This is a genomic window from Microbacterium rhizomatis (assembly GCF_008710745.1).
Lineage (GTDB): Bacteria > Actinomycetota > Actinomycetes > Actinomycetales > Microbacteriaceae > Microbacterium > Microbacterium rhizomatis.
In genome coordinates, this window is sequence record NZ_VYSA01000004.1 from 169,680 (window position 1) to 227,180 (window position 57,501).

The 57,501-nt window shown below is 64.1% G+C and carries 52 protein-coding genes and 1 pseudogene (2 of these 53 running past the window's edge); 39 read left to right on the forward strand and 14 right to left on the reverse strand.

Annotation, left to right across the window (positions count from 1 at the left end; all coding sequences use genetic code 11):
* Positions 1-388 (forward strand): annotated as a pseudogene (locus tag F6B43_RS16745) (SOS response-associated peptidase); its annotated part reaches 242 nt to the left of the window's first position; the annotation flags it as partial.
* A gap of 339 nt (positions 389-727) precedes the next feature.
* Here F6B43_RS16745 and F6B43_RS16750 read toward each other — a convergent pair.
* The 5 genes from F6B43_RS16750 to F6B43_RS16770 form a co-directional block, all read right to left on the reverse strand.
* Positions 728-1,054: a hypothetical protein gene (locus tag F6B43_RS16750; RefSeq protein ID WP_150450148.1), complete on the reverse strand. Its 327-nt coding sequence runs from the start codon at positions 1,052-1,054 to the stop codon at positions 728-730.
* Positions 1,051-1,707 (reverse strand): ParA family protein, encoded by a 657-nt coding sequence (locus F6B43_RS16755; protein ID WP_150450149.1) that lies wholly within the window; start codon positions 1,705-1,707, stop codon positions 1,051-1,053. The genes F6B43_RS16750 and F6B43_RS16755 overlap by 4 nt, the downstream gene beginning before the upstream one ends.
* Before the next feature lie 13 nt (positions 1,708-1,720).
* Complete coding sequence (locus F6B43_RS16760; protein WP_150450150.1) at positions 1,721-2,548, reverse strand: hypothetical protein; 828 nt, start codon at positions 2,546-2,548, stop codon at positions 1,721-1,723.
* Positions 2,545-4,170 (reverse strand): hypothetical protein, encoded by a 1,626-nt coding sequence (locus F6B43_RS16765; protein ID WP_150450151.1) that lies wholly within the window; start codon positions 4,168-4,170, stop codon positions 2,545-2,547. The genes F6B43_RS16760 and F6B43_RS16765 overlap by 4 nt, the downstream gene beginning before the upstream one ends.
* 94 nt (positions 4,171-4,264) lie before the next feature.
* Positions 4,265-4,498, reverse strand: coding sequence for a hypothetical protein (locus F6B43_RS16770; protein WP_150450152.1), 234 nt, complete (start codon positions 4,496-4,498; stop codon positions 4,265-4,267).
* 146 nt (positions 4,499-4,644) lie between these two features.
* Here F6B43_RS16770 and F6B43_RS16775 point away from each other — a divergent pair, with 146 nt between their 5' ends.
* Positions 4,645-5,175 carry a helix-turn-helix transcriptional regulator gene (locus tag F6B43_RS16775; protein ID WP_150450153.1) on the forward strand — a complete coding sequence of 177 codons (531 nt, stop codon included), beginning with the start codon at positions 4,645-4,647 and terminating at the stop codon, positions 5,173-5,175.
* Positions 5,176-5,892: 717 nt separating this feature from the next.
* On the forward strand, positions 5,893-6,420 hold the full coding sequence (locus tag F6B43_RS16780; RefSeq protein WP_150450154.1) for a hypothetical protein: 528 nt from the start codon (positions 5,893-5,895) through the stop codon (positions 6,418-6,420).
* A gap of 100 nt (positions 6,421-6,520) precedes the next feature.
* Here the strand turns inward: F6B43_RS16780 and F6B43_RS16785 are convergent, their stop codons facing one another.
* The 4 genes from F6B43_RS16785 to F6B43_RS16800 form a co-directional block, all read right to left on the reverse strand.
* The gene (locus tag F6B43_RS16785; RefSeq protein WP_150450155.1) at positions 6,521-9,010 is read right to left on the reverse strand and encodes a DEAD/DEAH box helicase; all 2,490 of its coding nucleotides are present in this window, start codon (positions 9,008-9,010) and stop codon (positions 6,521-6,523) included.
* Positions 9,011-9,257: 247 nt separating this feature from the next.
* Positions 9,258-10,430 carry a helix-turn-helix domain-containing protein gene (locus F6B43_RS16790; protein ID WP_150450156.1) on the reverse strand — a complete coding sequence of 391 codons (1,173 nt, stop codon included), beginning with the start codon at positions 10,428-10,430 and terminating at the stop codon, positions 9,258-9,260.
* Positions 10,423-11,049, reverse strand: coding sequence for a hypothetical protein (locus F6B43_RS16795; protein WP_150450157.1), 627 nt, complete (start codon positions 11,047-11,049; stop codon positions 10,423-10,425). The genes F6B43_RS16790 and F6B43_RS16795 overlap by 8 nt, the downstream gene beginning before the upstream one ends.
* Before the next feature lie 149 nt (positions 11,050-11,198).
* A complete protein-coding gene (locus F6B43_RS16800; RefSeq protein ID WP_170285714.1) occupies positions 11,199-11,978 on the reverse strand; it encodes a class II glutamine amidotransferase in 780 nt (259 codons plus the stop codon).
* 69 nt (positions 11,979-12,047) lie between these two features.
* On the opposite strand from F6B43_RS16800, the gene F6B43_RS16805 reads away from it, so the two are divergent.
* The 4 genes from F6B43_RS16805 (at position 12,048) to F6B43_RS16820 (ending at position 17,109) form a co-directional block, all read left to right on the forward strand.
* A complete protein-coding gene (locus F6B43_RS16805; protein ID WP_150450159.1) occupies positions 12,048-13,286 on the forward strand; it encodes an aminotransferase class V-fold PLP-dependent enzyme in 1,239 nt (412 codons plus the stop codon).
* Positions 13,283-14,374, forward strand: a complete 1,092-nt coding sequence (locus F6B43_RS16810; protein WP_150450160.1) for an FAD-dependent oxidoreductase — start codon at positions 13,283-13,285, stop codon at positions 14,372-14,374. Before F6B43_RS16805 ends, F6B43_RS16810 begins: the two co-directional genes overlap by 4 nt.
* A 194-nt stretch (positions 14,375-14,568) precedes the next feature.
* On the forward strand, positions 14,569-16,578 hold the full coding sequence (locus F6B43_RS16815) for a primary-amine oxidase (RefSeq protein WP_150450161.1): 2,010 nt from the start codon (positions 14,569-14,571) through the stop codon (positions 16,576-16,578).
* Positions 16,579-17,109: a hypothetical protein gene (locus tag F6B43_RS16820; protein ID WP_150450162.1), complete on the forward strand. Its 531-nt coding sequence runs from the start codon at positions 16,579-16,581 to the stop codon at positions 17,107-17,109.
* A gap of 1 nt (position 17,110) precedes the next feature.
* Here F6B43_RS16820 and F6B43_RS16825 read toward each other — a convergent pair whose 3' ends face one another.
* Positions 17,111-17,932 carry a GntR family transcriptional regulator gene (locus F6B43_RS16825; RefSeq protein WP_211368184.1) on the reverse strand — a complete coding sequence of 274 codons (822 nt, stop codon included), beginning with the start codon at positions 17,930-17,932 and terminating at the stop codon, positions 17,111-17,113.
* A gap of 35 nt (positions 17,933-17,967) precedes the next feature.
* On the opposite strand from F6B43_RS16825, the gene F6B43_RS16830 reads away from it, so the two are divergent.
* Genes F6B43_RS16830 through F6B43_RS16860 form a run of 7 tightly spaced genes read left to right on the forward strand, consistent with a single transcriptional unit; the run spans position 17,968 to position 25,982 of the window.
* Entirely contained in the window at positions 17,968-18,912 is a 945-nt protein-coding gene (locus F6B43_RS16830) for a PDR/VanB family oxidoreductase (protein WP_211368185.1), read from the forward strand.
* Positions 18,913-18,959: 47 nt separating this feature from the next.
* Positions 18,960-20,297, forward strand: a complete 1,338-nt coding sequence (locus F6B43_RS16835; RefSeq protein ID WP_150450163.1) for an aromatic ring-hydroxylating dioxygenase subunit alpha — start codon at positions 18,960-18,962, stop codon at positions 20,295-20,297.
* Positions 20,290-21,819, forward strand: a complete 1,530-nt coding sequence (locus tag F6B43_RS16840) for a glutamine synthetase family protein (RefSeq protein WP_150450164.1) — start codon at positions 20,290-20,292, stop codon at positions 21,817-21,819. Before F6B43_RS16835 ends, F6B43_RS16840 begins: the two co-directional genes overlap by 8 nt.
* Positions 21,820-21,835: 16 nt before the next feature.
* Complete coding sequence (locus F6B43_RS16845) at positions 21,836-23,302, forward strand: aldehyde dehydrogenase family protein (protein WP_150450165.1); 1,467 nt, start codon at positions 21,836-21,838, stop codon at positions 23,300-23,302.
* A gap of 4 nt (positions 23,303-23,306) precedes the next feature.
* Positions 23,307-24,317 carry a phosphotriesterase family protein gene (locus tag F6B43_RS16850; protein ID WP_170285715.1) on the forward strand — a complete coding sequence of 337 codons (1,011 nt, stop codon included), beginning with the start codon at positions 23,307-23,309 and terminating at the stop codon, positions 24,315-24,317.
* A 16-nt stretch (positions 24,318-24,333) separates the two neighbouring features.
* Positions 24,334-25,350 (forward strand): phosphotriesterase family protein, encoded by a 1,017-nt coding sequence (locus F6B43_RS16855; protein WP_150450167.1) that lies wholly within the window; start codon positions 24,334-24,336, stop codon positions 25,348-25,350.
* The gene (locus F6B43_RS16860; RefSeq protein WP_150450168.1) at positions 25,347-25,982 is read left to right on the forward strand and encodes a cysteine hydrolase family protein; all 636 of its coding nucleotides are present in this window, start codon (positions 25,347-25,349) and stop codon (positions 25,980-25,982) included. Before F6B43_RS16855 ends, F6B43_RS16860 begins: the two co-directional genes overlap by 4 nt.
* Here F6B43_RS16860 and F6B43_RS16865 read toward each other — a convergent pair.
* Complete coding sequence (locus F6B43_RS16865) at positions 25,979-26,689, reverse strand: alpha/beta hydrolase (RefSeq protein ID WP_170285716.1); 711 nt, start codon at positions 26,687-26,689, stop codon at positions 25,979-25,981. The genes F6B43_RS16860 and F6B43_RS16865 overlap by 4 nt on opposite strands.
* A gap of 94 nt (positions 26,690-26,783) precedes the next feature.
* On the opposite strand from F6B43_RS16865, the gene F6B43_RS16870 reads away from it, so the two are divergent.
* The 10 genes from F6B43_RS16870 (at position 26,784) to F6B43_RS16915 (ending at position 37,906) form a co-directional block, all read left to right on the forward strand.
* Entirely contained in the window at positions 26,784-28,448 is a 1,665-nt protein-coding gene (locus tag F6B43_RS16870; RefSeq protein WP_150450170.1) for an ABC transporter substrate-binding protein, read from the forward strand.
* A 4-nt stretch (positions 28,449-28,452) separates the two neighbouring features.
* Complete coding sequence (locus F6B43_RS16875) at positions 28,453-29,400, forward strand: ABC transporter permease (RefSeq protein ID WP_150450171.1); 948 nt, start codon at positions 28,453-28,455, stop codon at positions 29,398-29,400.
* Entirely contained in the window at positions 29,397-30,272 is an 876-nt protein-coding gene (locus tag F6B43_RS16880; protein WP_150450172.1) for an ABC transporter permease, read from the forward strand. Before F6B43_RS16875 ends, F6B43_RS16880 begins: the two co-directional genes overlap by 4 nt.
* On the forward strand, positions 30,269-31,081 hold the full coding sequence (locus tag F6B43_RS16885; protein ID WP_150450173.1) for an ABC transporter ATP-binding protein: 813 nt from the start codon (positions 30,269-30,271) through the stop codon (positions 31,079-31,081). Before F6B43_RS16880 ends, F6B43_RS16885 begins: the two co-directional genes overlap by 4 nt.
* Positions 31,071-31,922 (forward strand): ABC transporter ATP-binding protein, encoded by an 852-nt coding sequence (locus F6B43_RS16890; RefSeq protein ID WP_150450174.1) that lies wholly within the window; start codon positions 31,071-31,073, stop codon positions 31,920-31,922. The genes F6B43_RS16885 and F6B43_RS16890 overlap by 11 nt, the downstream gene beginning before the upstream one ends.
* Positions 31,923-32,419: 497 nt before the next feature.
* Positions 32,420-33,205, forward strand: a complete 786-nt coding sequence (locus tag F6B43_RS16895) for an ABC transporter permease (RefSeq protein ID WP_150450175.1) — start codon at positions 32,420-32,422, stop codon at positions 33,203-33,205.
* Between the two features lie 5 nt (positions 33,206-33,210).
* Complete coding sequence (locus F6B43_RS16900) at positions 33,211-34,077, forward strand: ABC transporter permease (RefSeq protein WP_170285717.1); 867 nt, start codon at positions 33,211-33,213, stop codon at positions 34,075-34,077.
* Positions 34,074-35,153, forward strand: a complete 1,080-nt coding sequence (locus F6B43_RS16905; RefSeq protein ID WP_150450177.1) for an ABC transporter ATP-binding protein — start codon at positions 34,074-34,076, stop codon at positions 35,151-35,153. The genes F6B43_RS16900 and F6B43_RS16905 overlap by 4 nt, the downstream gene beginning before the upstream one ends.
* Positions 35,154-35,179: 26 nt before the next feature.
* Positions 35,180-36,274: an extracellular solute-binding protein gene (locus tag F6B43_RS16910; RefSeq protein WP_170285718.1), complete on the forward strand. Its 1,095-nt coding sequence runs from the start codon at positions 35,180-35,182 to the stop codon at positions 36,272-36,274.
* Between the two features lie 90 nt (positions 36,275-36,364).
* Positions 36,365-37,906, forward strand: coding sequence for an amidohydrolase (locus F6B43_RS16915; RefSeq protein WP_150450179.1), 1,542 nt, complete (start codon positions 36,365-36,367; stop codon positions 37,904-37,906).
* Between the two features lie 114 nt (positions 37,907-38,020).
* Here the strand turns inward: F6B43_RS16915 and F6B43_RS16920 are convergent, their stop codons facing one another.
* Together F6B43_RS16920 and F6B43_RS16925 are read right to left on the reverse strand one after the other, a co-directional pair.
* Positions 38,021-39,364, reverse strand: coding sequence for an MFS transporter (locus tag F6B43_RS16920; protein WP_150450180.1), 1,344 nt, complete (start codon positions 39,362-39,364; stop codon positions 38,021-38,023).
* Positions 39,304-39,663, reverse strand: a complete 360-nt coding sequence (locus F6B43_RS16925) for a cupin domain-containing protein (RefSeq protein WP_150450181.1) — start codon at positions 39,661-39,663, stop codon at positions 39,304-39,306. The genes F6B43_RS16920 and F6B43_RS16925 overlap by 61 nt, the downstream gene beginning before the upstream one ends.
* A gap of 43 nt (positions 39,664-39,706) precedes the next feature.
* On the opposite strand from F6B43_RS16925, the gene F6B43_RS16930 reads away from it, so the two are divergent.
* The 12 genes from F6B43_RS16930 (at position 39,707) to F6B43_RS16985 (ending at position 53,054) form a co-directional block, all read left to right on the forward strand.
* On the forward strand, positions 39,707-40,777 hold the full coding sequence (locus F6B43_RS16930; protein WP_150450182.1) for a phosphotriesterase family protein: 1,071 nt from the start codon (positions 39,707-39,709) through the stop codon (positions 40,775-40,777).
* A 485-nt stretch (positions 40,778-41,262) separates the two neighbouring features.
* Complete coding sequence (locus F6B43_RS20040) at positions 41,263-41,862, forward strand: TetR/AcrR family transcriptional regulator (protein WP_150450183.1); 600 nt, start codon at positions 41,263-41,265, stop codon at positions 41,860-41,862.
* A 47-nt stretch (positions 41,863-41,909) separates the two neighbouring features.
* Entirely contained in the window at positions 41,910-42,761 is an 852-nt protein-coding gene (locus F6B43_RS16940) for an urea amidolyase associated protein UAAP1 (RefSeq protein WP_150450184.1), read from the forward strand.
* The gene (locus F6B43_RS16945; protein ID WP_150450185.1) at positions 42,758-43,450 is read left to right on the forward strand and encodes an urea amidolyase associated protein UAAP2; all 693 of its coding nucleotides are present in this window, start codon (positions 42,758-42,760) and stop codon (positions 43,448-43,450) included. Before F6B43_RS16940 ends, F6B43_RS16945 begins: the two co-directional genes overlap by 4 nt.
* Positions 43,447-45,159, forward strand: a complete 1,713-nt coding sequence (locus F6B43_RS16950) for an allophanate hydrolase (RefSeq protein WP_150450186.1) — start codon at positions 43,447-43,449, stop codon at positions 45,157-45,159. The genes F6B43_RS16945 and F6B43_RS16950 overlap by 4 nt, the downstream gene beginning before the upstream one ends.
* Positions 45,160-45,226: 67 nt before the next feature.
* Complete coding sequence (locus F6B43_RS16955) at positions 45,227-46,798, forward strand: ABC transporter substrate-binding protein (RefSeq protein ID WP_150450187.1); 1,572 nt, start codon at positions 45,227-45,229, stop codon at positions 46,796-46,798.
* Positions 46,799-46,875: 77 nt separating this feature from the next.
* Entirely contained in the window at positions 46,876-48,534 is a 1,659-nt protein-coding gene (locus F6B43_RS16960) for an ATP-binding cassette domain-containing protein (RefSeq protein WP_150450188.1), read from the forward strand.
* Positions 48,518-49,393, forward strand: a complete 876-nt coding sequence (locus F6B43_RS16965; protein ID WP_170285720.1) for an ABC transporter permease — start codon at positions 48,518-48,520, stop codon at positions 49,391-49,393. Before F6B43_RS16960 ends, F6B43_RS16965 begins: the two co-directional genes overlap by 17 nt.
* A 2-nt stretch (positions 49,394-49,395) precedes the next feature.
* Positions 49,396-50,391: an ABC transporter permease gene (locus F6B43_RS16970; protein ID WP_170285721.1), complete on the forward strand. Its 996-nt coding sequence runs from the start codon at positions 49,396-49,398 to the stop codon at positions 50,389-50,391.
* 56 nt (positions 50,392-50,447) lie between these two features.
* Positions 50,448-51,098: a cysteine hydrolase family protein gene (locus tag F6B43_RS16975; protein ID WP_150450191.1), complete on the forward strand. Its 651-nt coding sequence runs from the start codon at positions 50,448-50,450 to the stop codon at positions 51,096-51,098.
* A 29-nt stretch (positions 51,099-51,127) separates the two neighbouring features.
* Entirely contained in the window at positions 51,128-51,703 is a 576-nt protein-coding gene (locus F6B43_RS16980; protein ID WP_150450192.1) for a cysteine hydrolase family protein, read from the forward strand.
* Positions 51,704-51,752: 49 nt separating this feature from the next.
* A complete protein-coding gene (locus F6B43_RS16985) occupies positions 51,753-53,054 on the forward strand; it encodes an MFS transporter (protein WP_150450193.1) in 1,302 nt (433 codons plus the stop codon).
* Here F6B43_RS16985 and F6B43_RS16990 read toward each other — a convergent pair.
* A complete protein-coding gene (locus F6B43_RS16990) occupies positions 53,029-53,733 on the reverse strand; it encodes a hypothetical protein (protein ID WP_150450194.1) in 705 nt (234 codons plus the stop codon). The two genes, F6B43_RS16985 and F6B43_RS16990, sit on opposite strands and share 26 nt — an antisense overlap.
* 169 nt (positions 53,734-53,902) lie before the next feature.
* Between F6B43_RS16990 and F6B43_RS16995 the strand changes: the two genes are divergently transcribed.
* The 3 genes in view from F6B43_RS16995 to F6B43_RS17005 are tightly spaced (at most 46 nt apart) and all read left to right on the forward strand, a layout consistent with a single transcriptional unit that may run on beyond the window.
* Entirely contained in the window at positions 53,903-54,187 is a 285-nt protein-coding gene (locus tag F6B43_RS16995) for a hypothetical protein (RefSeq protein ID WP_150450195.1), read from the forward strand.
* A 46-nt stretch (positions 54,188-54,233) separates the two neighbouring features.
* Positions 54,234-56,018 carry a glycoside hydrolase family 3 protein gene (locus tag F6B43_RS17000; RefSeq protein ID WP_150450196.1) on the forward strand — a complete coding sequence of 595 codons (1,785 nt, stop codon included), beginning with the start codon at positions 54,234-54,236 and terminating at the stop codon, positions 56,016-56,018.
* A protein-coding gene (locus F6B43_RS17005) for a family 43 glycosylhydrolase (protein WP_150450197.1) crosses the window boundary here: on the forward strand, positions 56,011-57,501 show its 5' portion. 258 nt of this gene lie beyond the right edge of the window; only the first 1,491 of its 1,749 coding nucleotides appear in the window; its start codon is at positions 56,011-56,013; its stop codon lies off the right edge, out of view. Before F6B43_RS17000 ends, F6B43_RS17005 begins: the two co-directional genes overlap by 8 nt.

Below are 57,501 nucleotides of genomic sequence, written 5' to 3' on the forward strand. Positions count from 1 at the left end.
GAAGGGCAGCGAGCAACCACACCTGATCGCCGGTGAAGGTCTGCTCACGGCCGCGGATCTGACCTGGACGACCGAGATCGCGGGGGAGCGCCAGCGGGTATTCGTCGTCATCACCAGGGAGGCGAGAGATGCATCTGGCGATATTCACGACCGGATGCCAGGGTTCCTCTCCGACGATCTCAGAGACGACTGGCTCAACCCCACGTCGCTCACCGTCGAGCGAGACAGTGCCAGCTCGAAACGGAACCGGCTGGAGCTGCTCGACGAACTCGACGCCAGCTCGAGCGTGATCGCTTCGACGATCCGCACGCATCCGCTCGACCCGCGACTGAACAACGCACGCTCCGTCGACCGGTACGACCCGACTCTGCTCGAACCGATCAACTGACCCAGTCGGCCACGGGCGCGGAAAAGTGCTTGAAAAATGCAAGCAGGCCTCGCCGCCTCAAACGTGACGACCGACGACACGTTCCGTGTATTGGGGAGAGGGCCTGTAGGTCTGAGCCTCCGCATCTCCCTCGCGCTATAGCGCGGGTCAACGCTGCGGCTCAGCCTAACATGGGTGGTAAAATCTGCAAGCAAAATACCGGCAAATTGCAAGCACATTTCGACCCGAAAATGTGCTGATTCGGATCCTCTCCGACTGGCACTCGGACTCCACAAGTAGCCCACAGCCCGCGAAGAAGGGGCCACCGGTGGAGTAGCGGTGGCCCCTGGGGTGATCTGATCATCGCCGTTTTCGTCCGTAGAGGTGACGCACGGCGGCGGTCACAGCATCGTCCTTTGTCAGCCGGATGCCGTTGTCGGCGGCTTCCTGGCGAGCGCGATCGATCAGTTCATGAACGTCGGGCGGCAGCCGGAATGTGGCCGGCTTCTTATCGACCTTCTTCACGTTGTATGGGCCGCGTCGACGCGCAGCAGGCTTCGCGACCTCGACGTCGATTTCGACATCAACGTCCACCTCCGAGACCGGCTCGAGGGACCGCGAGGCGGTCTCGGGCTTGGTGAACGCCGCACTCCAGTCCGTCTTAGCCTTCCGCTGCGGCTGGGTCATTTGCTGCCTCCCGCCAGAATCTCCTCGAGCACGTCGGGATAGACGCCCAGGTTCGTCGGAACCGTACCGAAGGCCTGAGAGTAGAGCAGCTGGAACGGCACGTTGACGTCCAGAACGTGAAGCCCCTCGACTTCGCCTTCCATCTGCTTGAGCTGGTCCCACGCCTCACGGAAGCTGATCGTGTTCGGCTTGGTACGCGTGAACAGGATGGACAGCTCGATCGGCTTGATGCTTGCGACCTCGGCGGCCGCCTGCAGCGTCGGCGTGAGCCGGGTCGCCTCCGAGGGAGTGGCACCTATCGGCATCACTAAGTGGTCCGTCACCATGAGCGCCTGGCGCAGCGTGGTGGAGTCGTTGCCGGTATCGATGATCAAGTGGCCCTCCGGCCACATCTCCCGGACGCGCTTGCCGAGCATCTGCGAAGGCAGGTACACAACATTCACCTCCGCCGGCCAAACCTCGCCGGCGTACTCGGACCACTCGAAGCTCGTGCCGTTCGCGGCATCCGCGTCGACGAGAAGCACGCGCTGACCGGTGCGCTTCACCAAGGCAAGGGCGAGCATGATGGACGTCGTCGACCGAGCCACGCCGCCCTTGAGATTCCCGACAGTGAGCCTCAGCGGGCTCTCCAGTGGCGTCTGCTTGTCAGTCATCGTCTACTCCTCGTCACGACCTGCGGCCGCCGCGGCGCCGCCCCTGTTCGAGGCGTGCCTTTTCTTCTTGTCGCCGGGCCTCGGCAGGATTTAGCGCGCGCGATCGCCGCGGCCGGCCCTGCGCCTTGAAGTCCTCGTACTCGGGAGTCTTCGCTTCGGCGAAAACGGTCAGGGTGACCCCTGTGATGGTCTCTCGGGACACGTCGAGGTTGACGTACCTGTTCTTGGATTCACCGCGCATCCACTCCAGCGCGCTACCGCCGGATTCGTTGACGCGCTGCAGCATCGTCGATGCGTTGTAGGTGTTGACTTCCATGACGCGGCCGTTGGCGAACGTCAAGGTGGCGCGAATCTTCTTCTGGTTGTCGCGGGCCTGCCCCTTGGCGGCGTTTCGGATCTGCCGCACGAGTTCGGCGTCGGCCGTCGTGCGGCCGTTGGCAGCTTTTCCCTTGGGAAGGCGGAGCTCGACCTGCCGGCCACCCTCGGCCATGTACGTCGTCGACGCCTGCATCGCACCGCCCTGACGGGCGGAGGTATAGGTTCCGCCCGGATCCTCCGGCACCACCGTTTTCTGTTTCCCACCCGACTTCGCACGGACGGGGACCAGACCGCCGGTCTTGAGGCGCCGGCGAGGCGGAACACTGGAGACGCGGCCGGTGGTAGCCAACTCCTCGAGAGTCGACCGGTACAGCGCGCCGCTAGTCTCACCGTTGAGGATCTTGCGCACCATCCTGGGGGAGCGGTGCAGCTCCGCAGCGATCTCCGCCGTCGAGATGCCGCGGCCGCGGAGGAATCGCACCAGGTCCTGCGCGGACCGAGAGTTGTTGCTGTTGTCGCTCACGACATCACCGCCTCGTGCTCGAGTGCCGACTCCACGCCGGCCTTCTCCGCGCGGCCGCGCAGCGAGAGGCGCTGCTGCAGTCGCTCCGGTGTGAGGAATGATCCGTTGAGGTAGCCTTGCAGGCGCAGCCGACCCGTCTTACCGTCATCCCCGCCCCCATTCGCCACCGGCAACGACCAGGACGGCAGGGTGCTGGTGTAGATGGCGTCACCCTGGATACCCAGCAGAGTCGACGGATCAACTGCCAGGGCGCCGGTGGTGTGCAGGCCAAGAGCGCTCGGTCCGTCGAGCACGCGAGCTCGAGCGCGACCCCAAACCTGGGCGGCGAGCTCAGGGTGGTAGAACGACTCCGTCCGAGAGTTGCGCTCGCTGGGCACGTGGTACACGAACAGTTTCCCCTGTCGTTGCATGCGAGCTTGGAATTGCGGAGGAACGTCGAGAGCGCTTGTCGCTACACGGGTTTGATCGCGTCCCGATGAGGCGAACGCACCCACACTGTGCAGCACGATCGCTCGAAGCGCAGCCATCACGGCCTTGCGGAGCATGGGGTGCATGTCTGGATGTTCGTTCACGCGGTCCCGGGCACGCATGATCCGTTCGAAGAAGGTGTCCAGCGGCCGCGCCTTGCGGAAGACGACCGCCTCGACCGGGTCGACTACCCACCCCGCGCTCCGTGCCACCTGGATCTCGGCAGCGTCCGCCCATGTCTCTCCGCGAGCTCCGGGACGGTTGGGGTAGTACCAGCCCTCCTCGACTCGCTGATGACGGACGCCGAGGATGCCGACGTGGTTCCATGTGGAAGGCACTTGGAAGCGCACATTGAACCGTGCACGCGCGTACGGGTCTTCCTCCATCAGTTGGTACGCGGCCGCGCGGTTCAGTCGACGCGCAGGACCCAGGCCGAGCTCGCGACCGAGCGCGGCATACATGAAGCGACCATCGACGTAGGCGAACTCGGTGATCTTCTTCTGCTTGGCGGGATCAACCAGCGGGACGCAGTCTTCATGGATGGCGAAGTCCGGTCCAGCAACGAGGTGCTCGATGTGGTGCTGCCCGCTGGTCGCGTGGATCTCCTCGGCGATGTCAGAGGACACCGGCACGGGATTCACGTTCTTCGGCAGCGACAGCGCCCACAGGTTGGTTCCGGTCGCGGCGGGGGAGTTGAACATCCGCGCGCGCTCGTCAGCAGCCTTGAGGATCGCGGCGGTGGTGTCCCACGCGCTGCGCGCCTGCGCGGGACTGAGCGCAACCTCTCCGAACCATTCCTCGGCAGTGCGGACCTCGATCTTGAAACCGGTGGTCTCGTGCTCGAACCTTCCGGTGGGCGGCCCGTTGTTGATCCAATGAGTGCCGGGCTTCCACCGCGGCGTCTGCACGTAAAGCCAGTGGCGGATACCGGGCTCAGGGTCGGGACGCTTGCCCGTGAGCATGATGCGGTTGGCGCCGTAGCTCGCGGCGGTGTCGAGCAGGTCGGTGAGGTTCGGGTTCTTGCGACGATCGCCGACGACGGGGCGAATAGCCACACCATCCTGAGTAACACCCTGCCCGGACGTGTGATCAACCCAGACGGTCGGAACGTCCTTCGGCACCCAAGGCTTCGGGCGGTAGTCAATGTCATCCATGCCCGTCACCTCCCGCTCGCTATATTAATAAAAGTATATTGCAATTTGCAAGCATATTTCACGACCTAGGGCCGTTGCTTCGGTAATAGGAGCCTTACGATGCGCGGGCCTCAAACTGCGTGGCGCGCGCGCGAAAGGCCTTCTGCGTCTTCCGCAAGCCGGTCTCGGTCATGCCCAGCAGCAGGGCAACCTCTCGATAGGTCATTCCGGCCGCTCGCGCCTCCTCGACCAGGTGCCCACGACGCTCCAGCAGCTCGTCAGTGCGGGCGATCTCCACGCCGACCTGAGAGATCTGCCGGCGAATGTCATCGATACTTTCGTTCACCATGGAAACCATGTTACGGAACATGGATGCGAAACCACCTACCGCGCAGGGTGTGTCCCGTAGCTACTGCAGCTGTCACGGCGCCTCGTTACATTTATGAAGGAAGTTCGCAGCAGTGCGGCAGGCTCGACGAGAAGAGGCATCCTGGCATGAATGACACCAACGCGCGTGGGCGTCGGATCAGCAGCACTCAGATTGCCGAGAAGATGGGCGTCTCCCTGAACACGGTGTACGTGTACCGCAGCAGCGATCGCGATAAGACGCCGGGGCCCGCTCGGTTTCCCGATCCCGTCGCCTTCGAGGGCCGCACAGTGCTATTTGATGAGAGCGCGATCGACGCGTATATCAAGGCGCGCTCCGACACCCGAGGCCGCGCCGGTAGGCCACCGCGTACCGCGCCTCGGCGCACGGGCCCGACCGCACCTTTTCCCGACCGCATTAGGGACTCCGTCGCCGCCGGCGCCGGAGCACCGGGTGTCACCACCCTTAGGCAGCTTGCCGACGCGCTGCAGCTGAACTCCGTCACCTTTGGCGAGCGGATGCGCGGCCGAACAACCTGGACGCCGACCGAGCGGGAACGCATCGCCTCCATCCTCGACATTGATACCAGCGACGCCAACGACCAGGTAGAGCAGCTGCGCGCCCGACGGCGCGCCCAGAGAGGAGCTGATGCTGAATGAGCGGGTCGCTGCCTGACACGCCCGACGGCGTCCACCTCGCCACAGGCAAGGACAAAATGCGTGAAGCCTGCTGGGTCTTCCGCTCACTTATGTGGGAACGCATCTTCACCCGCCGGAGCACAACTGGCCAGCGCCTCTTCTCCCTCGGGATCGTCATCCCTCTCGGTGCACTCTGGTACATCGGTTGGCGCGACGGCGTCCGCGGATTCCTTCTCGCCGCGTTCATTCTGTTAGTAGTCCTCGCCCTGTGCGCAGTTCTCCTCCGCAGGCAAAAGCACGGCGCGCAGACACGGGTGTACGTGCTCAACGATCACACCGCGACGCTGACGATGACCGCCGACGACGACTACTGGACTATCGCCGGCCACAACCGCAGCCGGAAGGCGCCGGGAGCGGGGGAGAGGCTGCAGGACCTGTTGCTGCCTGCGGTGTGCGCGGCGGCCGATCGCGCTGACGTGGGTGTGCGGCTTACCGCCGCCGCACCAAAGCTCGCCAGTCGCTACGCACAGAAGCTCCCTGGCCTCCTCGAGGTGGGGCCGGCCCTTCCCTACGGAACCCAGATGTACAGGCCCAGCATCACGCAACGCCGCACCCTCCTCGCCGACCTCACTGTAGACGAAGACTCGCAAGAGCTCAGCGAGGCGATGCCCCTCCATTATGCAAGGTTGGTACACTCCTGCATTGACAAACCTTCAATTGTTCGATCGGAGACCCGGCATGGTTACAGCGCAGACGATTGCGCTCGAGGACGTCGTCCGCCCGGAGTACGTCACGTACAAGCAAGCCGCAAATATGATCGGCGTGAAACACGACACCGTCCGGGTGTACCAGACGCGATCGCGTCGGATCGAGAAGGAGGGAAACAAGACCGGACTGCCGCTGTTTCCCACCCCCATGCGGATCGAGGGCATGCGCGCCAGCGCTGTTTTCCGGCGAGCGGACATCGAGTCCTACATCGCCGAGCAGCAGAACCGCGCAGATAGCATCACCGGTCGGCCTCCCCGCAACGCTGCAGGTCGCCTCGACCAGGATGCCAGCCGCACTGTCAGCGAGTGGCTGGAGAAGCTCTTGCCGGAGCGTTCCATCAGCAAGGCGGAGGTCGCCCGGGCGCTCGGTATCGGCGCCGGCCCGCTGCGCTCGCGGATGTCCGGCCAGGCGCGGTGGCGCACAGAAGAGGTTACTGCACTCGAGCAGCTGCTGGGGGAGAGGCAGCCAGCAGCCAGCAGCGGCAAGAAGCGCCGCTGAGCGGAAATACTCGACGGCAAACTTCAGGAATCAAGGGGTGGACCTTTAAGAAATCAAAGGGGCGGACGAAGTTCGCTGAGGGTGAGCTTGGCCCGTACGCTCAGGATCCCTTCTTGACGCCGCGCTGCGGAACGGTAAAGGCCTCTAGTTTGGCCGCTGTCAGGCCGTGCCCATCGAGCAGGCGCCCCACGACCTCTGGATCCGTCCAACTCGCGTCTGCAAGCGCCGCGGCGAACGCACGAAGTGCAGCGGCGAACTCGCCAAGAAGCTTTTTTGTGATCAAACGCATGCCGGTGACGGGCGTCGCGTCTCCGTAGGCGATGACTGATTGGTGAACCATCACCGGGATTGGTCTTGCTTGCGGATCGTATCGTTGCCCAAACCACAGCATCGAGATCGCTAGTTGTCCCATGTCGGTCTTACCGATTGCTGGACTCTTCGCGCCTGTCTTTGCCTCAATGACCCAGAAGACGTTGTCGCCAAGCGCCCACAGATTGTCGGGGCCCTTGTCGGTGTCGTGTTCAGGTCGTTGCGAGCCCAGCCCGATCAGCATGCCTGCCCGCCTCATCGCTTCTTCAAATTGCTCGACCCGATACTCATCGAACACGAGATCTTCGACGATGGACTCGACGTCCAGTCGCAATTCTGCCGCCGTCGAGTACCGCGCGCTAAGTCGCTCGGTACACGTCTTCACTTGCGGGGCGTAGGCATCGAGAGGCGTGTAAGCGAGGCCGCCTAGCGGCTTTGTGACATTGGTGTTGCGCGCCCGTGCGAGCGCGATTGTCTGCTGCGCAAGCTGCGGGTCATTCATGTCCGCATACGTAGCTTGGAGCTCCAGAAGGACGCCCGCCATCGCGTCATTCGTTTCGTCTCCGACTGCGGCGGCGATCGTGTCCCGAGCTGCACCTGGGTTACCGTTCTGGGCTTGGACAAACGCCTCTCGCTCTGCGATCGCTGCCGGCCTGACGTGACCAGGAACTGGAGGGATCTTGCGTAAGGACTTGAGTGCGAGGGCAACCCAATGTGGGTCCCGAGTAAGCGCCTGTTTCGCCGTGTCGATGATGCGACCAATAGGAAGGTTGTCCATTTTTGCCGCCATTTGACGCGAGAGCTTCAACTGCGCCTGGGTTGCTGGACTGAAGCTGTTGAAGCTGCGCGGGTCTACGGTGAGTTGCGCCAGCCGAGGACCGAGCAGGAAGACTACGCAGTGATCTTCATTGCTCCGGACGCCACGGCCCATCCCTTGCTCGATGCGTTGCACTTGCCGATTGTCGATTCCTGACTCCGAGCTAACCAATAGTGCGTCGAGCCTCTCCTCCGGGCTGAATGCCTCTGGTAAGCCGTCCAACACAAGGATGCGACAAGCGTCGTCCGGAAGGTCAATGCCGTCATATCTGTTCACCAAGACGACTAAACCGACATGCTTTTCGCCACGCAATTTCTCGACGGCCTCATCGATGTCGTCTTTCGTGGCGATGATCGCTGCGTCCGGCTCCCACGCTGTGGCCCACTTCTCGCTTGGGACCAGCACCACCGTGTTGTATGTCCTGCTGAGCTTGACGATCTTCGCGCGGATCTTTTCAGCGTTGAGGTCGGGATTGATCTCGAGCGGCGCGAGGATCATTCGCTCACCAATATCGCCGGCTGTTACGGGCGTGACGGGTTGCGAGACGCTGTCTGGTTCGGCGCCAAAATCGGTCACGAGGACGCTGTCGTCCGCGAGAGTCGCTGTGAGGAAGATTCTGTGGTTCGCTTCCATAAAAGAAGTCACGTGGTCTATTGGCGGGCAGAAGGGTGTGATCGTCAGCTCGTTGTTGGAGAAGACTGCGCGGCAAGTCAGTAGTACCTCTTTGACGGCGGGCCATTGCCAGTAAAGGTCCTGCTTATCGCTGGTCTGGGTGCGCAGAATCTCTCGCGCTTGCTCGACCTTCGAGCGCCATGCCCAGAACGGCACGCGTACAGGGCTTCCCCGACGGTCGTCGCGGACATCCATGTAGGAGTCGGAAGATTGAGTTTTCAGATCATCCGCGAACAGTGAAAGCAGCTGGTTGAAGGCGGCGTTTTTGCGGGGGAGTGTCAGCGCCAACTGGGTGCGGGTTGTGGCAATCGCTGCATGAGCATCGTCGATCACGACCGACCCGATTGGGGCGCGCGCGCGGGTCGGTCGATCCTTGGAAAATTTGGTACGCCCGTTGACGAGCTCGTAGGCGTTGATCACCCCGATTGCCTCGCTGTTGAGGTACCCGGCTCCGTCAACGTTGGTGGTGGTCGCAATGCCAAGCTTTTCCGCTTCGGCCCGCACCTGATTGACGAGATATTTTGTGGGAGCTACGTAAAGCGCGGGCCCCTCCCCTGCGTTGATGTAACTCTGCAAGATGATGAGGCCATCAATCGTTTTACCGCCCCCGGTATTGACCTTGATCACGATGTCGCGTTCATCTCTCCGCAGATGCCACGAAGTCAGAACCTGGCCCTGGACATCGCGAAGATAGCCATAGCCAGGAGCCTTGGTCAGCTGCCCGTGTAGCTCGCGGGGCTCGATGGGATCGGACTCTTCCGCATCAGCCAGCATGGAACTGAAGTCCACCATTCCAACCTCTCCCTGAGATCGATTACTGATTTGCACGAGCTCCTACGACACGCTACTGGTGCACTGCTGTGACCAGAGAGTACTAACGCGCACGCTCAAGCCGAGTAATGCGGAGGACGTGCCTCTCGCACGGGCGTCCGCGAGCGCCGGGAGTTCGCGACACTCAGCGGCCTTGGAGTTATCGCCGCGACTACCCGGCACTACCTATGGTCAGAGCGGTGTAGACCATCCCCGGCGCGTATAAAGATCAAATCTGTAGGCGGGTGGGTGTGCTTGCGTCGTATGTTCGCTCGCGAGACTGGAAATTCACAAAGGACACGTTGTCGCGTTCCTGTTCGCGGGTGCCAAGGGGGTCTGGAGCGAGCGAACGGAGCATGGCGGTTGGCAGGCCGAGTTCGTCGACGACGCGGTCGCCGGCGAATGGTGTCACACCGTAGCGGCGCTCCAGGAGTTTGCGAAGTAGCTTGGGTGCTTCGTGGGGCACCTGAACAGGTTCACCCTTCCTCCATCCGCGCGCGGAGATCTGTCGGAAGAGTCCCTGCGAACGTTCGCTGCTCAGCACTTCCAGTTGGCGGCCACGCATGACCAGCGCCTGCATCGAGAGTCCCCACTTTGCCTTCATCTGGGCGAGAGTTTTAAGGCCCATGGTTTCGGCGTAATTTCCCGCGATGGCACGCGAGGGTGCGAGTAGAGCTCCGGCGAAGAGATTTGCTTCGCGTTCCTTCACGTCCGCGTCTACGGCGGGTCGGAAAGTGTGAAGGATCATGTGGCCCGCCTCGTGTGCGGTAGTGAATCGGTCGCGATCGCCTGAGGACCCGGGGAAGATTGAGACGACGGCTGTCTCTCCAACGCCGAGCCAGTAGGAGGCGCCAAAATGTTGGGACCTACCCTCGCCGTACAGCGGTTCTTCCTCGCCGGGCAGAACGAGGGGGCACACGACGATGCCGCGGCGCTCCATGGTGCGAACAAGATGGTTGAGCGGAGATTCTGCGTCGAGTCCCCAGGCCGCTCTTGTCTCCTGTGCGATTTCTTCGATGCGGTCAATGCTCAATTCGGCTTCGCGATCGTCCACTACTGGCAGCGTTGGCTGCGGGTACCCAGACCCTTCCAGTAATTGCTCCGAGATCCGGAACGCCTCTCTGAATAGCTGACGTGCTTGTTCAGTGTCCTTGCTTCGCGCGGTCTTCATCCTTCGGAATTCCGGGCTGGCTCCTGGGCCGGAAAGTGGCTTGAACTGGAAGAAGCTTGAGGGCAACCCGAGCGCGTTCGAAATGGCCGCTAGCTGATCGCCGCTGGCCATGCGGTCGCCACGCTCGATCATTGAAATGAGCGGTTGCTGGAGATTGCTCGCTTTTGCAAGATCGGCCTGGGTGACGTTCATGAGCACCCGGCCGTCACGGATGCGCGTACCGTCAACCATTGCCGAGGTCCCCCTCTTCCTCGACGTCCTCGGTGAAGTAGTCGAGGTCTTCTTCGCGCTGTTCGAAGGCGAGGTCGTTGAAAGTAACACCCCGTTCGAGGGAGATGTCTAGATCGAGCCGTACGTTCTTGTTCAAGCGGACTGCGCCAAGAGTATGAACAAGCCGGAGTGTGAATTCCTGACCCTGCCGCTCCCAGAGAAGCAGGAACTTGTGTGAGGAGATCAGCACCTCTGGCTCCAGCTCAAGCAGGCTGTTGCTGTAGTAGCTCACGCGAGCGCGGTTCTTGCCAGTCGGAGGGACTACTTCGGGAGACCATGTGTGGAGCAATCGAATCGAATGCGCCCCGTTCGCGAGCCAGACGGGACAGTTTGGTCCTGTGTCCCTCACCAGCATCCACTCGCCCATGGCGCCGTCTTCTAGCCGATCGAGCTCGCGATGAACGAGGGCACGAGCAACGTGGGTTCGGGTACTGCTGTAACGCTCGATGGAACGCAACGGTCCTGTGGCGCTGAATGCAGCGTCAAGGAGGGGAGCGGCTGAGTCCAGCGCGTCGAAAACAGAGTCGGTGGCCGGCTGAATGGATGCGAGGAGATTCTCGATCTGATCGGGTGTGCTCACGAACGTTATATTATCACGCCATCTAGCACAATACGGTTGCCGATCATATTGGCCTGCAGCAGACAAGTGTTGGGAGCCGTCGTCGACAATGACGATCACTGAAAGCCACCCGCCGAAACTGACCAGTTTCGAACGTCGTCGTGGAGTAGTCAGAGCGCGACCGAGATGAGAGGTGCGGGAGTAATTCGCGTGACGGTATCCGATGGGAGCGGTATCCATCCCCGCTGATCGATACCGGTGGTGGCGACGATGACAGTTCCAGATGCCGAAACGGTGGAGGACAGCCGATTGTATGTGTCGCCGTGACCGGGCGGCAGGCTGTCTACTGACACTCCCCGGCGCGCGAACGCTACGTGAGGGGGTTGCGCGGTTCCGGGTGCGTGGACGACGAAGAGGTCTCCGCCTGTGATGGCGAAGGCGTTGAGGCAGGCGGCGGGAAAGAGTGTCCGCATGCGTGCGGCTGCTTCCGCCAGCGCGTCTGCGGGTTTCCGGTTGATCAGGTCGCGCAGGGTGTGTTGTAAGTAGACCTCACTATCGGTCGTGCCCGTCAGCCGGGCCTGCTCGTCTTCGGTTAGCGCGTGGACGGCAAGCGAGCGGGGAGAGAGGGCGCCGTTGTGCTGGAAGGCCATCCCGTCTCGCAGGAAAGGTTGTGTGTTTTCCGGTGACATTGGGGCGCCCCGACTGGCAAATCGCAGATAGAGCATGCCTACCTTGCTGAGGGGCACCCAGTCCTTGCGAAGAGATCGTCGGGTGTCGATGGGCGCCTCGCCACCGCGCACTGCTGCTCCGACGATTGAGTCGTGCCACGCGGCTCCCCACCCGTCGGAGTGCAGCAGGGAAAGCGCCCCGAATTCAGAGAGGAGGGTGTCTCCGACGGCGTCGCGCCAGGTCTTCGGGCGCACTGCTGTATATGCCAGCATTCGAGACATCGTGTTCCTTCCAATCATTGGATCCACACATGGTATGTTTGGATCCTACCTGGAGGTTCACGTCACACTATGAGCTCGGTCCCCGCGACGCCCACCGCTTCCTTGCCTCGTCCGGCTGCACGACGTATCGATGTGACAGCAGAACGCCAAGCGACTGCAGGGTCCGTCCTGGGGAACCACCTCAATGCCGCAGGGTCAGCGCTTCCGACCGCGCGCGTCGTTGCAACAGTGATAGACCACCTCCGCGCGGAAGAGCTGCACGGCGGTTACGAGGCCGCCGCCGAGCAGCGGCACGCGCTGGAACGTGGCTATTCCTCCGCCGCGGATCTGATTGGCGCCGCCGCGGACGAGGTCGCGTTCTTTGACAGTGCGTCCACGGGGCTGCGGACGATCGTCGATGCTCTCAGACCTCCCGCTGGTCATCGGATCATCGCATCCAGCAGCACGTACGTCAGCCATGCGCTGCATCTCATGAGCGTTGCGCAGGAGCGCGGTCTCGAACTGATCGTCGCTCCAACCACCTCGGACCGCACGACCGATCTGCGGGCGCTGGAGGAGATGCTCAGCGATGGAACGCCGTCGATCGTTTCCGTCGCACATATTCCGACGTCCTCAGGTCTCGTCGAACCGGCGGCGCAGATCGGGTCGCTCGTACGCGAGTACGGGGGTACCTTCATCCTCGACGCGACGCAGTCGGTCGGCCATCTGAGCGTGGACGTGGACGAGATCGCCTGCGATGTGCTCGTCACGACAGGTCGCAAGTTCCTCCGCGCACCCCGGGGGAGCGGGTTCGCATACGTGCGACGAGAACTGTGGGAGAGGATGCTGCCCGTCGCACCCGATGTGCGTGGCGCGGTGTGGTCCGGACCGCGCGCCTGGGAACTTGATTCTTCCGCCCGCCGATTCGAGACGTGGGAGGGATCGGTCGCTGGTCGGCTCGGACTCGGCGTCGCCATTGAGGAAGCTCTCTCCCGTGATGTCGAGGCGACCGAGAGCTGGCTCTGTGATGCCGGGGATCGACTGAGGGCCGGCCTCACCGGCGTGGACGGCGTGACGATCGCGGACCCCGCTTCGACCAGGTCGGCGATCGTCACGTTCGTCCTCGAGGGGGTGGCGTCCGCACAAGTGGTGAGCGAGCTTGCTCGCCGAGGCGTCCGGGTGGTCTCGGTGCCGGCCAGTCACGGCCAGTGGGACCTCGGCGACCGAGGCCTGGCCAGCGTCGTGCGCGCGTCGCCCCACGTGTACAACGACGACGGTGATCTGGAGGCCCTTGTGGAAGGCGTGGCCTCGATTCGGGGGTCTCGGTGAACGCGTCGGCCGATGTCATCGTCCTTGGTCTGGGAGTTCATGGGATCGCGACGGTGGCGAGTCTCGCGCGCCGCGGGATCCGGGTGATCGGTCTCGAGCAGTTCTCCGGGTCGCACGATCGAGGGTCCTCACACGGGCGGACGCGGATGATCCGCCGGGCCTACCCGAACGCCGTCTGGAATGGCCTCATCGATCACGCCTACGACGCCTGGGAGAGGCTTGAGCGGGACAGTGGTAAAACTCTCATCGTCCGCACCGGCGGCCTCTACGCTCATCGTGGTCAGGCGCAGATGCAGGGCCAGGGTTGCGTCGTGCTGGAGGATCCCGAACAGATCGCCGCGTGTATGCCCGGTCTACATGTACCCCAGGGCTACCACGCCGTTTATGACCCTCACGCCGGGATGATCGAAGCCGCTGCCGCTCTCGATGCCTTGACGGATTCTGCCGTTCGCGCCGGTGCCGACCTTCGCTACAACGTTCGCGTCGCAGGATGGGAGACGACCTCGGGTGGCGTGGTTCTCTCCACGACCGATGGCATGATCCGTGGTGCCCGACTCGTGATCGCAGCGGGGTCCTGGGCAGATCGAGTAGTTCCCGTGTTGGGCGGCTTGCTTGAGGTCTGGCGAATTCTGACGCTCACCGCTGCAGCCGGCCAGGCTGCAGGCCAGCCGCCGGCCCTGGGAGCATTTTCGATCGATCGGGACGAGGGACTGTTGTTCGGCATACCCGATGCCGCCGGGAACGGCGTCAAGATCGGGGTCGACGCCGGCCAGGTATGGGATCCGGATGTTCCGGTAGCCCCACCAAGCGCTGTTGAGACCGCGGAGCTACGCGCACTCCTGCACACCTACGTTCCCGCACTGAATGCGGAAGCGAAAGAACTTACCGCCTGCCTCTACACAATGACCGAGGACCGACGCTTCATCCTCGGACCCCTGGCAAACGCGCCGGAGGTGGTCATCATCTCCGCCTGTTCGGGACACGGCTTCAAATTCGGCGCGGCGATCGGCGACGCAGCTGCCGACCTCGCGCTCGGAATCGAACGCCCCGACCTCGACTTCATCTCGACAGCAAGGCGAGGACTGTAATGTCGCGCTCACGCTGCCGCCCCAACCTCTTGAGCGAGAACGATGCCGCGCACACACCGCGCAGATGGGGCATGTCTTTGCCGACCGTTTCCGGGCTCGTGCCCGTCACCACACTTCGCCGGGTGGGCGCCGGCCCAGGCACCCGATTCTGATACGCACATAGCTGAACCCTGAGCACCTACGAGGAGAAGACCATGACCGCCGAGCGACACTGGAGCGACCCGCTCACCCCGGCAGAGATCACGGAGGTGGCGGCCCTGGTGGCTGCGGACTCGCGCGTCGGCACGCGGCCGCGATTCTGGGGCATCGCCGTTGAAGAATCCCTTGCCCGCGCGCTTGCCCCAGGTCAGGGGCGTCCGGTGCGACTGGTTGTTATGAACGCCGAAGCCCACGCGGCGTGGGAGGTGACCGCATGGTCCTCTGGCCACGATCGCACCGCGTCTATCGGTGGCTGGAGCGATGTAGACGCCAAACGTCCCGGCGTGTCATCCGACGAGGCCCGGGCGATCTCGCAGGCCGCCCGCACGCATCCGCTCATCGTCGACGCGCTCGCTAAGAGAGGCATCCTGGACACGTCGCTGGTCTGGATCGACCCCGAATCCATCACCGGATTCGAACCGGAGGATCTTGCCGACCGGCGCCTGTCGTGGGGGACGGTGTGGTACCGAGAGAGCGCGGACGACAACGGCTACGCCCGCCCGGTGGCAGGCCTGGTTCCGATCCTCGATCTGGAGACCCTCGACGTTATTCGCATCGAAGACCACGGGGTGATTCCCATGGCCAGTGAGAGCGGCAACTACCGCTCCGGAACGTGGGGCCCGGACCGCGAGGTCGCTCCGCTGGAGATCACGCAGCCCAGCGGCCCGGGGTTCTCGGTGGATGGCCACCTTGTCACGTGGCAGAACTGGTCCTTCAGAATCGGCTTCACCCACCGTGAAGGACTCGTGCTCCATGATCTGGCGTACCGCGACGGCGACGTCGACCGGTCGGTTCTGCGCCGCGCCTCCATCAACGAGATGTACGTGCCGTATTTGGACTCGGACCCGACCGCCTACCGCAAGAACTTCTTCGACTGGGGCGAGTACGGCGCCGGCCCCCTCACCGCGTCTCTCGAGCTCGGCTGCGACTGCCTTGGGGAGATCCACTACTTCGATGCGCACGTGCTCGACGGCGCCGGAGCAGCCAAGACCATCGCCAACGGGATCTGCTTGCACGAGGAAGACCACTCGATCCTGTGGAAGCACGTCAACACCCGCACCGGCGAAGCCGATGTGCGACGCGCACGTCGCCTGGTGATCTCCTTCTTCGCCACCGTGGCGAACTACGACTACGGCTTCTACTGGTCGCTATACCAGGATGGCAACATCGAGCTTGAGGTCAAACTCACCGGCATCCTCTCGGTGTCCGGAATCGACGACGGGCGGATGCCGGCGTTCGGTCGCATGGTCGCCCCCAACGTTCAAGCCCCCACGCACCAGCACTACTTCGCTGTGCGGCTCGACACCGCCGTCGACGGCGCACTGAACCGGCTTGTCGAAGTGCACGCCGAAGTCGAGGAGGACGAAGCGTTGAATCCATGGGGCAACGCCGTGAAGATGATCTCCGAAACGATCGACACCGAGAAGGATGCCGCCCGGGTCGCCGACGCGTCACGTGCGGTGCATTGGCGGATCGAGAACACCGAAAAGACAAACCGCTTCGGCGAGTCGACCGCCTATCGGCTGACGATCCCACACACCACCCGCCTGTTTGCCAAGCCCGGGAGCATCGTGGCCCGCAAGGCGCCGTTCGTCGCCAAGCAACTGTGGGCCACCGCGTATGACCCGGCCGAGAGGTTCATCGCCGGCGAATACCCCAATCAGGCGCCACTCGGCGAAGAGGGGATCACCGACTGGCAGAAGGCCAATCGGCCGCTCGACGGCGTCGAACTGGTCGTCTGGCCGATCGTCGGGGTGCATCACTACCCCAAGGCCGAGGAATGGCCGATCATGCCCGCTCACCGCATCGGGCTACGCCTCGAACCCGACGGCTTCTTCACCCGCAACCCTTCTCTGGACGTGCCGCCATCCGAGGGATCCGCATCCTGCCATGCCCCAGCCCCGGCACACGCCGGATCCACAGGCAGCGCGCACTTGCACGGGACTAACGAGCCGGAGGCGGCATCGTGCCGTTGCGACGCGCACGACTCCCCGTCTCATCACTGAATGTTCGCCGAGATCCTGCACGGCGCCGCGATCGTGTCGACCGGGCTCGGAGCCTGCTGCATGGTTGTGCAGCACCGGGCGCGGCGGGCCCGGCTATGGGACGCCGCGATGGCGATCGGCATGGTCGCGGCAATGGTGTGCACCGCTGCAGGGTGGGGCCCGCCGATTCTCTGGTCAGCGGCGATGGTCACGTTCGCGTTAGCCGTCCTACCATTCGCACCACGACGCGGCGAGAAGCACCGCGCGATGATCGCATTCGACGCGTTCGGCGCGGTGCTCATGGCCGTGTTGATGATCGCGATGAGCGTCGGCGCGCAAACCGGAGCATCGAGCGCATCCTCCCACCATGGGTCGCCGCCGATCGCGCTGGCTGGCGGCCTCGCCGTGGCAGTGCTCGGTTACAGCGGGCGCGCCGCGATCCTGGTGCACCGGGGTACCGGAGCGGTGGCACGGGTGCGGCCGCTCGCGATGGGCGGGGCTGTCCTGCTCATGGGAGTCGCAGCGCTCGCGCTCGGTGATACAGCCGGATAACTCAGCCTTTGAACACTGTCGATGAGCGCCGCTCGTACCAGCGTGCGAGCTGCTCGCCAGCCTTGAGAACGTGCTCGCGCATTTCGCGTCTCGCGGCCTCGGCATCGCCGCGCTCGATCGCCTCGACGATCCGAACATGCTCCTGATAGTTCTCCTCACGGTGACGGTCGTCACCGATCAGGAGTTGCGCGGATACGTTCCGAGGAAAGGTCTCGTTGATCTCGTCGATCGCCCGAGCCAGCCGTGCGTTGGCTGAAACCGCCGCGATCGTTGTGTGGAAGACATCGTTCTCGCGCCTGCTCGCAGTCGCGGTGTCGGCGGTGGGGGAGGGCTCAGAGCCGGACTGTTCATACATCTCGGTGTTGGCCGCGCGCAGTGCGGCAATGTCCATGCGTGAGATGCGCTGCACCGCGCGCGCCGCGGCGAGGGACTCGAGCTCGGCGCGAACCTCGTAGGCTTCACGGACCTCCCAGGGGGACGGCACCCTGACCACGGCGCCGCGATTGGGGAGCACATCGATCAGTCCCCCCGTCTGCAGCTGCCGGAGCGCTTCGCGGACGGGAGTTCGGCTGACAGCGAAGTCGTTCGCGAGTTCGGCTTGGCGCAACTGGGCGCCGATAGGGATATCGCCGGACATGATCCGATCGCGGATCTTTGCAGCGATCTCGTCCACGAGTGCGCGCCCGCCCTCCGAGACAGTGGCGGTATCGGTTACCACTGGCATCGCTCTCCTTTCGCGCAGCGGCGTGCGCCGCGCGCTAGGAACGCTAGCAGAACCACACCGCCCTGCATGCAAAAACATGGAGGTGGGCGCACCTTCCATTGGATGGATCCATTTACCTCTGTTAGGATCCAAGAGTGACTTTGAGCGAGGAGAGCCCTACGCGCCGCGTCCGTGTTCGGTCCCTGGTGCTGGAGGCGGAGGATGTTCTGTCCGTCGAGCTGGAGGGCGTTGACGGGCCTTTGCCCGCGTGGCTTCCAGGTGCGCACATCGACCTCGTCCTTCCTGGAGCCCCCGTCCGCCAGTACTCGCTGTGCTCCGATCCCGCACAGCCGCGATATCGCATCGCGGTGCTCAAGGAGACCGATAGTCGCGGTGGATCGCAGTTCGTCCATGAGCGACTCCGCCCCGGCGACATCCTCGATATCCGCGGGCCACGGAACCATTTTCCCCTCGCCGAGTGCACCGAGTATCTCTTCATCGCAGGCGGCATCGGAATCACCCCGGTCCTTCCGATGATGCATGCGGCGGCCGCTGCGGGCGTTGCTTGGACCGCGCTGTATCTGGGCGCGAGCCGCACCCGGATGGCGTTCGTGGACGAAGTGACTGAGCTCGAAGGAAATGTCATCGTGCACCCGCGCGATGAGCGTGAGCGCGCCGATCTCGCCGATTACGTCGCGGCACATCCCCACGCGATGATCTACGCGTGCGGTCCGGGGCGGCTGCTCTCGGACCTCGCCTCCCTCGTGACCGACGGCGACGAGAGGCTCCGCGTCGAATACTTCTCGGCTCCGCCCGTCGACTATGAGCCCGGCGGGCCATTTTCGGTCCGACTTGCCCGCACGGGGGTTGAGGTGGTGGTGGCACCGGAACAGAGCATCCTCGAGGTCATACGTGGGGCGGGGGTTGATGTGCTCACGGACTGCGAGGAGGGCATCTGTGGCAGCTGCGAGACGCGCGTCCTCGAGGGGGAAGTCGAGCACCGGGATTTCGTGCTCACCCCGCAAGAGCGCGCGGCGAACGACTGCGCAATGGTCTGCGTCTCTCGATCCGCCTGCCCGCTCCTCGTTCTCGATGTCTGACTTATGGATACAATAATTGCAGTTTCGGATACCGAAGGGCGCGATCCATGCTGAAAGCGGAAGACAACGAGAAGATCACCCGTTCCGGGCCCGGAACCCCACTCGGTAACCTGCTGCGGTCCTATTGGCAGCCGGCAGCACTGGTCTCCGAGATGCCGGGCGATCGGCCGGTGAAGGCCATTCGAATCATGAGCGAAGATCTGGTGCTGTTCAAGAAGCGCCAAGGGTGGGGGCTCATCAGCCGGTTCTGCGCCCATCGCGGCGTGGACCTGTCCTACGGGCGTCTCGAAGATGACGGCATCCGGTGCCTCTATCATGGCTGGCTCTACGACGGCGAGGGGCGGTGCGTCGAGCAGCCCGCGGAACCGGACCACAGCCAGTTCCTCGGCAAGATCCGCATCGCCAACTACCCCTGCGTGGAGCGCAACGGCATCATCTTCACCTATATGGGTGCGGGCGATCCGCCCCCGTTCCCCGACTACGACTGCTTCGTCGCGCCCGAGGAGTACACCTTCGCCTTCAAAGGCCTATGGGAATGCAACTGGCTGCAGGGGCTGGAAGGCGGCATCGATCCCAGTCATGTCTCCTTCCTTCACCGGTTCATCGAAGAAGACCCGCGTGAGATGTATGGTCAGCAGTTCGCCGAGGAGGTCGAAGGGACAGGCAAGAAGCTCTCCATCCTCGTCGGCGAGAGCTACCGACCAGACATCGAGGTCGAAAGTGCGGACCACGGACTCCGTGTCTTCGCTGTGCGGCAACTCACCGAGGACATCAAGCACGTGCGCGTGACAAACCTCATGTTCCCAAACGCCTTCGTGGTTCCGTTCGGCAACACGAAGGTCTTCACCCAGTGGCACGTACCGATCGACGACGAGAATCACCACTGGTTCATGATCTGGTACGACTTCGCCGAGACCACCGATAAGGAGACCCTCCTCAAGCAACGCCTCGATGGCGTGAGCCTGCCCGACTACCGGCCGCTTCGCAACCGCTCCAACAACTGGGGGTTCGACCCTCAGGAGCAGAAGGAACTCACCTACACCGGCATGGGGCTGGATATCAATGTGCACGACCAATGGGCTGTCGAGAGCATGGGGTCGATCCAAGACCGCACGGTCGAGCGCCTCGGAGTGTCAGACCGCGCAGTAACGGCATACCGTCGCCTGCTCCTGCGGGCGATCGAGACGTTCGCGAACGGCGGGACCACTCCGTCACACCCGGTCAGCGCCGAACAGGCCGCGTCGCTCACCGGACCGCTCGCGATGGACACGATCGCGGCGAACGACGTCTGGCAGACCCGGTGGATGGAACGCGAGCAGGAGCGCCGAGCGGATTCGCCCTGGGCCGGACCTCGCGCCCGAGCTCGGGTCAACGCCGATGCGTGAGCGCAACGTCGACGAGCGCCCCGTCTTCGAAAGTGGCGGCGGAGTGTCGGCGCGTCCGATACTCGCGACCGACCGCGAGGGATTCGTCTTGCGGCACGATCTGTGGAGCGAGGCCAAATATGCAGCGGCCGCACAGATGCGCAGAGTGGTGGACGAGCTCGGCGTCGAGATGGTTCGCTTCTCATTTGTCGACCAGCACGGAATCCTCCGCGGAAAGACGATCGCACGGGGAGGTGTGGCCGCCGCGCTGCGATCGGGTGTCACCGCCCCGAGCTCGCTGCTGCTGAAGGACACCTCCGGACAATCCGTGTACTCAGTATTCGCAGCAGACCCCGGAGTGGGAATTGCGGGCTTCAGCGGTGCCGGCGACATCGTCCTCGTGCCCGACCCGACAACTTTCCGCGTCCTGCCCTGGGCGGACAAGACCGGCTGGATCCTGTGCGATGTCCACTTTCCGAACGGCTCCCCGGTCCCGTTCTGCTCCCGCACAATCCTGCGCAACGAACTGACAACGCTCGCGTCGCGCGGCTACGGCATGACCGTCGGCGCGGAGTTGGAGTTTCACCTGTACCGCGCCGACGACAGACCGCTCGCTGACGAACATATCGGGGTCCCCGGACGTCCCGGCCGGGCGCTCCAGGTCGCCCCGACCACGCGAGGCTCGCAGTTGCTATATGAAGAGGGCCTCGACCGTCTCCAACCGTTCGTCGATGCGCTGTACCGCGGATTGACTCTCCTGGACCTGCCGCTGCGGTCGATCGAGCTTGAATTCGGCCCGAGCCAGTTCGAGATCACGATGGAAGCCGGAGACGCGGCCCAGATCGCCGATGCAATCGTGCTCGCACGGACGGCAGTGCGCCGGATCGCCGCGGGTATGGGGTACCACGCCACGTTCATGTCACGCCCGCAAGGCGTGGAGGGCGCCTCGACAGGGTGGCACCTACACCAGTCGCTGACCGAGCTCCGCACCGGGGCACACGCCTTCGTCCCCGACGCCGCCGGATCCGCACTGTCACCGGTCGGCGCGTCCTACCTGGCGGGTCTGCTCGCACACGCCTCGGCCGCCGCCGCATTCACGACACCCACCGTCAACGGCTACAAACGATACCAACCAAAGTCGCTCGCCCCCGACCGCGTGGCATGGGGCATCGACAACAAAGGCGCCATGGTACGCGCCGTCGGCGGGATCGGCGATCCCGCCACCCGACTAGAGAACCGGTCAGGCGAACCCGCAGCCAACCCCTACCTGTACATCGCGTCACAGCTGATCAGCGGGATGGACGGGATGGAGCGTGCCCTCATCCCACCCGAACCCACCGACGACCCATACCGCACCGACGCACCCGCCTTACCTGCATCGCTCGGCGAGGCAGTGGACGCCCTCGAGGCGGACAATTCGTTCAGAACCGCGCTCGGTGACTCCGTGATCGATTGGTACACCACCATCAAGCGCGCCGAGTTCTCCCGCTACCTTCGCCACGTCTCCGACTGGGAGCAGCGCGAATACTTTGACATCTTCTGAGCGACGAGGGAAACCCATGAGCATCCGAACGACCATTGCCGCTCTATCCGCCTACGAGCCATTCCTCCGCGCCGGGGAGTGGATAGCACCAGGCGAACGAGAGCTACACCCCGTCATCGACCCGGCAACCGGTGAAACCTTCACCCACATCGCCCAGGCAACGACAGAGGACGTGGACGCTGCGGTCACCGAGGCAGTCGCAGCCCACGCTGATCGCCGGTGGCGAGGCCTCCCGCCGCTGGAGCGCTCACGGATCCTTGGACGAATCGCCGACCTCATCGAGGAGCAGTTGGAGGAACTTGCCGTCCTCGAAACCCGCGACAACGGCAAACCCATCGAACGCTCACGCGCCGACACCGCCTCCGCGGCACGCACATTCCGCCACTACGCCGGCGCACCCTCCCGACTCAGCGGAACGGTGGTACCGATCGACGGCGGCGCGCACCACGTATACACGGTCATGGAACCGGTCGGTCCCGTCGCTGTCATCCTGCCCTGGAATTTCCCCATCATGACCGCCGCCTTCAAGCTCGCTCCCGCGCTCGCGGCCGGATGCCCGGTCGTCGCGAAGCCCGCAGAGGATACGCCACTGACACTCTTGCGCCTCGCGAAGATCTTCGAGCAGGCAGGGCTGCCCACCGGAACAGTGAGCGTTCTCACCGGCGACGGACGGGTGGGAGCCGCGCTCAGCACCCACCCTGGCATCGCCAAGATCACCTTCACCGGGTCCACCGAAGTGGGCCGGATCGTCGGACACGCCGCCGCGGAAGATTTCACCCGGGTGACCCTGGAACTCGGCGGCAAGAGCCCGAACATCGTGTTCGAGGATGCGGATCTGGACGCCGCCGTGGTCACCGCAATGCGCGCCTCCTTCGGGCATTCCGGGCAAATGTGCACCGCGGGAAGCAGACTGCTCGTGCAGCGTTCCATCCTCGCGGAGATGACGGAACGCCTCGCCGATGCCGTGTCCCGAGTTCCGGTGGGGGACGGGCTTGACGGAGGAATCACCGTAGGTCCGCTGGTGTCCGAAGCGCAGCGCGAACGGGTACTCGGCTACATCCAGATCGGGATCGACGAGGGGGCCACGCTCGTCGCCGGCGGCGGCGTGCGTAACCCCGGCTTCTACGTCGAACCAACCCTGTTCAGTGACGTCAGCAACGACATGCGCATTGCACGCGAAGAGATCTTCGGCCCCGTGGTCGGGATCATCCCGTTCGAGGACGAGGCCGATGCTGTCCGAATCGCCAACGACTCGGAGTACGGTCTGGCAGCCGGGGTGTGGACGAAGGACCTTGGCCGCGCGCACCGGATGGCGGCAGCGCTGGAGGTCGGGACAGTCTGGGTCAACACCTACAACATCTTCGATCCTGCCCTTTCCTTCGGTGGGGTCGGCGCGTCGGGTCTTGGCCGGGACCTCGGTGAGGAGGGCCTCCACGGGTTCTGCGAACCCAAAAGCGTCGTCATCGCGATTCCGCAGGGCTGACTCCGTGGACAGTGTCCAGAGCGTCACAGGACCGATCGCGCCGGCTCAGCTAGGGGTGACCCTGCCCCACGAGCACGTGTACATCAACATGACACGGACCACTCCCCAAGATGGCTACCTCAATGTCGCGGACGAAATCGCCACCGAACTGGATCTGTTCGTCGCCGCGGGCGGCTCCACGCTCATCGACATGACCAATGGAGAGCTCAGCGACTACGCCGCACCCATTGGATGGAGCAACGATCAGAGGGCTATGCAACAGAACCCCGACACGGGTTCTCGCTCTGTGGCCAACGTCCTCTCGACGAAGCAGATGTCCGAGCGAACCGGGGTCCAGATCATCCTGGGCACCGGGCACTACTACGGCAAGTATCTAGACGCCAACTGGTTCGATCGCAACTCAACGAACAAGATCGCCGACTATCTCGTGCAGGATCTGATGGACGAAATCCCCGGAACAGGCGTACGCGCGGGGGTCATCGGAGAGATCGCGTCCGACCTCTCCCACATCTCCGCACTCGAAGAGCGCTCGTTCCGCGCCGCCGCACGGGCGAGCAGGGAGACCGGAGCGATGGTGTCTACACATGCCGCGACGTTCCCCACAGGTCTCGCCCAGCTGGAGATCATGGAAGAAGAGGGCGTCGATCCCTCCCGTGTCGTGATCGGGCACGCGGATACGGTCAAAAGCGTCGACTACTCGCTTGAGCTGCTGAAGCGAGGAGCGTTCGTCGAATTCGACTGCCTGATGACATGCCGCGTAGGCGGTGAGATCGTCCGGCCGCAGATCGACCGACGCATCGCGTATCTCCAGGCCGTCATCGAGGCTGGCTACGCGGAACGCATATTGCTCTCGCAGGATATCTGCGCGCGCTCCAATCTCCGCACACTCGGCGGACCGGGATACACCTTCGTACTTCAGGAGTTCCGTGCGATCGCCGTCGAAGCGGGCATCGATCCGGACATCTTGCGATCCATATCCACAGACAACCCGCGCGCTGCCGTCTTCGGCGCCTAACCATCGAGAGACGACTATGCCCATTCACACGGTTCTCGGCCCGATCGACCCGGCGCAACTCGGCCCCACGTCTATGCACGAGCATGTCCTGAGCGACATCCGGATCTGGGCCAAACCACAACAGGAGACACCCCCGGACGGTATCGAGATGGGCCCGGAGCTGATGGCTTACCTGCGGTGGAACTTCCTTTCAATCCCGGAGAATCTCGTTCTGGGCGACGCTGACGTCGCTGCGGAAGAGCTCGCACACGTCCGGTCGGCGGGCGGTTCAGCTGTCCTCGAGCTCACCCTCGATGGCATGGGCAGGCGGCTGGCCGAACTGCCCGAGGTGTCGCGACGGTCGGGTGTGCACATCATGGTCGGCGCAGGCTTCTACGTCGAGGACACGATGCCCGAGAAGATCCGCCGGGCGAGCGTAGATGAACTCACCGGCCTCTTCCTCGATCAGCTGACTAACGGGATCGATGGCACCGGGATCCGGCCCGCGCTACTCGGTGAGATCGGCACCAGCTGGCCCATCACCGACGCCGAGTGGCGGGTGCTCAGAGCCGCCGCGCGGGCAGGTGCGGAAACCGGCGCGACCGTATACACCCACCAGTCGTTCCGCGGCAAAGGAGGCACGGATGTCCTCAGCGTGCTCATCGAGGAGGGGATGCCGGTGGACCGTATCATCATCGGCCACCTCGACGAGCACTGGGACCGCGACTATCACCGCGACGTCGCACAGAGCGGCGCCATCCTGGCGTACGACACGTGGGGGTCGGATTTCTACTACGGCTCACCCGCGTTGCGCAATCCCACCGACGGCGAGCGACTGGACATGGTCGAGTGGCTGCTGTCGGAGGGGTACGGCTCGCAACTGGTCATCGCGCAGGACGTCTGGGCACAGGCGAACCTCCGCCGCAACGGCGGAAACGGCTACGACCACCTCTTCCGCCGCATCGGCCCCGCCATCGCTGAGATCGCAGGCGACCCTGCCATGCTCGATCAGATCCTCATCCACACGCCCCGCCGCCTCCTGGACCGCCCATGACCACCCCTGACCTCGCTCCCACCGCCACGCCGCACATCTTCGGCAATGCCGTCCTCATCGTGGTCGACATCCAGGGCGGCACGGACACCGTGCAGCTCGGCGACGGCGGCATCCCCCATATGGGGGGAGCAGTTGAACGCCGCCCGAAGGTTCGCCGCACCATCGACCTCGCCCGTCAAGCGGCCATCCCAATCGTGTGGATCCAAGAGGTGCACAAGCGTTCCCTCGTCGACATCGGCCGCGAACTCGACGGCGCGGAAGGACCTCACTGCATCGAAGGCGACGACGACACCGAAATCGCGGCGTGGCTCGATCCCCGACCCGAGGAATTCGTCATCCGTAAGCGACGCTACTCCGCGTTCTTCGGCACCGAGCTGGAGATCGTACTCAAAGCCTTTAAAGCAGAGACCCTCCTGCTCGTCGGTGGACTCACGGACGTATGCATCCACTACACAGCGGTCGACGCACATCAGCACGACTACCGGGTGCGTGTCCTCCGAGACTGTGTCGGCGGCTCGAGCCAAGCCGCACACGATGCCGCACTCACCGCCATCGAATACCTGCAACGCGATGCTCTGGTGACCGCCGACGAGGTCGGAGAGTGGCTCGAGAACCGAATCGCGATCGCCTAGGGGCGGTCCGCGCCGCTCTGAAAGGCCAAGTCGATGATCGCATCGGCCGTACGGCCAGGCATCGAGAGGAACGGCGAATGATCCGAAGGAAGCGAACGACTGATCCGCGTCCGCGCCGCCATCCTCTCCTGCAAGGAGAGAGGGATTGCCCGGTCGTGCAGGCAGAGGATGTACGACGACTCCACGCTCCTCCAAGACGGCTCATTGTTCAGTCGTTCGTTAAACGCACGCACCGCCTGCGGCCGGAGGGCGGCAACGGCAGCGTCCGAAATGCTCGCCTCGCACAGGCCGTAGAACAGGTCTCGGGGGTCAACGGCCTGGATCCAGTCTTCATCGGCCGACATCTCCCAGGCACCGTCCTCCGGAACATCCGCGCTGAGGGACGCAAGGGAATCGCCCACATCAGGTACCAGGGCCGTGAGGTAGATGACGTGTCCCACGGACGTACCCGAGCGGACAGCCGAGGTGGTAGGCATCCCACCGTACGAGTGGCAGACCACCACGCGTGGCCGGTAATAGGCGACGGCATGACGAATTGCACGCGCATCATCCTCCATCCCGAACAACCCTCCAGAGGACGGAAGATCGACCGCCGCGGCGACGACGCCGCGCCGACCCAACTCCACGCGCAGCGCGTCCCACGACGATGCGTCGTGGGACGCACCGTGCACCAGCAGAACATCGCTTAACGCCCTCGTAACATCCATATGATTGGATCCTTTCCAATTAGTATTGGACACAATAGCCTGATTGGGCCCGAAGTCGGTCACCGAAGACTTTTGACACCGAGGAGAAACACACATGCGCATCACCCGATACCCGCGCACCACCATCACTGCGGCCGCCATCATGGCAGGCGCTCTCTCGCTCGCTCTCGCGGGCTGTACGTCGTCCAACGAACCTTCCCCTGCGCCTTCGCTTCCCGCCGAGACGATCATCCAGACTCCGGCTGCGTCCGGAGAAGTTGAAAGCATCGTGTGGGCGCTGAGCGCTGGCGAGCCACTCACCCTCGACCCGCAGAGCTCGGCAGACTATTCGCCTAAGACCGTCGTGTCCAATCTCTGTGAGTCACTGATGCTGATCAACGCTGACGGAGAAGTCGTCCCTAACCTGGCTACGTCGCTCACCACGCCGGACCCGCTCAGCCTTGTCGTCAGCCTCCGTGACGACGCGGTCTTCTGGGATGGCAGCCCCCTCACCGTGGACGACGTGGTGTACTCGCTTGATCGCCTCATCGGCCCTGAGTCCGTGTCGGCGTATGCCGCCGACTTCCTGTCCGTTGCCTCTGTCGCAGCCACAGGTCAGAACGAGGTGACGCTCAGTTTGTCGGTGCCCGACCCGCTCCTCCCCGCGAAGCTGGCCTCAACGGGTGCAGCGATCAGTCAGGCCGCCTTCGTCGAGCAGGCCGGCGCGTCATATGGTTCGCCGAATGTGGGGCTCATGTGCTCTGGACCGTACAAGTTCACGTCATGGACTCCCGGCAGCAACATCGTCATCGAGCGCTCTGGCACGTGGTGGAATTCCGGAGTGCAGCCGAAGGTGCAGTCGATCAGGTTCGATTTCGTCGGCGACAACGACACCTTGAGCACTGCTCTGTTGGCCGGCGAAATCGACGGTGCCTACGACGTGCCCACCGGGTCCATCCCGTCGCTCGCCGGGTCTAACCGAGGCACGCTCTACCGCGGGGAGAGCACGATCAGCGTTCTGCTGGGACCGACTTCACCCGAGGGACCGGGCGCAGATCCCGCATTCCGCGCCGCCCTCAATCTCGCGATCGACAAGCAGGCGATCTCGTCGCTGGCTGCCGGCGGTGCGGGATCACCGATGGCATCGATGATCTCGCCCTTCGTGTGGTCGGGCAGTCCGGCGGAGGATGTTTATGACGCGGGGCTGGCGAAGTTAGCTTCGGGGCAGGATCTGGAGGCGGCCAAGGCGTTCCTCGAGAAAATGAAGACTCCGCTGGATGGACCCGTCCGCGTCGCGATCATTGCAGGCAATCAACTGATGGAACGTGCGATGACGCTCGTGCAGGCAGATGCCGCCAAGATCGGTGTCGACATTGACATCGAGCAGCTCCAGCCGCTCGTCTACACGTCGATCTATACCGACCCTGCGGTGCGCGAGGACTACGATCTCTTCGCCAGCTCCGGAGCGTTCGTCGAGGTTCCCAGCCCGGTCTACTGGGCGTCGCTGTTCGTGTCCGATTGGAGCCCGTTCAACTATGCGGGCTACAACGACCCGGCAGTCACGGAGCTCATGAACGCAGCCGCTCTCGAGCCGGACCCGATCGCCCAGGCTGAGATGTATGTCAAGGCGCAGGAGATCTTCGCGGTGAACGGACCCATCATCGGGTTGACCACCCTGGACGAGCTGCTTTTCATGAACAATCGCATCTCTGGCGCGCCGGCATCGTCCTACTATCTCAACCTGCCGTGGGCGGCCTACCTCGGCGGAACCGAGTCCTGACCCGATGTGGGTGAGCTTCCTCCTCCGGAGAGGGGCTGCGCTGGTGGCGACGATCATCGTCGCCAGCGCGGTCGTCTTCCTGGCCGTGTCGCTGACGCCGGGAGACCCCGCGGTGCTGCTCTCCGGAACAACGAGGCCCAGCGCCGAACAACTTTCTGCCGTGCGCGCCGAGTACCATCTCGATGAACCGATCTGGGTCCGCTACGGACTGTGGTTGCAGGGGATCCTGGGCGGCGACATTGGCCGCTCGTTTGTCTACAACATCTCCGTCGGCGACCTGGTCGGGCCTCGTCTGGAGACCAGTCTCCTCCTCGTTCTTTACGCCGCCATCCTGATCATCGTCGTGGGAGTCGGCACCGGGATTTGGGGGGCGTTGCGTCCGCGCGCCGGGCGCTCGATCGTCGTGGGGTCCGCGATCGCCATGGGCGCGCCAACATTCGTCATGGCCACGCTTCTGTCCTGGGTATTCGCCACCCAACTCGGATGGTTTCCCGTCTATGGAGCCGGGAGCGGGTTCTCCGACATGCTGTGGCACCTCACGCTCCCTGCCGTGTCGTTGAGTCTCGCCTACATCGCGTACGTGTCCCGGATTACTCGCACCGCCGTGGTGGGGGAGATGGATGCTGAGCATGTGCAGACGGCGGTGGTGAGGGGCATTCCCTCCCGTCTGATCGTTCAGCGCCACGTGCTGCGTAACGCTGCGGCACCGATCACGACCGTGACCGGTATCACCATCGCAGGGCTCCTCGCTGCGGCTGTCGTGGTTGAGCAGGCGTTCGGGCTGGACGGGATCGGGTCGCTTCTGGTCGCGAGTGCCGCGGCAAAAGACATTCCGGTAGTTCAGGCGATCGTGCTGGGGATCGTGATCTTGTTCGCGCTGATGACGACGGCAGTCGACATCCTGAACGCGTCGCTTGACCCTCGTCTACGCACGGTCGGAGCGCGGCGATGACTGTCACGTCACCGGAGCCGCTAGCGTCCACGCATCGCCGGTTCCATCTGGTCGGGAAGCTGGCGTCCTTCGGAGTCATCAACACGATTGCGGCGGCGATCTGCGTCGTGCTCGTTGTGTGCACGGTGATGGCGCCGATTTTGGCCCCGTACGATCCCGCCGCGGTCGATGTGCTTCGTCCGTTGAGCCCTCCTTCTACAGACCACCTCCTCGGCTCGGATGAGACAGGCCGCGACATCTTGAGTCGATTGCTCTACGGCGGCCGTACCACGCTGGGCGGAGCCGCCATCATCGTTGCGATCACCGCCCTGATCGGCACCACCGTCGCGATTGTCGCGGCGTGGGTCGGCGGATCCTTCGACGCTCTAGTTATGCGTGCAACGGATGTCGTGTTCGCCTTCCCCGGTCTGCTCGTCGCGATCTTGCTGGTGTCGATCATTGGACCTGGTCTCGTCGGACCCATCGTGGCGCTGACGTTCGCCTACACGCCAACCGTGATCCGTGTCGTGCGCTCCGTTGCCCTCCGCGAAGTCTCAATGCCCTACATCGAGGCACTCCGCATCCAAGGGATGACCGGATGGGCAGTCTGCCTTCGCCACGTTCTGCCGCACGTCATGCCCGTCGTGTTCGTTCAGATCGCCGTCGGATTCGCCTACGCGATGGTCGACCTCTCTGCCATTTCGTTCCTGGGGTTGGGGCTGCAACCACCGGCCTCCGACTGGGGGCTCATGATCGCGCAAGGTAAGGCCGCAATGCTCAATGGCCATCCCGAACAGGCGATTGCAGCCTCTCTGACGATGCTCCTGGCCGTTGTCGCATTCACCCTCGTGGGCGAGCGCATCGCACAGCTGCTTGAAGGAAGAAGATCATGACGCCGGCGCTGCAGATCAGCGGCCTGCGGGTCGATATCGGTGGCCAGACAATCCTGGGAGGCATAGATCTGGTCGTCGCTCCCGGTGAGGCCGTCGCGCTGGTGGGGGAGTCCGGATCGGGCAAATCCATGACTCTGCGCGCGATCGCCGGTCTGCTCCCGTCCTCAGGGCGTGCAACGGGAAGCATTCGACTGGACGGGGCTGAGTTGAACGAGCTGTCCGTCCGAGCACGCCGCCGAGCCGTGTCCGAAGCCGTCGGGATGGTGTTCCAAGACCCTCGCGAGGCGATCAATCCGGTTCGAACGATCGGCGATTTTCTTACGGAAGCATTGATTCTTGCTCGTGGGGTGTCTCAGAAGGATGCGGGCGTCCGCGCACGGGGGGTGCTCCGGGATGTCGGCATCGCAGATGCGGCGACGCGGATGGAACAGTACCCGCATCAACTATCCGGCGGTCTTCTTCAGCGCGTGATGATCGCCTCCGTGCTGCTGGCGGAGCCGAAGATTGTCCTCGCAGATGAGCCGACGACTGCGTTGGATGTCATTACGCAGGAAGAAGTGGTCGCCATTCTCGACGCTCGCCGCCGGGAACACGGCATGGCGATGGTGTTCGTGTCCCACGATCTCGATCTCGCCGCCGCCATCACAGACCGCACGGCCGTGATGCGTGCCGGCGAACTCGTGGAGGAGGGTGCATCAGCGACCCTGCACAAGCAGGCACAGCATCCATACACCCGGGCGCTGCTGGCGGCCCGTCCCGTACTTGCTCCTCCAAGCGATCCAACGCAGGAGATCCGCGATGTCTGCTGACAGCCCGATCCTGCGTCTGCGGGGACTGGGGAAGGACTACCGCGGCGCGGGACGCGACGTACGCGTGGCGGTGGAAGGCGTCGATCTCGACATGTACCCAGGCGAATCGGTGGCCATCGTCGGCGAATCCGGTTCGGGGAAGTCGACCACCGCGCGCATGATCGTCGGGTTGGAAACACCGTCGCGCGGCACGCTAGAGATCGACGGTCGCGCGATACCTTCCCGACGATTGGGATACCGCGAGCGGTCATGGCGTAGTACCCAGGTGCAAATGGTGTTCCAGGATCCCCAGCAGTCGCTCGATCGGCGCCAGAGCATCGGTGGATGCCTGGAAGAGGTCCTGGCCTTGAGGGGACAGGCTCGCGGCGAGCAACGGGCAGGACGTGTCCGGGAACTGCTCGGCCATGTCGGTCTGGACGAGCGGCATGCCAGTGCGCTTCCTCGGGAATTGTCGGGTGGACAGCGTCAACGTGTCGCCATTGCGCGTGCCCTGGCAGCAAACCCCCGGGTCCTCGTGCTGGACGAGGCGGTATCTGCACTGGATGTCACCGTGCAGGCGCAGATTCTCTCGCTGTTGCGTCGCATCCGCGCCCAGGACGGGGTCTCGCTGGTGTTCATCTCGCATGACCTGGCAGTCGTCGGCGACATCAGCGAGCGAGTGCTGGTGATGCGGCACGGTCGCGTGGTGGAAGAAGGACCAACCGCGAGGGTGCTCTACTCACCGTCTCACGACTACACGCGGTTGCTTTTGGCGTCCGTACCCCGTCCCGGATGGACGCCTCGGCGTGCCCACGATCGGGGGGACGACCCGAAACGGGCGCCGTCGTCGCCACCACTGTGAATGAACCGAGAACCCCATCGAGGCCCGACTCGGCAAAACCGATTTCAGTCCCGTCACCGACGGGACACCGGATCTCAGGTTCTGCCAGTCGTGTCGACTTTGTACAGGGTTGCCGTCTCGATTCGTGGGCGTCCTCATACGCTCAATCACGCGTTCGCATCGCCCTGCCATCGTGGAGGCTCCGTCACATCTGTGCACTGCAGTGCGACGTGCGCTGTGGTCAGGCGGTGCCCGTCGGGGCTCGGTGATGCCCGGATGGGGGAAGCGGCGATCGGCAATGTGCGGAGCGGCTCACATGTAACCACTGGGAAACCTGACCGCAATGTGAGAGGATCCATCAACGCATACATTGGATCCCAAACCGCGGCCCGAGTGAACACCTCGACCGCCACATTGATCTTGGAGCATGTTGGGTGAGCACAGTCACTGCGGTAACAGCGCACAGCGCGAGCACTGTGCGCCCTCTCGGCGTCAGCAGAGTCGAGTCGAGGTGGCTCATGTGGCCGCCATTCGTCTTTTTCGGGATTGCGCTGGGTATTCCTCTCGTTGCTCTCGTTGCCCAGTCGTTGGAGGGCGGGGGAGCGGCGTACTTTCAGATATGGAGTGTGCCGGCCTTCGTGACATCGCTGGGACGCACGGTCCTACTGGCGCTGATCGTGATGGTCCTCACGGCCATCCTCGGTACCGCGTACGCGCTAGCCATGGTGGCGTCGCCGACATGGTTGCGCGTCGGACTGCTCGCGGCGCTGGTGCTTTCGCTGTGGACCTCCGTCATGGTGCGCTCGTTCGGATGGATGTTGCTGGAGCTGCCCCGAGGCGCGATCTTCTGGCTCCTCAATCTCCTCGGCCTTCGCGACGAGCCGATCGAGCTCTACCAGACCGCAGTGGGGATGTATCCGGCCATGCTCGCGGTAATGCTGCCCTTCGCAGTGTTGCCGGTCATGTCAGCGCTGCAGTCGCTCGATCGTGAGCAGCTGAGCGCTGCGAGAATCTTCGGCGCCGGACCATGGCTGAGTTTCCGGACTGTGGTGTGGCCGCAAATCCTTCCGTCGGTGATCAGTGGAGCCGTGCTCGTCTTCGTGATGTCCCTGGGCTTCTATGTCACGCCCCTGCTCCTTGGCGGTCCAGCGAACCTGACCGTGTCTGGCGTGATCAACGCGCAGATGAACCAGGCGAATCGCCCCGACCTGGGTGCGGCCATGAGCATTCTGCTTGTTGGAGGGACGATGCTGATCTACCTCGTTGCCGACCGATTGTTCAAAGTCAGCGAAAAGTGGGGATGATCGGGATGACCACCGACCTTGGCCGCTCGCTCGGCTGGTACCGCGCACCGCTTACTGTTGTGGCGATCCTGGCGAGCCTTCTGCTTATCGTTCCTTTCCTCATCTTGGTGAGCACCTCCTGGACCTCAGGAAGTTTCATCCTCTTTCCGCCGGAGGGATTTTCGCTGAAGTGGTATGCGGACGTGCTCGGAGACCGTCGGTGGATGGGCTCGTTCGTTCTTTCGCTGTGGACGGCCGCGCTGTCGACAGTGATCGCTACGCTGCTCGGTGTGGCCGGGGCGATCGGCCTGACACGGGTACGTTCACGCACGGCTCAGAGATGGATCCGGACGCTCTTCATCGTCCCGATCGCGTTGCCGCCGATCGCGTACGCGGTGGGGCTCTGGGGCATCAACCGCCAACTATCATTTCTCGGCGGCACCCTTGTCTCACTCATCATCGGACACGCACTGATCGCGATGCCGTACGTGTTCGTTCTTGTCTCGGGAGGCCTCGCGCGTGTTGATCCCGCCCTGCGGCCGGCTGCGAGCACATTGGGGGCCCGCTGGCCGCTCATCCTCTGGAAGATCGAGCTGCCTGCGCTCATCCCGTACATCCTGACTGGCCTGCTTTTCGGTTTCATCGTCGTGTTCGACGAAGTGGTGCTCGCGATATTCCTTCTGCCACCTGGCATGCAGACGCTCCCACTGCGCATGCTGAGCGCATCTCAGGAGGCTTTTTCTCCTCAGCTGACCGCGGCCTCCACCCTCGTCTCCCTCCTCGCCATCGCCGTGCTCGCCGTCGTCCCGCTCCTCAACGCCGCACGTGCCCGCCGAGGACGATCTCGGCTGACTCGATCCGACCGTCCCGCCCTCGAAGGAGTCGTCGAATGACAATCAGCCTCTCGATCTCCGATGTCAACGTGACACTCGGGCACAATCACGTACTCAGAGGTGTCCGTCTGGATGTGCAACCGGGGGAGTTCGTAACCCTGTTGGGCGCAAGCGGTTCGGGAAAATCCACGCTGCTTAACGTGATCGCAGGCCTTCAAAGCGTTGACTCCGGACAGGTGCTGTTCGATGGTGTCAATGTCGAGAAGCGCCCACCGCAAAAGCGCAACGTCGGCGTGGTGTTCCAGTCCTACGCACTGTTCCCGCACCTCTCCGTCGGCGCCAACGTCTCCTTCCCGTTGCTGGCTTCCCGACGGCCACGCTCCGAACGAACAGCTGTTGCTGAGGAGATGCTCTCGCTGGTGCAGTTACCCGGCATGGCTGAGCGTCTCCCCGCCTCCCTCTCCGGCGGCCAGCGCCAACGGGTAGCCTTGGCCCGCGCACTCGCGGCCAGCCCCGGCGTGCTGCTTCTGGACGAACCGATGGCAGCGCTGGACAAGCAGCTTCGCGAGCAGATGCAGGTCGAGATCACTCGCATCCAGCGCAAAGTTGGGATCACCACAGTGTCAGTGACCCACGATCAGACCGAGGCGCTGACCATGTCTGACCGTGTCGCCATCATGCGCGACGGTCGCTTGGTGCAAGTCGCCAGCCCCGAAGACCTCTACCGCCACCCCGTGGACGAATACGTGGCGGGATTCCTCGGCGAGGCCAACTTGCTCCCCGTCGTCGACGGACGGGTCGTCGACGACGTACTCGGCCATCGAGTTGATGGCACTGCAGTGCTGCGACCCGAGGACCTCACCGTTGTGTCCCCGTCGGCACCGACGACCTTGACGATCGACGGCACTGTGCGGCTACTCAGCTTCCAAGGCTCGCGGTTCCGCCTCGAGCTGCAGACACCGTCGGGCCGGAAGATCGTCTGCTCGCTTCCCCCTGCGGCGGACGTGTCAGAGCTCACAGTCGGCTCACATGTTCGCCTCGGTTGTACCTCACCCGACCGGTTGCACGTGATCCCACTCGCGTCGACAGCAGCCGAGTCGATCGCGCGGACACCCACCCCGGTGCCGGCCGGATAACACAACAACAGAACCAAGGAGAAATGATGACTCAGTCACCTCGCCACCGCCGCAAGACTGCGGCGCGCTCACTCGGAACCCTGCTAGCCGTTGGTGCAGCTGTTGTACTGGCGGGATGTGCGGGTTCGCCACCCTCGACAGAATCGTCGGAGACGGCACTGTCCGGCGACGTCGTGTGGGCGGACTACGGCGGCCGCTCCAACGAAACCAACGCGCAGGTCTTCCACGACCCATTCTTCGAAGACACCGGCGTCGAAGTCACCTCGACAACGCGCGCAGATTCTGTCGCATTTGAAATGCTGGGTGGTGGCGAGGGTGACTACGACGTGATCATGTCCGGAACGGAAGAGGCGTACCGCTTCCAGGATGGACTCGCTACCCTGCCCCAACGGGATCTCGTCGACGAAGTCGTACCCGAAGACCTCCGCGACTACATGTTCGGGTCGTTCATCTTCGCCAGCGCGCAAGGCTACCTCGCGGAGACGTTCCCAGACGGCGGCCCGCAGTCCTGGGCAGACTTCTACGACTTCGACACGTTCCCCGGACTGCGCGCAGTGCCCGGCACTGCCGCGAACTTCGACTTCATGTTCGAGTACGCGCTTCTCGCAGACGGTGTCGCACCCGAGGACCTCTGGCCGATCGACATCCCGCGAGCACTCGCCAAAATGGACGAGCTGAAAGGACACGTGATCTTCTACACGGAGTACCCACAGGTCCAGCAGCTCCTCGTCTCCAAGAGCGCCGCGATCGCCGTAACGACCCACAGTGCCTACAAGGCGATCACCGACGCTGGCTTCCCTACCGAGACGGTGTGGAACCAGGCGTTGGCGAGTTCGATCGGCTACGTGATCCCGAAGACCGCACCGAACCTGGACAACGCGCTGGCGCTGGCGAGCTTCTACGCGGATCCCGAGCGGCAGGCAGAGTTCGCGATGATCACCGGTAACGGTCCTGCAACGCAGGCTGCTTTCGATTTCATCCCCGAGGATCAGCAGAACATCTTCCCGAACTCGCCACAGAACCTGCCACTGGTTATCGAGGTTGACTCTGCCGCGAGAGAAGCGCAGTACGACGCGCTTTCGGCCGCGTACGGAGAATGGCTGCTCGCAGCGCAGCCCTGACCCTGCCTTCACCAGACACCACAATGACCGAGGAAGCGGAGTCGCCGTCCGAACGGCGGCTCCGCTTCCTCGAAACAATCAAGGAGCAAAATGACGGACAATCAACGCGGCGCGCGGGCACTTGTCGGAAGGATCCACACCGGCACAGAGCAGGGTTGGGTGCAGGCGATCCTGGTCGAAGGGGGCCGCGTAACTGTCGTTGGCAGCCGCGAAGAGGTCCTCTCTCACGCCCCAGCCGAAGTCGTCGTGCAAGACGTGGGAGTTGTTGTGCCCGGTTTCGTCGACTCGCACATGCACGCGCTCTGGCTTGGGCGCGGCGCAAGCGAGTTCGACGTGTCTGAGGTTCCCTCGGTCGCAGACATGCTCGCACAACTCCGCGAATACGCCGACTCGTTGGAGCCCGGCGCATGGATCCTTGGCAACGGCGGCTACGACGAAGAATCTGTTCGAGAGCGTCGGCTGCCGACGATCGAAGAACTGGACGAGGCCGCCGGTGGCCGCCCACTGCTGCTGAGTCGCCGCGCCCACGATGCGCTGACCAACAGCGAGGCGCTGCGACGTGCGGGAGTTGATTCGACCACGCCCGACCCTCCCGGCGGCCACATCCAGCGCGGACCAGGCGGTGCACCCACCGGGCTGCTACTCGAGCGGTCTGCGGCTTCAATCGTGGAGGAGGTTGTGCCGGCGCCGAGCACAGAGGCTGCCCACGGCTGGTTGGTCGAGGCCTACCGCCAGTTGCGATCTGTCGGCATTACCGCGATCTCAGATCCGGCGCTGAGCCCGTCGGAGATTTCATTCTTCGTCAGCGCCTATCACGCAGGCCTCATGTCCGTCCGCACAACGGTGTTCCCGTTGGGGACCGCCAACGTTGACCCATATGCTCTGGAGGCAGCTGTTGTGGCGACGGGCATCGACGAATGCGACCCCGAAGTACTGCGACGAGGCCCAGTGAAGATCTTCCTCGATGGCGCTGGGGCTTTGGGCACCGCGCTTCGCAAAGAGCCCTGGCCCGGGACAACGTCGGCGGGTATCCAGGCGACCCCAACAGACGTGCTGGAGAGCTACGCACAGTGGGCGTGGGCGGAGGGCGGGGGACTTGGAATCCATGCGGTGGGGCCGGAGGCAGTGCGCCTAGCCGTCGAGGTCCTGGGTAAGGTGTCGGGCGGTGCACGGTGGGAGACCGGCCGAGTGCACCTCATTCACGCCTATTTGGAGCAAGACGAAGCTGTCATGAGGAAGGCTGCCGATCTCGGAATCGGCGCAGCGCTGCAGCCCGCCCTGTACGACGTCGTGCGTCCCGAGGTGACCGCGCGTCTGGGTCCCGGCGCGGACATCGTCGACGCATCTCGATGGATGGCGGCAGGGGTGCTGTGCGGGGGAGGCAGCGACGGGCCAGGGTGCGAGTTTGACCCCCTCGAGATTCTGCCCGCGCTTGAGCAGAGCATCGGACGCGACAGGGCAATCCGGTTCTTCACGTCAGATGCGGCGCGCATCGTGAAGGCGACTGCAGGCACCCTGCTTCCAGGAGCGCCGGCCGACTACGTCGAGCTCGCCGGTGAGTGGGCCGTCGGGACCCGCGCTGTGCGCACGAAATCAGTATCGGCGCTTGACGACGCTTCCCTCAGCGCCTGACAGTTCCTCGGCGAATCGCCTCGCCATGCCGTGGCATGGCCTGGGAGAGGGGCGGCATGGCACGGGCAGCCCCTCTCCCACCTGCGGGCCGCACTGCGTGCACGAAACCCCATGTCAGGCCGCCGGATCGCGATACTCCGCGCCGATAGCGTGGCGCCGAGGGCGGGGGTCGTCGGTGAAGATCGTGACCACGGCCAGCGCGATGACCTGAAACCCCGCGACAAGGAGGAAGGCCCACATCGACGAGGTCGCACCGATCACCACGCCCCCCACAAGCGCACCGCCCCCGTAGCCGACGCTGGTGAAGCTCGAGAAGAGCCCGATCCCCAATGCGCGCTTACTCGACCGCAAGCCGCGGGTAGCGAGCATCGTGAGCGACGGGTACAGCGGCGAGAAGCCGACCCCGATGAGAACAGCACCGGCCGCGGCAACCCAGAAGCCTGGGGCGATCGCGATGATGACGAGCCCCGCCGTGAGAGTCACGAGAGACGCAGCCGTCGCACGGAGCGGGCCGATGCGATCGGGAAGCGTCGCCAGCAGCAAGCGGGCGACGATCACGCTCGCGGCGAAGACACCGAAGACTGATGCCGCGCCCAACAGCCCCGCCGCAGGCACTCCCACCGCGGCCAGGTGGATGATGAGGAAACCCACCAGGAGGCCCTCACCGCACCACGCCGCGGCCGCGGCGACTCCGGGCACCGACACGGCGCGGACCGCGGGCAGGAGAACCTGGCGAAACCCCGTCGAAGCAGTAACAGGGTCCGCTGCAGACGATGCTGCCCTCGGACGCGGCAGAAACAGGATCACAACCGTGGTTGCCGCCTCCAAGCCCGCGCAAACCAGGAAAACAGCCGATACCGTCCAGATCTGCTGAACGGACGCGCCGATCTGCGGCCCGAGCGCCAGCCCGATCCATACGCTCAATCCGAAGATGCTCAACACCTTGCCGCGCTGACCAATCGGCGTGATCATCAAGAGCCAGGCCATGAGAAGAGTCATCGCTGCCGCGCTACCCAGCCCGAAGAACAGGCGGCCCCCGATAGCAGCCCACACAGCCGGCACCACACCGATAAAGATGAGCCCACCGCTCGCGATCGCGCTCCCCACGAGCGCGACGAGCCGATACCCTCGCCGGTCGGCGAGCAGACCGGCCATCGGCATCGCCAGCATGGACGACACGGCCGCCACCGCGATGATGCCGCCAGCGAGCGCGGAGCCGCCACCAAGAACATTCTCCACGTATGTGGGGATCAGGGCTGTGCTCGCCGAGTTGGTGATACCGCCCAACGTGGAGGCGACGAAAATCAGCCAGAACGGAACGGTCCGAGTGATATCTCGCGTTCCGAGGTCATTCGCGCGTCCAATCCGGCGCGGGCCGCGGGCACGGCTCCCGGCCGTCACTTGTAGACGACGTAGAACTTCCGCACGGTCTCGGTCACACTCCACGTCCCGACCCATCCGATCGGGAAGAACGCGGCGCTGCCCGCCGTGAGTTCGAGTGCGTCCTCTCCGTCCCGGCGCACAGTCATCCGACCGGAGACGACATATATGATCTCCCCGCGCGTGAGGAACTCCCAACGCGATTCACCCGGATCGCTCTCCCACACGCCGGAGATGATCGTTCTCGCATCATTGGTGAACTCCACCCGAGAGCGAATGAGGATGTCGCCAGAGAGAGGCTGAGCACTCGGGGCCGCGAGCAACTTCTCCTCGAATTCGGCGGAATTGATGTCAAGAGGGCGCAACACGTAGGGCATGATTGGATCCTAAAGACGTCAGTATGGATCCGCAAGGGGAAGCATGATCGAGACGGTGCTGGGCCCGATCGAGGCTGGGTCCTGGGGTCCGACGAGCATGCACGACCATCTCGCGAGTGATTCGTCCGCGCTGCGTCGCGAGGGTGTGGAGCCAGCCCCCATAGGGCTCTCGGTCGATCCCGAACACTACGGGTACCTCCGCTGGAACATGCTCGCTCTCGCCGACAACCTCCGAATGGACACCCCCGACCTCATCGCCGACGAGCTCATGGCTGCGGTCGCTGCAGGACAGCACGCCATGGTCGAGAGCACGTCCTGGGGCCTTGGACCGTCGCACTCCGTGCTGCCCGACATCGCACGACGATCGGGCATGAGCGTCGTGTGTTCGTACGGTGCGTACATTCCGCGCACGTTGCCGGCGTGGGTGGCAGCGATGGGCGAGCACGAGCTCGAGCGGCACCTCGAGGCGGCGTTGACAGTGCGGGTGCCCGATACCGACTACCGCGCAGGAATCCTCGGGATCATGGGAACGACCGCTGAGCTCCCGGAGGGAGAGATCCGCATGCTGCGGGCAGCGGCCCGGGCGGCTGTCTCCACGGGCGCAGCGGTCACTGTACGGCTAGAGCCCGGGCAGCCGCGTGGGATCGAGGTCCTCCGGATCATGGCTGCCGAAGGACTGCCCGCGGACCGCGTGGTCTTCACGAACGCTGACGAGTTCATGGGGCGAGCGGTCTGGAGCGATCTGTCGGCCGCCGGCGCGGTGCTCGAGATGTCGTTCGGCACAGAGGCGATCCATGCCGGAAGGGTGGACAACCCGTCGGATCGTGAACGGCTCGCGTTCTTGGCTCCCTTCGCGACAGAGCATCCCGAGGCGCGAATCGTGCTGGGCCAGTCAACGTGGACGAAGACACAACTTCGCCGGCATGGGGGCTACGGCTACGGTCACCTGCTCGGCAGGATCGTCCCCGAGCTGGCGCGGCGAGGGATCTCGAGGGCACGTCTAAAGACAATGCTCGTCGACGAACCAGTGCGGCTGTTGGACCGCCCCTCCCCACGGCAGGCGATCGGTGACGAGGGCGGGGCGCGCACCGCAGCTCGCAAAGGGCGAACATGACCGCAGCGGTCACGCAGAATTGCGGCAGGGTCGTGTGGTCGAAGAAAACTGCATCGACTGTATGTCAGGGGCGGCGGCATGTCGCCCTCAGGTCTTCATCGCCGCCGTTCGCGCCTGGGCGCGTGCGCTCGGAGTGCTGAGTGGCTCGCCCGGTTGCGCTGGTCGACGATGTTGTTGGCGATCCGCCCATTCCTGAATGCTTGGCACGCCGGGCTCTTACGCAAATACCGGGCGCGGACGGGTCGACTGCAACGCCAGCGGGTGCCAGCGACGTGCACAGCACAGCACGTCGAGGTCGTGGATCCGCCTCGTCCTCAGATCGGGGAAAGAAATGTGCAGATACAGTCGGTTAGACCGTCGCCCGCAACGCCGGGCCGGCTTCTCGCGCTCTAGGTACGTTGATCGAAGGAAAAGTGGTGTCCCCCTCCAACTCGGATCCGTCCACTCGTCGCCATGCGCGCGCCTCCCGGCAGACTCAGACTTCGGTGGCCGCCGATCTCAGCAGTGGCGGTGGCGGGAGGGAGCGCATCCTGCGCGCCGCGAGCAGACTCTTCCTCTCGCAGGGGTACGCGGCGACCTCAACCCGGGACATCGCTCTCGCGGCAGGGATCCGGCAGCCTTCGCTCTACCATCATTTCGCGACAAAGGCTGACATTCTGCACGCCGTCGCACTGGCGACCGTCGAGCCCTCGCTACGCAAGGCTGAGGAACTCGCCGCAGATGAGAAGCTGCAACCGTTTGACCGGCTGATGGCCTTGGTCGATTTCGATGTGCGACTCCTTTGGGAGAGTGACCGCAGCAGCAGCGCGTTCGCGCTCGTCGCGCAAGGGACCGTCGTCGAAATGGATGGTCCGATTGACCGATTCAGTGAGCTTCAGTGGTTCTATCGCAGCTTCATCATCGGATCCTCCCCGGGGTGGGGCGACCTGTCCGGAGACGGCCTCGTGGGGGTCATCTTCAGCATGATCGAGGGAGTGGTGTTCCGTCGCGCCTACGAGGAGGTCGACGTGGACGAGGTCGCGCAACAGACGATGGCTGCCGTGGCACGTCTGCTGACACAGCCAGAAACACGCATGAAACGTTGAGCCTGTAAACCTGGCCTATCAGTTGATAGACCAGATGGAGACTCAACGTGAGCGATCCGCGCACGAACCACACCACCCACACCGTCCTCGCGGCCCAGTCAGACGCGCGCTCGCAAGGGAATCGTGTCGCCAGCGCGATGCCGTACGTGCCGGCAGCCACCAGTCCCTTCCTGCCCGCCGATGTTCCTGCATCGAGTGTCGTGTGGGCGGAGACGGTGCAGGGCGGGGGATACACTCACCAAGTCGTCGCGCGCGGGACACGCATCCGTTTCGAAGACGTCAGCGGCGACGCGTGCGCACACGTGCTGCTTTTCAATGCCGATGCGCCTTGGGAACGCCTCAACGTCGCTGATACGCAGAAGATCCCCTGGCAGGCGTATCCGACGGTGGATCATCCGTTGCTTTCCGGCGACGGCAGAGTTCTGGCCACGATCGTCTCGGATACCTCCGCGCGTCACGACGCATTCGCAGGGCCTATGTCCAGTGCGCAGGCCACGGTCCGGTTCGGGGCGGCGGCTGCGGAGTCGGCTAACCCTAGTGGCGAGGCCTTGTTCGGTCTGGCCGCCTCCAAGCAGGGACTTACACCCCGTGACCTCCCGCCGAGTATCGCGTTCTTCCAGGGCGTGCGCGTCGCCGATGACGGGGAGCTTTTGTTCATCGGATCGGCAGGTCCGGGAACCGTGGTGGAGATCCTGGCGGAGATGCCCTTGATCGTGCTGGTCGCCAATGCGCCGCATGCCCTGGATTTGCGGGACGCATACACCGTCTCCGAACTGCGCCTCCACGCGTGGAAAGACGGTGCCACGACTCCGGATGACGCTCGCTGGGGGGCGACCCCTGAACGTGAACGGGCCTACTCGAATACTCAGGACTACATCTCTTCAAGGGGGATCGCATGAACTTTGCAGGCACCGCTACCGCGGAATGGTTCTCCTGGGGCTCGCCGCTTGTCGATACGCCTGAACGTGTGGTCCGGGACGACGTCGTTGCGCCGCGGGGGAGTTGGTCCGCGATCGTCCGCCAGGGTGACACGCTCACCATCGTCGATGTCGGCGGCAACCAGTCCGCGGACTTTCTCGTGTACGCCGCCGAAGACATTACAGTCCGTTACAGCGTCCAGCACACACTCGCTGCGCAACGTAACGCGTACCTCCGAACAGGCGCCGTGCTGCTGTCCAACACGGGCGGGCCGCTGATGACACTGGTCGGGAACGAGGTCGATCGTCAGGACACCATCGGGGGTGCGTGCTCCAAGGAATCCAACTCTCTGCGATACGGCCATCACACCGTCCATGAACATGCGTGCCGCGAGAACTTCCTCGCCGAAGGCGCCCGCTGGGGACTGGGTGCACGCGACCTGGTGTCAAACATCAACTGGTTCATGAATGTGCCCGTCGAGGCTGACGGCTCATTGGGGATCGTTGATGGCATGAGCGGCCCCGGTAAACGGGTCGCACTGCGAGCGGAGCGAGATGTGCTGGTCGTTGTCTCCAACTGCCCGCAGATGAATAACCCCTGCAATGACTTCAACCCCACTCCGCTGCGAATGATTGTGACCTCCCCTGACCTTGAGGCGGTGACAGCGTGAGCGCGCGGGAAAAAGTCACCGCGGCCTACCGCAGCATTCGAGCAGCCGATCGGCCCGAGGTCTGGATCAGCCTGCGCGAAGAGGAGGACGTCCTGCGGGAAGCCGACCGCATCGATGACCTTGTCAACGAGGGAGAGCGCCTCCCGCTGGCAGGGGTGATCGTCGCTGTCAAGGACAACATCGACGTGGCCGGTCTGCAGACAACCGCCGGCGCACCCAGCTACGCGTACTTGCCTGCTGCAGACGCCACCGCCGTCAGCCGTTTGCGCACTGCCGGGGCCATCGTCATCGGCAAGACCAACCTGGACCAGTTCGCAACTGGGCTTGTCGGTGTGCGCAGCCCGTACGGGGCCGTTCGCAACTCGGTCGATCCGTCGCGGATTTCGGGAGGATCCAGCTCAGGGTCCGCTGTCGCTGTCGCGCTCGGACTCGTAGACCTTGCACTGGGTACCGATACGGCAGGAAGCGGGCGAGTCCCGGCGGCGCTCAACGGCATCTGGGGTTTCAAGCCCACCCGGGGGCGAGTGCCGGCTACAGGGGTTGTGCCCGCCTGCCGCACGCTGGACTGCGTGACAGTGTTCGCCCGCGAACCGCGCCTAGGGCGGCATGCCGTCGACGTGATGGCGGGACCGGACGGGAACGATCCGTTAGCCGGTCTGCGGGTAGCACCAGCCAGCACACGACCCATCCGCCGGGTCCTCATTCCTACCGTGGACGAGTACGCCGACATCGCGCCGGGATGGGGTGACGCATTCCAGTCCGTGATCTCGGATCTGCAGGTACAGGGCGTCGAGGTCGTCGAACGCAGCATCGAACCGTTGCTGGCCGCGGCGTCGTTGCTCTACGGAGGCGCTTTCGTCGCCGAGCGCTACTCCGCAGTGGGTGCGCATATCGCCGAAAACCAGGCGCTCATCGGCACCGACCTGGACAAATCCGTAGCACGCATCATCCTCGACGGGGCGAATCCGACCGCCTCAGCGCTGTTCGACGACATGGAACGCCTGGACCGACTGCGCCTGCGCGCAACTGAACTCCTCGCCGACGCCGACGCAGACGCCATCCTCACACCGACCACGACGTGGCACCCCACCATCGAGCAAGTCAGGGCGGACCCCATCGCCGCGAACAGTCGAATGGGTCGGTTCACGAACTACGCCAACCTCATGGACATGGCTTCCCTCGCCGTGCCGGCAGGGACCGTGGACGGGTTGCCGTTTGGAGTCATGTTCACCGGCCCGGCCTTTTCCGACGACCAGCTCGCCGAGGTGGCCGGACTAATCGGAGCAGAACACGTCGATGTCGCCCTGTTCGGGGCGCACATGTCTGGCGGACCCCTCAACTACCAAATCACCCAGCTCGGGGCCAGTTTTCGAGGCTCGGTGCGAACTTCATCGACCTACCGGCTTTACGCGTTGGACACTGATCCGCCAAAGCCAGGTCTCGTCCATGTTGGTGCCGGCGAACCCGGATATCCCATCGAGGGGGAGTTGTGGAGCATGCCCGCGGATGGACTGGGTCGCTTTCTGGATTCCCTGCCCCGACCGATGGCACTGGGCAAGATCCGCACGGATGACGGTGAGCTGATAACGGGCTTCCTCGTCGAGCCTGAAGCGCTCGAGAACTCCCTCGACATCAGCAGTTACGGCGGCTGGACGAACTGGCAGCGCGCGCAAGCGACAGACACTCGGCAAGACGCAATCCCCCTGTAACACAGGCGAAATCGCCCAGACCTATCGATCGATAGGCTGAGTTTTGTTCCCATACAGGAGGCCTCTAATGTTCGCCAGCAAGAGCATCACCCTGATCGGTGGCGGAGTATCCGTCCTGCTCATCGCCGCCCTTACCGGCTGCAGCGCCTCCGGGGGAGTGCCGGGCGCATCAGAGGGTGGCGAACTCCGGCTCGCCCTCCTCGGAGACATCGCCACCCCCGACCCAGACACCGCTTACGACGGTTCCGAACTCAATCTCGTCAACAGCGCGTATGAGGGACTCCTCGGGTACGTCCCCGGACAAGAGGAACCTGAGCTGACCGGGGTCCTCGCAACGGCGTGGACCGCAAGTGAGGACAACACGGTCTATACATTCCGACTCCGCGAGGGCGTGACATTCCACGACGGGACGCCGTTCACCGCCGATGCCGTCCAAAGTTCCTTCGACCGCCGCAACGCCATTGGCGAGGGTCCGTCCTATATGACAAGCGGTATCTCGTCCGTCGAGGCAACCAACGACCACGAGGTCACGATCACCCTCGAGCAGCCCAACAGCTCCTTCCTGGACCTTCTGGCCTCCCCCTTCGGCCCGAAGATCATCAGCCCGACAGCCCTCGAAGACCACCCTGTTACCGATAGCGGTGAAGACTGGTTTGACTCCCACGATGCCGGCACCGGCCCGTACACGTACGGCGACTTCGAGCCGGGAACGTCCTACCAGCTCCACGCATACAGCGACTACTGGGGAAACGCTCCCGGGTATGACATGGTCCGCTTCGACGTGTTCTCCAACTCCGCCACCATCCAACTCGAACTGGAAAGCGGCGGCGTAGACGGTCTGATCGGGTACGCAGACGCGGCGACGTTTGCGCAGCTGGAGAGCAGCGACAAGCTGAGCGCTTACGCATTCCCGAGCATGGAAACGCCAACCATGTTCGTCAACCCGCAGAGTCCAGACCTCGCGGACGACGCTGTGCGCCGCTCCTTCGTATCGGCGATCGATTTCGACGACCTCGCCAAGAGCGCACTTGCCGACACCGCCACCCCGACCGAAGGCGTGTTCCCCGTAACGCTGCTTCCTGCCGATTTGAACACCCAGGCCATCCCCTACGACGCGACCGCGCTCGCTCCGCTCGCGGAGGGACAGCTGGCAGACTCCACCATCACGATCGCCTACGCCCAGGCGGGGCCGGCCGCTCAAGCGCTCAGCGACAACCTTGCCGCTGTCCTCAACGGTGCAGGCATCGCCGCAGAAAGCGTCGGATACGACACGGGAAGCTACTACTCCGTACTCACCGAGGGTTCATCGGCCCCGGACATCACGTTCTACTCCGGGTTCCCTGACACGGCGTCCCCTGACGCGTGGGGATTCGTGTTCTACACCCCCGCGGGAGGCCTGGACCTGTTCGGTGCCGACGTACCCGGCGTGGCGGACCTGATCGATCAGGCAACAGTCACCGGTGACGACGCGCTCTACGGCCAGGTCGCACAGTTGGTCAGCGAGTCCGGCTACTGGCGCTCGGTAGCGACCAGCCTCGGGCTCGCCGTCTTCCAGAACGGAATCGACGGCGTCGATCGGGCTTATAGCCCGGTGATCACAGGCGTCCTCGACATCGCTCTCCTCCAGCCGCCCGCCTGATCGACCCTCACCTGGTCGTCAGAGCCACGTCTGAGGCCTGACACATTTCCAGGTTCGCCACACTGCAGGAGGTAGACATGTCCGTTGCGACCCTCGACAACTTGTCGATCCACTACGAAACGCCGCTGAGGACCGTCACTGCTGTCGACCAGGTGAGCCTGATCGTCGAGCCCGGACAGTGCTTGGGCCTGGTTGGTGAGTCGGGGTCCGGCAAGAGCACAATCGGTCAAGCTCTGCAGGGGCTGCTGGCGCGAGAGTCCACAGCGCGCGCGACCGGCCACCTCACAATTGCGGGCCGCGTTCTCTCACCGACGGAGAACTCCGCTTGGGAAGGTATCCGCGGTAACAAAGTCACCACGGTGTTCCAGGATCCGATGACGTCGCTAGACCCGACCATGACGATCGGTCGCATGATGGCGCGGATCACGCGCAGCGGTGAGGAGAGCTTGCGGTGGCTGGAAGAAGTGGAGATCCGCAGCCCGCGGACCGTGTTGAAGTCCTACCCGCATCAGCTGTCGGGCGGGATGCGGCAACGGGTGATGATCGCGCTTGCGTTGGCGCGCCGACCCGCGTTGCTGATCGCGGACGAACCCACCACGGCGCTCGACGTCGGCGTGCAAGCTCAGATCCTCAAGCTCCTCGCTCGTGAGCGTGACTCGCTCGGCTGCGGTGTGCTCTTCATCACCCACGACCTGGGTGTGGCACGAGCAATGTGCGACGACATCGCGGTGATGCGCAACGGTCGCATCATCGAGCGTGGCACCAGCGGCCAGATCTTCGACGCTCCATCTGAGGCGTACACGCAGCGCCTCGTCGCCTCCCGACTGACCTTAGATGTTGAGCGCGCGACTCCGCTGGGATTGCCGGAGTCTTCGGTCATCGCGTCCATGGGGGAGGCGTTGCGAGAACGCGGGCTGGAATCCGACTCTGTGACTGAGCGGTGGGAGCGGGGGGACCTCAAGTGGACCGATTTCGATCAGCCAAGTTCCGTTGCTGCGACTCCTGCCCTCACGATGCGGGGCGTCTCGAAGTCGTTCCGTAGCGGAAGCCTGTTCGGCGTAAGAAAGCAGGTCCTCGACGACGTCGAACTGGTCGTGCCGCACCGTCAAAGCGTTGCGCTGGTAGGCGAGTCCGGGTCCGGCAAGTCCACGATCCTGCGCATCGCCGCTGGACTTGAGCGTCCGGACACTGGTGAGGTGAGCATTGCCGGAGCCGTGGGATCCGGTGTTCAAGTGGTCTTTCAGGACGCCGGCGTGTCGCTCACACCGTGGCTGACCGTGTCGCAGCTGCTGATGGAGCGACTCGCGAACGCGCCAGAGACCCGCAGCCTGCATCACTCTGCTCACGCCGCATCAGTCCGGCTGGCCTTGGAGCGTGTCGCCCTTGACCCTTCTATCCTCGGTGCACGCGCCTCGCAACTGTCCGGCGGCCAAAGACAGCGCGTCGCGATTGCACGCGCGATCGTGGTTCCACCGACCGTCCTGCTGTGCGATGAGCCCACGAGCGCCCTGGACGTATCCGTGGCATGCACGGTGTTGAACCTTCTCAACCTGCTGCGTCACGAACTGGGAATGTCCATCCTGTTCGTGACTCACGACCTTGCCGCCGCACGGATCATCGCGGACCGGGTCGACATCATCAGCGGCGGTCGCATCATCGAATCGGTGCCGGCAGAGGAGATCCGCGCCGTCGAGAGTGAGCATGGAAGGCGGCTGTTGGATGCTGTTCTTGCGTGAGCTAACCCCGACCGAGGAGGCCGTCCTCGCACCGCCCCCGCCACGCCCGCGGCGACACTTCACCATTGGTGAGTCGATCGCGTTGTTCACCCTCGTGGGTCTGATCGTGGTGGCCGTGATAGGGCCGATGATTGCCTGGTACAGCCCCATCGTCCCCAGCGGTGCGCCGTTCCTGCCGCCGGGATCAAGCGGTCACCTGTTGGGAACGGACAACCTCGGCTTCGACATTGGCACACGCGTCGTGTTCGGGCTGCGGATCAGCCTGTTCGCTGCTGTTACTGTGACAGTGATCAGTGCCGTTGCCGGGATGATCCTGGGTACCGTCGCAGCCTTCATCGGCGGATGGTTGGACAGCGCCCTGATGCGCGTCACTGACCTGTTCCTGGCCTTCCCCGCGACAATCGTGGCGATGGCGATCGCTGCGAGCCTCGGGTCCAGCCTGACCAGTGCGATGATCGGCATCGCTGTTGTGTGGTGGCCGATGTACGCGCGGCTGACACGCGGAGAGGTACGCCGGGTCATCAACAGCCCCTACGTCGAAGCGGCTCGCATGGGCGGCACCCGCGGCGTTCGCCTGCTCGTCAAACATGTGCTGCCGTCGGTGGTCCCCACCGTCCTGGTCACGGCAAGCCTCGATGTGGGCGCAGTCGTACTCACTCTGGCGAGCCTGTCGTTCATCGGGCTGGGAACGCCTGCGCCCGCCCCGGAGCTCGGTCTGATGGCGTCCGCGGGGATGCAATACATCCTTTCCGCATGGTGGATCGCGGTGATCCCCGGGATCGCGATCGCCCTGGTCGCGCTGGTATTCAACTATGTCGGCGACGGACTGCGCACGGTCCTTCGCGCGAAAGGCTTCTAACCATGATCCGCTTCGCGATCGATCGTACAGTTTCCGCGGTCGTGGTCCTGTTCGTACTCTTGCTGCTGATCTTCACCGTCAGCCGCGCGGGCGGCGCCGATCCCGTTCGCGGGTACCTTGGTGCCAACGCTTCATCGGAGGCCATCGCGGCCGCACGCGAACGGCTTGGTCTCGATCAGCCACTTTTCATTCAGTTCGGTCAGTACTTGCAGAGTCTTGTGCAGGGTGACCTAGGGCTCAGCCTCAGTACCCGACGTCCGGTAGCGGAAGAGCTTGCTCGACGGATTCCCGCTACCGCGGAGCTGGCGCTGTGGGCCATCCTGTTCGCGTTGATCCTCGCTGTGGTGTTCGCGGGCGCCTACTCCCTCCGCGGACGGGTCGCTGCCGGCATCAGATTCGTGCTCTTCAGCGCTGCCAGTGCACCAGCATTCCTGCTCGCTACCGCCGGCGTGCTACTTCTGTTCGCTCAGCTCGGTTGGCTGCCCGCGTCCGGGCGCACCTCCTTTGGCCCCAGCGACGGGATGACCGGACTGTACGTCCTCGATGGGATCCTCGCCGGAAGCCCCGCATACGCATGGGATGCCTTCCAGCACGTGCTCCTGCCCGCGCTGGCCGCCGCTGTCGGACCCGGCGTGGCCATTGCACGGGTGCTGGCGGACGGCGTTTCGGGCTCCATGAAAAGCGGTTATGCACAAACGGCCCGCTCGCTCGGAGATTCCGAACTCACCATCGTCCGCCGTCACGCGCTACGTAACGCCTCCAGCCCCGCTCTGACGCTTCTGGGCGTGCAGATCGGAATGATGTTGTCCAGCTTGGTGGTCGTGGAGCAGATCTTCTCGTGGAACGGTCTCGGCCAGTACTTGACCTCCGCTATCAGCGCTGCCGATCTCAACGCGGTGGCCGCCATCAGTCTCGTGCTCGGAGCGTTCTACGTCCTCATCAACACCCTTGTCGACATCGTCCTTGCGATCGTCGATCCGCGGGTGCGTCTGTCCTGAACGTCGCACCCACCGTCCCTCGAAGGAGCAATACACCTGTGTCCACTGAGCTTGTTATGTCCACTGAACTCGTCTGGCCCGTTCAGGTCACCGAATGGGATCCGTCACCGGAGCTGAAACCCGTCGGAAACGTCGTCCTCGTCGTCATCGATCTGCACAGCGACGGCCCCCGCACCATCGATGCGGCCGGCTTGGCTATTCGTGACGACCGCAACGAACGAGCCGCCGAGCTCGTGTCTGCGTTCCGCGCGAAGTCCGCGCCGGTCGTGTTCGTCCACGAGGTGCATAACTCCACCCTGGTGGACTTCGGGCGTGAACTTGACAACAACGAAGAGCCCTACGCCGTCGAAGGAGCAGTAGGCACGGAAATCTTCCCCGGGCTGGCGCCGACCGACGACGAATACACGATCATCAAACGTCGTCACTCGGCGTTCTTCGGCACTGAGCTGGACATCGTGCTCCGCGGCTACCATGCCGAGACGATCATCCTGATCGGCGACCGCACCGACGCCGCAATCCACTACACCGCCGTTGATGCCCACCAGCACGACTACCGGATCCGCGTCATCTCCGACCTAGTGATCGGATCCGACGCCGAGCTAAACGACGCGGCACTTCGCGCGATCAAATACCTCCAGCGTGACGCGCTGATCAGTACCGACGCCGTCCATGACTGGCTCGACACTCTCCCCGCACCGCAGTCCTAACACCTCACATCAAACGAAAGCGCACCCTCATGCTCAACATCACCGACAAGACAGCCCTCGTAGTTGTCGACTTCCAGGGCGGAGATCTTCCTCAGGACACCGAGTACGGCGGGGTCACCCTCCCGAAGGCGCAGGCGATGGTGGATGCCGCCCGTCGCAGCGGCGTCCCCGTCGTCTGGATCCAGGAAGTGCACAAACCCCACTTGCAGGACATCGGCCGCGAACTCGACGGCTCCGAAGGTGCGCACTGCATCGAGGGATGGCCAGGAACGGAAATCGCCACCGGTCTCGGACCGATCGGGGGTGAATTCCACGTCAAGAAGCGCCGATACTCTGCCTTCTTCGGCACCGACCTGGACATCATCCTCCGCTCTTACGACGTGGACAGCCTGATCCTGATCGGTGGGTTCACCGACATCTGCGTGCTCTACACCGCGGTCGACGCGCACGCACGTGACTTCCGCCTCGCTGTCGCCTCCGACGTGCTGCTCGGTTCCTCGGACCAGGCGCACGACGACGCGCTCCGGATGATCACGAGTCTTCAGCCCGGGTCCGTGGTGACCGCCCAGGACGTCGTTCGGCAGCTGGAAGGAGCGCTGGTCTAAAGCGTTCCCTGCTCCGCCCCGAACCACCCCGATCTCCACTGGAATTCACATGGCACTTCAACAACCTCTGTCCTCACCACGCGTCTTGTGGGGGCTGCCGGGGATGTTCTGGGCGATCTGGGTGGGGGTCCTCGCGCTGTGGGTGGGACGTTTCGTCGTCCCATTCCTCTCGATCTATCTGACAGACAACCTCGAACTCGACCCAGCAACGGTCGGGATCGTGCTTGCCGCGTACGGGGCTGGCGGGATCATCGCCAGCCTCGTAGCGGGCTCCCTCTCAGACCGGTTCGGACGAACTCCCGTCATCATCGCTGGTGAGCTCGGTGCGGCCGCCTTGATCCTGCTCATTCCTCTCCAAAACACGCCTGCAGGGCTCGCAGCGGCCCTGTTCGCCTACGGCACGGCAGGGCACATGGCCGGCCCAGCCCTCAACGCACTGATCGTCGACATGGTCCCCCCGGCGCTGCGCGAAAGAGCGTTCTCCCTGAATGCGTGGGCGATGAACGCCGGATTCGCTATCGGCCCGGTGATCGCAGCCGCTCTGGCCGCCGTCGCGTTCTGGCTGGTGTTCGTCGCGCAGACGGGGGTGCTCGTGCTCACCACCATTCTTCTGGCACTGGTGTTGATACCCCGCCACGCAGGTCGCGCAGTGGCCGACGCGCAATCCTCGACAATGCGCGGGGGATACAGGGTCGTCAGCCGTGACCCTGTGTTCGTGACCTTCGTCGGGGTGATGATCGCCTATATGGCGGTCTACGCGCAGGGCATGTCCACCCTGCCAATCGCGATGACGAACGACGGTTTCACGGTCCACCAGTATTCCGTGCTCCTCACCATCAACGGTGCGATCCTGTGTGCACTCCAGATCCCTCTCATTCGCGTATTCGAACGCGTGGGCTCGACGGCGATCATCACCATTGGAGTGCTGCTCACCGCAGCCGGGTATATCGTCCAGGCCCTCGCGAGTACCTGGGAACAGTACGCGATTGCCGTGATCTTCTGGACGGTCGGCGAGCTGGGCACGTTCCCCGTCGCGGCCGCTGTCGTGGCGAACATGGCGCCGGCGCAGTACCGCGGGCTCTACCAGGGACTGTTCGGGTTGGTGTTCACGGCAGGGTTCGCGGTCGGGCCGCTGCTGGGGGGAGTGGGGCTGTCGCTACTCGGTGCGGAAGGCCTCTGGTGGGTGTGCGCGGCCGTACTCGGTGCGATTGCTGCGGTGATCTTCTTCGGACGGCGCGGGCGGGAGCGTCGACTGTCCCAGGCAAATGTGGAATACAGCGACGGCGCCGACCCGGTGGACGAGGGGGATGTCCCGCCGTGTGCGTCTACCTTTGTCGCGCGGACGCACTGAGCAGGATCGATTCCAGGCCGCGGGTGACGATATCGATGCTCGCGTCCAGCTGGGCGGGCCCGTACGGTGTCCTGACTGGGGTAGCCGCCATCGCGCGCTGAAGCCCCGGGAACTGGCGCGGGTACGCGTCCCGCAGAGCGCCGAGAATGAGCGGCACCTGAGGGTGGGTGCCGTCCGCGCCAAGGATCATGACATCGTCCCGAGCTGCCGACATCGCGACATTGACGATCAAAATGATCGCGTTGCCTACCTGCTCGTCGGTGAAACCCGCCTCGTAGAGTCGTTGCATGACGATGTCAGCCGGGCCGAGCATGGTTAGGTCGCCCGGGTCCTGGAACCGGAAATAGCTGACCAAAGCTCCGGTTGTCACGAGGCTGTCGTGCAACGCGAACGCGTACGCGCGGCAGGCAAGCTTCCAATCGGAAATCGACGACAGATCGATGTCAGCGAAGTTCATCGAGAACGCGTCCACCGCGACCAGCTCGAGAAGGCCGCTGAGGTTGGTGACGTGATAGTTGACCGCCTTGCGGTCCACGCCGAGGAGATCGGCAACCGCCTGGATGCTGAGCGACTGCGGCTCCAACGTGCGGGCTGCTTCAGCGATCCGCCGGCGATCCAAACCTGCATGCCTGCCTTGTTGGCGAGGTGCAGGCTTGGCCGTCGAGCTCAGAGGTTCCATCGTTGGCCCTTCCCGTTCGCGACTTGACGAGGCGCGCGGGACAGTCTAACGTTCCCGACAGGAAACATGCTCTTCCCGTTCGGGAACATGCGACCGCGATGCAGATCGATGTAGATGAGGAGTGCACTTACTTGTGCACTCCGATGTCGCCTGACAGAGAGACAGTTCGATGACGACTGAGGTTTCGACGACCGCGACCGCGTCGCCGGGTGCTTCAGAGAAGTATGTTCCGGGCGGCAAGCTCCGTCGCTACATGCTGCCCGACCCGACGTCCGCCGGCCGGGACCTGGGCATGGCCGCGATCGGCCAGAACTTCGGCTCCGCACTCGGACCGCTCCTTGCCGGTGCGGTCGTCGCATTCTCGTCAGGGTTCTACGGCTACGTCTGGCCGGTCGCATTCGTCACCGCTCTCCTTGCCGCGATCGCGATCCTCCCCATCAAGGGCGTGCGGTAGCCAACCGCGTCCCCCCGAACCGATCACCTCAACAAGAACCTGGACCATGCCTGAATCCGCACCGCGCTACCCCTACCAGGACCCGTCGCTATCCGTCACGCAGCGGGTCGAGGATCTCCTTCAACGACTGACCATCGATGACAAGGTGGGGCTGATGTATCAGCCCCTCGCTCACGTGGGGGACATGGATGAGTCGGCCGACTTCGTGCCGCTGACCAACCGGCAGCTCCTGTCACGACGTATCAACCACTTCAACATCCTCTGGGCCACAAGCGCCCGGCAGCTCGCCGAGTGGAACAACGCCATCCAGGCCACCCTGATGGAGCACCCTCTGGGCATCCCCGCGACCATCTCCAGCGACCCCCGACACGCGTTCAGTAACAACCCCGGTGCCGCGCTCATGGCAGGTCCGTTCTCACAGTGGCCAGAGCCGCTCGGAATGGCGGCAATCGGAAGTGAGGACCTGGTTCGCAGGTGGGCCGACGTCATCCGACAGGAGTACCTCGCTGTAGGGATCCGCGCGGCGCTGCATCCGCAGATCGATCTGGCGACCGATCCTCGATGGGCGCGGATGTCCGCCACGTTCGGTGAAGACGCTGCCACCGCATCCCGACTCGGAGTCGCCTATGTTCTGGGCCTGCAGGGAGGCTCTGACGTGGGCCAGGACTCGGTGTCGGTGATGGCCAAACACTTCCCCGGGGGTGGTGCACAGAAAGACGGTGAAGACCCGCACTTCTCGTACGGCAGGGAACAGGTCTACCCGGGAGGCAACTTCGATCTTCACCTGGAGCCGTTCCGGGCGGTCATCGATGCCGGAGTCTCGCAGATCATGCCCTACTACGGCATCCCCGTCGGCACCCCCTTCGAAGAAGTTGCTTTCGGCTTCAACAGGGAAGTGATCACCGGCCTGCTTCGCGAGCAGCTCGGGTTTGATGGCATTGTGTGCACCGACTGGGGGATTCTCAGCGAGCGGCCATGGGGCGTCGAGCACCTGTCTGTGGAAGAACGGGTGATCAAGGCCCTCGACGCGGGCGTCGACCAGTTCGGCGGTGAATCCAGCACCGACGTGCTGATCGGATTGGTCCGCTCCGGCCGCATCACGGGATCGCGAATCGACACCTCCGCACGTCGGCTGCTGCGGGAAAAGTTCCGGCTCGGGCTGTTCGACGACCCGTTCGTCGATGTCGAAGCCGCCACCATCACCGTGGGGGCCGAGACCGCGCAGGACGAGGGACGCCAGGCGCAGGGTGCGGCGCAGGTGTTGTTGAAGAACACTGCCGGGGCTGCCCATCTTCCGCTGGACCCCGGACTGCGCGTGTATGCGGAGGGGGTCGATCCCGACGTCCTGGCAGTGTGGGCGAACGTTGTTGGTGCTCCCGAAGACGCCGACGTCGTGATCGTCCGCACCAGCGCGCCGTGGGAAAGTCGTGGTGAACCGGGCACGCTCGAGACCTTCTTCCACGCAGGGTCCCTGGATTTCCCCGCAGACCAGCTGGAGCATTGGCGCGAACTGGCGGCCGCCGCGCCGCTCATCGTGGACATCTACCTCGACCGGCCGGCAATCCTCGCGCCTGTCACGGACATCACCTCGACCCTGATCGCGAACTTCGGGTCAGCAGACAGCGTCCTGATCAACACCCTGTTCGGAGAGGTCGCGCCGGCCGGACGTCTTCCCTTCGACATCCCGTCCTCCATGACGGCCGTCCGTGAGAGCCAGCCGGACACTCCTTTCGACACGGCCGACCCGACTTTCCGGTTCGGGTTCGGGCTGGACTACGACATGGTGGCCCCGTCCACGACCGGCGTCGTGTCAAGCGAGTCTCATGGCTGACGTGCCCGGGAGCTTCGTGTGCAACCCGGTGGACCTGCCCTACCGGTTTCAGCACATTCGACTGCCGGATGGGACGAGTTCCGTTCACCGGGAAGGTGCCGACCCGTCGATCGTGCGATTCCGAGACCGGTACTTCGCCTTCGTCTCGATGACCCGCGGGTTTTTCCACTCGGAAGACTTTGTGCACTGGGACTACCACCACACAGATGTGCTTCCCGCTTTCGACTACGCGCCGGATGCTCGCGTTGTGGACGACGCGCTGATCGTCACCGCGTCGCGAATGTCCGGCACCTGCCCGTTCTTCCGGAGCGAGGACCCTCTCCAGCACGGGTTCGTGGAAGTGTCCGCGGGCAGCTTCGCCTTCTTCGATCCGAGCCTGTTCCAAGATCAGGACGGCCAGGCGTACCTGTACTGGGGGTGCTCGCCCGTCGAACCGATCTACGCCACCCGTGTGCACCGGACCACGTTCGAACCGATCGGTGAACGGATCGCCGTCCTGGGCGCCGACATCGACGCCCACGGCTGGGAAGTGCCCGGCGACGCGCCGGAACCCCAGACGGAGGAAGAACGCGCCATCTTCGAGCTCATCGGCGGACGCCCGTTCATCGAGGGCGCGTGGATGACCTATCACGACGGCACCTACCACTTGCAGTACGCGGCCCCGCAAACCGAGTCGCACCTGTACGCGGACGGGATCTACACTGCACCGACGGCACTGGGCCCGTTCACGTACTCCCCGCACAGCCCGTACTCATCGAAACCGGCCGGGTTCATCAACGGGGCCGGGCACGGCAGCACATTCCAGGACGAGTACGGGAACTGGTGGCACGCGTCCACGATGCGGATCTCCGTGAACCACAATTTCGAACGACGCGTCGGGCTCTTTCCTGCCGGGTTCGACGCGGATGGGGTGCTGTTCTGCAACCAGAACTTCGCCGACTACCCGATGCGCATCCCGCAGGGGCCCGCCGAAACCCAACTGAACGAGTCGCCAGAATGGATGCTGCTGTCCTACCGGGCCGACGCATCGGCGTCGTCATCGCAACCCCATCATGAGCCTGCACTAGCGGCGAACGAGGATATCCGCAGCTGGTGGGTCGCCGGGTCTGCCGAACCCGGTCAGTGGCTCACGCTCGACCTGGGCGCCGAGTACGCCGTCAGCGCCGTCCACATCAACATGGCCGACCACGAGCTGAGCGACCTGGCACCGGAACGCACGGACGGCGAATTGACGATGGCCGGGCACCGGGCAATCGACCCCGGCAGCCATCCGGTTCAACTACGCGTTGACGTGTCGCAAGACGCGCACCGGTGGTCGACGATCAGCGATGGGGTGCCCAAGGATTCCGCGCACCAACTCATCGTCCTGGATGAGCCGCGGACGGCCCGGTATGTGCGAGTGACCGCGGAGACACCGATGCCCTTCGGGGCGCCTCTGGCCTTGAGTGGCGTCCGGGTGTTCGGTCGCGGATTCGGCACGCCC

What these genes read in the sequence shown, in the direction of transcription:
- F6B43_RS16750 (WP_150450148.1), bottom strand. Translation starts at nt 1,054, where the DNA reads ATGACCCAGCCGCAGCGGAAGGCTAAGACGGACTGGAGTGCGGCGTTC.
- F6B43_RS16755 (WP_150450149.1), bottom strand. Translation starts at nt 1,707, where the DNA reads ATGACTGACAAGCAGACGCCACTGGAGAGCCCGCTGAGGCTCACTGTC.
- F6B43_RS16765 (WP_150450151.1), bottom strand. Translation starts at nt 4,170, where the DNA reads ATGGATGACATTGACTACCGCCCGAAGCCTTGGGTGCCGAAGGACGTT.
- F6B43_RS16770 (WP_150450152.1), bottom strand. Translation starts at nt 4,498, where the DNA reads ATGGTGAACGAAAGTATCGATGACATTCGCCGGCAGATCTCTCAGGTC.
- F6B43_RS16775 (WP_150450153.1), top strand. Translation starts at nt 4,645, where the DNA reads ATGAATGACACCAACGCGCGTGGGCGTCGGATCAGCAGCACTCAGATT.
- F6B43_RS16780 (WP_150450154.1), top strand. Translation starts at nt 5,893, where the DNA reads ATGGTTACAGCGCAGACGATTGCGCTCGAGGACGTCGTCCGCCCGGAG.
- F6B43_RS16785 (WP_150450155.1), bottom strand. Translation starts at nt 9,010, where the DNA reads ATGGTGGACTTCAGTTCCATGCTGGCTGATGCGGAAGAGTCCGATCCC.
- F6B43_RS16790 (WP_150450156.1), bottom strand. Translation starts at nt 10,430, where the DNA reads ATGGTTGACGGTACGCGCATCCGTGACGGCCGGGTGCTCATGAACGTC.
- F6B43_RS16800 (WP_170285714.1), bottom strand. Translation starts at nt 11,978, where the DNA reads ATGTCTCGAATGCTGGCATATACAGCAGTGCGCCCGAAGACCTGGCGC.
- F6B43_RS16805 (WP_150450159.1), top strand. Translation starts at nt 12,048, where the DNA reads ATGAGCTCGGTCCCCGCGACGCCCACCGCTTCCTTGCCTCGTCCGGCT.
- F6B43_RS16815 (WP_150450161.1), top strand. Translation starts at nt 14,569, where the DNA reads ATGACCGCCGAGCGACACTGGAGCGACCCGCTCACCCCGGCAGAGATC.
- F6B43_RS16820 (WP_150450162.1), top strand. Translation starts at nt 16,579, where the DNA reads ATGTTCGCCGAGATCCTGCACGGCGCCGCGATCGTGTCGACCGGGCTC.
- F6B43_RS16825 (WP_211368184.1), bottom strand. Translation starts at nt 17,932, where the DNA reads ATGGAAGGTGCGCCCACCTCCATGTTTTTGCATGCAGGGCGGTGTGGT.
- F6B43_RS16835 (WP_150450163.1), top strand. Translation starts at nt 18,960, where the DNA reads ATGCTGAAAGCGGAAGACAACGAGAAGATCACCCGTTCCGGGCCCGGA.
- F6B43_RS16840 (WP_150450164.1), top strand. Translation starts at nt 20,290, where the DNA reads ATGCGTGAGCGCAACGTCGACGAGCGCCCCGTCTTCGAAAGTGGCGGC.
- F6B43_RS16845 (WP_150450165.1), top strand. Translation starts at nt 21,836, where the DNA reads ATGAGCATCCGAACGACCATTGCCGCTCTATCCGCCTACGAGCCATTC.
- F6B43_RS16855 (WP_150450167.1), top strand. Translation starts at nt 24,334, where the DNA reads ATGCCCATTCACACGGTTCTCGGCCCGATCGACCCGGCGCAACTCGGC.
- F6B43_RS16860 (WP_150450168.1), top strand. Translation starts at nt 25,347, where the DNA reads ATGACCACCCCTGACCTCGCTCCCACCGCCACGCCGCACATCTTCGGC.
- F6B43_RS16865 (WP_170285716.1), bottom strand. Translation starts at nt 26,689, where the DNA reads ATGGATGTTACGAGGGCGTTAAGCGATGTTCTGCTGGTGCACGGTGCG.
- F6B43_RS16870 (WP_150450170.1), top strand. Translation starts at nt 26,784, where the DNA reads ATGCGCATCACCCGATACCCGCGCACCACCATCACTGCGGCCGCCATC.
- F6B43_RS16875 (WP_150450171.1), top strand. Translation starts at nt 28,453, where the DNA reads ATGTGGGTGAGCTTCCTCCTCCGGAGAGGGGCTGCGCTGGTGGCGACG.
- F6B43_RS16880 (WP_150450172.1), top strand. Translation starts at nt 29,397, where the DNA reads ATGACTGTCACGTCACCGGAGCCGCTAGCGTCCACGCATCGCCGGTTC.
- F6B43_RS16885 (WP_150450173.1), top strand. Translation starts at nt 30,269, where the DNA reads ATGACGCCGGCGCTGCAGATCAGCGGCCTGCGGGTCGATATCGGTGGC.
- F6B43_RS16890 (WP_150450174.1), top strand. Translation starts at nt 31,071, where the DNA reads ATGTCTGCTGACAGCCCGATCCTGCGTCTGCGGGGACTGGGGAAGGAC.
- F6B43_RS16895 (WP_150450175.1), top strand. Translation starts at nt 32,420, where the DNA reads ATGTGGCCGCCATTCGTCTTTTTCGGGATTGCGCTGGGTATTCCTCTC.
- F6B43_RS16900 (WP_170285717.1), top strand. Translation starts at nt 33,211, where the DNA reads ATGACCACCGACCTTGGCCGCTCGCTCGGCTGGTACCGCGCACCGCTT.
- F6B43_RS16905 (WP_150450177.1), top strand. Translation starts at nt 34,074, where the DNA reads ATGACAATCAGCCTCTCGATCTCCGATGTCAACGTGACACTCGGGCAC.
- F6B43_RS16910 (WP_170285718.1), top strand. Translation starts at nt 35,180, where the DNA reads ATGACTCAGTCACCTCGCCACCGCCGCAAGACTGCGGCGCGCTCACTC.
- F6B43_RS16915 (WP_150450179.1), top strand. Translation starts at nt 36,365, where the DNA reads ATGACGGACAATCAACGCGGCGCGCGGGCACTTGTCGGAAGGATCCAC.
- F6B43_RS16920 (WP_150450180.1), bottom strand. Translation starts at nt 39,364, where the DNA reads ATGGGTCGGGACGTGGAGTGTGACCGAGACCGTGCGGAAGTTCTACGT.
- F6B43_RS16925 (WP_150450181.1), bottom strand. Translation starts at nt 39,663, where the DNA reads ATGCCCTACGTGTTGCGCCCTCTTGACATCAATTCCGCCGAATTCGAG.
- F6B43_RS16930 (WP_150450182.1), top strand. Translation starts at nt 39,707, where the DNA reads ATGATCGAGACGGTGCTGGGCCCGATCGAGGCTGGGTCCTGGGGTCCG.
- F6B43_RS16945 (WP_150450185.1), top strand. Translation starts at nt 42,758, where the DNA reads ATGAACTTTGCAGGCACCGCTACCGCGGAATGGTTCTCCTGGGGCTCG.
- F6B43_RS16955 (WP_150450187.1), top strand. Translation starts at nt 45,227, where the DNA reads ATGTTCGCCAGCAAGAGCATCACCCTGATCGGTGGCGGAGTATCCGTC.
- F6B43_RS16960 (WP_150450188.1), top strand. Translation starts at nt 46,876, where the DNA reads ATGTCCGTTGCGACCCTCGACAACTTGTCGATCCACTACGAAACGCCG.
- F6B43_RS16965 (WP_170285720.1), top strand. Translation starts at nt 48,518, where the DNA reads ATGCTGTTCTTGCGTGAGCTAACCCCGACCGAGGAGGCCGTCCTCGCA.
- F6B43_RS16970 (WP_170285721.1), top strand. Translation starts at nt 49,396, where the DNA reads ATGATCCGCTTCGCGATCGATCGTACAGTTTCCGCGGTCGTGGTCCTG.
- F6B43_RS16975 (WP_150450191.1), top strand. Translation starts at nt 50,448, where the DNA reads ATGTCCACTGAACTCGTCTGGCCCGTTCAGGTCACCGAATGGGATCCG.
- F6B43_RS16980 (WP_150450192.1), top strand. Translation starts at nt 51,128, where the DNA reads ATGCTCAACATCACCGACAAGACAGCCCTCGTAGTTGTCGACTTCCAG.
- F6B43_RS16985 (WP_150450193.1), top strand. Translation starts at nt 51,753, where the DNA reads ATGGCACTTCAACAACCTCTGTCCTCACCACGCGTCTTGTGGGGGCTG.
- F6B43_RS16990 (WP_150450194.1), bottom strand. Translation starts at nt 53,733, where the DNA reads ATGGAACCTCTGAGCTCGACGGCCAAGCCTGCACCTCGCCAACAAGGC.
- F6B43_RS16995 (WP_150450195.1), top strand. Translation starts at nt 53,903, where the DNA reads ATGACGACTGAGGTTTCGACGACCGCGACCGCGTCGCCGGGTGCTTCA.
- F6B43_RS17000 (WP_150450196.1), top strand. Translation starts at nt 54,234, where the DNA reads ATGCCTGAATCCGCACCGCGCTACCCCTACCAGGACCCGTCGCTATCC.